This is a genomic window from Ensifer sp. Root127 (assembly GCF_001425225.1).
Lineage (GTDB): Bacteria > Pseudomonadota > Alphaproteobacteria > Rhizobiales > Rhizobiaceae > Ensifer > Ensifer canadensis.
The window spans coordinates 1-57,671 of record NZ_LMDX01000054.1; the positions used below are offsets into that span (position 1 = coordinate 1).

At 57.1% G+C, this 57,671-nt stretch carries 48 protein-coding genes and 9 pseudogenes; 23 read left to right on the forward strand and 34 right to left on the reverse strand.

The features are described 5' to 3' along the window. Positions 1 to 158 precede the first annotated feature (158 nt). Positions 159 to 350: pseudogene (locus tag ASD03_RS35185) on the forward strand (hypothetical protein); the annotation flags it as partial. Between the two features lie 267 nt (positions 351 to 617). Here the strand turns inward: ASD03_RS35185 and ASD03_RS35190 are convergent. The 11 genes and pseudogenes from ASD03_RS35190 to ASD03_RS40990 form a co-directional block, all read right to left on the reverse strand. Next, positions 618 to 1,424: an ABC transporter permease gene (locus ASD03_RS35190; RefSeq protein WP_162250559.1), complete on the reverse strand. Its 807-nt coding sequence runs from the start codon at positions 1,422 to 1,424 to the stop codon at positions 618 to 620. Between the two features lie 220 nt (positions 1,425 to 1,644). Next, a complete protein-coding gene (locus tag ASD03_RS35195; protein ID WP_057218707.1) occupies positions 1,645 to 2,925 on the reverse strand; it encodes a hypothetical protein in 1,281 nt (426 codons plus the stop codon). A gap of 16 nt (positions 2,926 to 2,941) precedes the next feature. Continuing rightward, positions 2,942 to 3,595: an ABC transporter ATP-binding protein gene (locus ASD03_RS35200; protein WP_057218709.1), complete on the reverse strand. Its 654-nt coding sequence runs from the start codon at positions 3,593 to 3,595 to the stop codon at positions 2,942 to 2,944. Positions 3,596 to 3,597: 2 nt separating this feature from the next. Then, positions 3,598 to 4,806: a hypothetical protein gene (locus tag ASD03_RS35205; RefSeq protein WP_057218711.1), complete on the reverse strand. Its 1,209-nt coding sequence runs from the start codon at positions 4,804 to 4,806 to the stop codon at positions 3,598 to 3,600. 261 nt (positions 4,807 to 5,067) lie between these two features. Continuing rightward, positions 5,068 to 6,117 carry a hypothetical protein gene (locus tag ASD03_RS35210; RefSeq protein WP_057218712.1) on the reverse strand — a complete coding sequence of 350 codons (1,050 nt, stop codon included), beginning with the start codon at positions 6,115 to 6,117 and terminating at the stop codon, positions 5,068 to 5,070. A gap of 98 nt (positions 6,118 to 6,215) precedes the next feature. After that, entirely contained in the window at positions 6,216 to 7,082 is an 867-nt protein-coding gene (locus ASD03_RS35215; protein ID WP_057218714.1) for a methyltransferase domain-containing protein, read from the reverse strand. Positions 7,083 to 7,112: 30 nt separating this feature from the next. Further along, positions 7,113 to 8,084: a glycosyltransferase family 2 protein gene (locus ASD03_RS35220; protein ID WP_063997135.1), complete on the reverse strand. Its 972-nt coding sequence runs from the start codon at positions 8,082 to 8,084 to the stop codon at positions 7,113 to 7,115. Next, positions 8,084 to 9,079 carry a glycosyltransferase family 4 protein gene (locus ASD03_RS35225; RefSeq protein WP_057218716.1) on the reverse strand — a complete coding sequence of 332 codons (996 nt, stop codon included), beginning with the start codon at positions 9,077 to 9,079 and terminating at the stop codon, positions 8,084 to 8,086. Before ASD03_RS35225 ends, ASD03_RS35220 begins: the two co-directional genes overlap by 1 nt. Positions 9,080 to 9,371: 292 nt before the next feature. Further along, positions 9,372 to 10,493, reverse strand: a complete 1,122-nt coding sequence (locus tag ASD03_RS35230; protein WP_057218718.1) for a hypothetical protein — start codon at positions 10,491 to 10,493, stop codon at positions 9,372 to 9,374. Further along, complete coding sequence (locus tag ASD03_RS35235) at positions 10,490 to 12,424, reverse strand: glycosyltransferase family 2 protein (RefSeq protein ID WP_057218721.1); 1,935 nt, start codon at positions 12,422 to 12,424, stop codon at positions 10,490 to 10,492. Before ASD03_RS35235 ends, ASD03_RS35230 begins: the two co-directional genes overlap by 4 nt. A 180-nt stretch (positions 12,425 to 12,604) precedes the next feature. Continuing rightward, positions 12,605 to 12,738: pseudogene (locus tag ASD03_RS40990) on the reverse strand (sulfate ABC transporter ATP-binding protein); the annotation flags it as partial. 5 nt (positions 12,739 to 12,743) lie between these two features. Here ASD03_RS40990 and ASD03_RS38555 point away from each other — a divergent pair. The 5 genes and pseudogenes from ASD03_RS38555 to ASD03_RS35255 all read left to right on the forward strand — a co-directional run. After that, positions 12,744 to 12,869: pseudogene (locus ASD03_RS38555) on the forward strand (adenosine-specific kinase); the annotation flags it as partial. A gap of 152 nt (positions 12,870 to 13,021) precedes the next feature. Then, positions 13,022 to 13,243 carry a type II toxin-antitoxin system HicA family toxin gene (locus tag ASD03_RS35240; RefSeq protein WP_156408136.1) on the forward strand — a complete coding sequence of 74 codons (222 nt, stop codon included), beginning with the start codon at positions 13,022 to 13,024 and terminating at the stop codon, positions 13,241 to 13,243. Then, positions 13,240 to 13,598: pseudogene (locus tag ASD03_RS41405) on the forward strand (type II toxin-antitoxin system HicB family antitoxin). The gene ASD03_RS35240 and the pseudogene ASD03_RS41405 overlap by 4 nt, the downstream one beginning before the upstream one ends. A 340-nt stretch (positions 13,599 to 13,938) precedes the next feature. Next, entirely contained in the window at positions 13,939 to 14,268 is a 330-nt protein-coding gene (locus ASD03_RS35250) for a DUF6516 family protein (protein WP_244494747.1), read from the forward strand. Continuing rightward, positions 14,265 to 14,636 carry a hypothetical protein gene (locus ASD03_RS35255; RefSeq protein WP_057204524.1) on the forward strand — a complete coding sequence of 124 codons (372 nt, stop codon included), beginning with the start codon at positions 14,265 to 14,267 and terminating at the stop codon, positions 14,634 to 14,636. The genes ASD03_RS35250 and ASD03_RS35255 overlap by 4 nt, the downstream gene beginning before the upstream one ends. A gap of 307 nt (positions 14,637 to 14,943) precedes the next feature. On the opposite strand, the gene ASD03_RS35260 is transcribed toward ASD03_RS35255, so the two are convergent. From ASD03_RS35260 to ASD03_RS35300, 9 genes are all read right to left on the reverse strand, one after another. Further along, complete coding sequence (locus ASD03_RS35260; RefSeq protein ID WP_057218724.1) at positions 14,944 to 15,969, reverse strand: sulfate/molybdate ABC transporter ATP-binding protein; 1,026 nt, start codon at positions 15,967 to 15,969, stop codon at positions 14,944 to 14,946. Further along, positions 15,966 to 16,853: a sulfate ABC transporter permease subunit CysW gene (gene cysW / locus ASD03_RS35265; RefSeq protein ID WP_057218727.1), complete on the reverse strand. Its 888-nt coding sequence runs from the start codon at positions 16,851 to 16,853 to the stop codon at positions 15,966 to 15,968. The genes ASD03_RS35260 and cysW overlap by 4 nt, the downstream gene beginning before the upstream one ends. 1 nt (position 16,854) lies before the next feature. After that, complete coding sequence (cysT, locus tag ASD03_RS35270) at positions 16,855 to 17,676, reverse strand: sulfate ABC transporter permease subunit CysT (protein ID WP_025428993.1); 822 nt, start codon at positions 17,674 to 17,676, stop codon at positions 16,855 to 16,857. A gap of 93 nt (positions 17,677 to 17,769) precedes the next feature. After that, on the reverse strand, positions 17,770 to 18,756 hold the full coding sequence (locus ASD03_RS35275; protein WP_057218729.1) for a sulfate ABC transporter substrate-binding protein: 987 nt from the start codon (positions 18,754 to 18,756) through the stop codon (positions 17,770 to 17,772). 160 nt (positions 18,757 to 18,916) lie between these two features. Beyond that, positions 18,917 to 19,735, reverse strand: a complete 819-nt coding sequence (locus ASD03_RS35280; protein ID WP_057218731.1) for a sterol desaturase family protein — start codon at positions 19,733 to 19,735, stop codon at positions 18,917 to 18,919. A gap of 85 nt (positions 19,736 to 19,820) precedes the next feature. After that, on the reverse strand, positions 19,821 to 20,618 hold the full coding sequence (locus ASD03_RS35285) for a 3-methyl-2-oxobutanoate hydroxymethyltransferase (protein ID WP_025428996.1): 798 nt from the start codon (positions 20,616 to 20,618) through the stop codon (positions 19,821 to 19,823). A 52-nt stretch (positions 20,619 to 20,670) separates the two neighbouring features. After that, complete coding sequence (locus ASD03_RS35290; RefSeq protein ID WP_057218733.1) at positions 20,671 to 21,897, reverse strand: FAD-dependent oxidoreductase; 1,227 nt, start codon at positions 21,895 to 21,897, stop codon at positions 20,671 to 20,673. 40 nt (positions 21,898 to 21,937) lie between these two features. Further along, positions 21,938 to 22,255: a MocE family 2Fe-2S type ferredoxin gene (locus ASD03_RS35295; protein WP_025428998.1), complete on the reverse strand. Its 318-nt coding sequence runs from the start codon at positions 22,253 to 22,255 to the stop codon at positions 21,938 to 21,940. 36 nt (positions 22,256 to 22,291) lie between these two features. Next, complete coding sequence (locus ASD03_RS35300; protein ID WP_057218735.1) at positions 22,292 to 23,383, reverse strand: fatty acid desaturase family protein; 1,092 nt, start codon at positions 23,381 to 23,383, stop codon at positions 22,292 to 22,294. Positions 23,384 to 23,549: 166 nt separating this feature from the next. Here ASD03_RS35300 and ASD03_RS35305 point away from each other — a divergent pair, with 166 nt between their 5' ends. Further along, positions 23,550 to 24,581 (forward strand): LacI family DNA-binding transcriptional regulator, encoded by a 1,032-nt coding sequence (locus ASD03_RS35305; protein ID WP_057218737.1) that lies wholly within the window; start codon positions 23,550 to 23,552, stop codon positions 24,579 to 24,581. Between the two features lie 71 nt (positions 24,582 to 24,652). On the opposite strand, the gene ASD03_RS35310 is transcribed toward ASD03_RS35305, so the two are convergent. Beyond that, the gene (locus tag ASD03_RS35310; RefSeq protein ID WP_057218739.1) at positions 24,653 to 24,979 is read right to left on the reverse strand and encodes a hypothetical protein; all 327 of its coding nucleotides are present in this window, start codon (positions 24,977 to 24,979) and stop codon (positions 24,653 to 24,655) included. 398 nt (positions 24,980 to 25,377) lie between these two features. Between ASD03_RS35310 and ASD03_RS35315 the strand changes: the two genes are divergently transcribed. Further along, the gene (locus tag ASD03_RS35315; protein ID WP_057218746.1) at positions 25,378 to 26,481 is read left to right on the forward strand and encodes a helix-turn-helix transcriptional regulator; all 1,104 of its coding nucleotides are present in this window, start codon (positions 25,378 to 25,380) and stop codon (positions 26,479 to 26,481) included. Between the two features lie 359 nt (positions 26,482 to 26,840). On the opposite strand, the gene ASD03_RS35320 is transcribed toward ASD03_RS35315, so the two are convergent. From ASD03_RS35320 to ASD03_RS35330, 3 genes are read right to left on the reverse strand one after another with little or no spacing between them, the layout of a single operon-like run. Beyond that, positions 26,841 to 28,157 carry an HlyD family type I secretion periplasmic adaptor subunit gene (locus ASD03_RS35320; protein ID WP_057218748.1) on the reverse strand — a complete coding sequence of 439 codons (1,317 nt, stop codon included), beginning with the start codon at positions 28,155 to 28,157 and terminating at the stop codon, positions 26,841 to 26,843. Further along, positions 28,150 to 30,003: a type I secretion system permease/ATPase gene (locus tag ASD03_RS35325; protein WP_244494748.1), complete on the reverse strand. Its 1,854-nt coding sequence runs from the start codon at positions 30,001 to 30,003 to the stop codon at positions 28,150 to 28,152. The genes ASD03_RS35320 and ASD03_RS35325 overlap by 8 nt, the downstream gene beginning before the upstream one ends. A 38-nt stretch (positions 30,004 to 30,041) precedes the next feature. Then, the gene (locus ASD03_RS35330) at positions 30,042 to 35,429 is read right to left on the reverse strand and encodes an FG-GAP-like repeat-containing protein (protein ID WP_057218749.1); all 5,388 of its coding nucleotides are present in this window, start codon (positions 35,427 to 35,429) and stop codon (positions 30,042 to 30,044) included. Positions 35,430 to 35,775: 346 nt separating this feature from the next. On the opposite strand from ASD03_RS35330, the gene ASD03_RS35335 reads away from it, so the two are divergent. Then, the gene (locus ASD03_RS35335) at positions 35,776 to 36,009 is read left to right on the forward strand and encodes a DUF6429 family protein (RefSeq protein ID WP_057218751.1); all 234 of its coding nucleotides are present in this window, start codon (positions 35,776 to 35,778) and stop codon (positions 36,007 to 36,009) included. On the opposite strand, the pseudogene ASD03_RS35340 reads toward ASD03_RS35335, so the two are convergent. From ASD03_RS35340 to ASD03_RS38560, 4 genes and pseudogenes are all read right to left on the reverse strand, one after another. Next, positions 35,990 to 37,683, reverse strand: a pseudogene (locus ASD03_RS35340) (IS66 family transposase). The gene ASD03_RS35335 and the pseudogene ASD03_RS35340 overlap by 20 nt on opposite strands. A gap of 45 nt (positions 37,684 to 37,728) precedes the next feature. After that, positions 37,729 to 38,067 (reverse strand): IS66 family insertion sequence element accessory protein TnpB, encoded by a 339-nt coding sequence (tnpB, locus tag ASD03_RS35345; RefSeq protein ID WP_080579326.1) that lies wholly within the window; start codon positions 38,065 to 38,067, stop codon positions 37,729 to 37,731. A gap of 11 nt (positions 38,068 to 38,078) precedes the next feature. Beyond that, positions 38,079 to 38,525 carry a transposase gene (locus ASD03_RS35350; RefSeq protein WP_082557495.1) on the reverse strand — a complete coding sequence of 149 codons (447 nt, stop codon included), beginning with the start codon at positions 38,523 to 38,525 and terminating at the stop codon, positions 38,079 to 38,081. 483 nt (positions 38,526 to 39,008) lie between these two features. After that, positions 39,009 to 39,338, reverse strand: coding sequence for a thermonuclease family protein (locus ASD03_RS38560; protein WP_082557496.1), 330 nt, complete (start codon positions 39,336 to 39,338; stop codon positions 39,009 to 39,011). Between the two features lie 830 nt (positions 39,339 to 40,168). Here ASD03_RS38560 and ASD03_RS35355 point away from each other — a divergent pair. Then, positions 40,169 to 41,839: a flagellin gene (locus ASD03_RS35355; protein ID WP_057218753.1), complete on the forward strand. Its 1,671-nt coding sequence runs from the start codon at positions 40,169 to 40,171 to the stop codon at positions 41,837 to 41,839. An 891-nt stretch (positions 41,840 to 42,730) separates the two neighbouring features. Here ASD03_RS35355 and ASD03_RS35360 read toward each other — a convergent pair. Then, on the reverse strand, positions 42,731 to 42,934 hold the full coding sequence (locus tag ASD03_RS35360) for a hypothetical protein (protein ID WP_057218755.1): 204 nt from the start codon (positions 42,932 to 42,934) through the stop codon (positions 42,731 to 42,733). A 208-nt stretch (positions 42,935 to 43,142) separates the two neighbouring features. Here ASD03_RS35360 and ASD03_RS35365 point away from each other — a divergent pair, with 208 nt between their 5' ends. Both ASD03_RS35365 and ASD03_RS35375 read left to right on the forward strand, forming a co-directional pair. Further along, positions 43,143 to 43,475: a hypothetical protein gene (locus tag ASD03_RS35365; protein ID WP_057218757.1), complete on the forward strand. Its 333-nt coding sequence runs from the start codon at positions 43,143 to 43,145 to the stop codon at positions 43,473 to 43,475. A 283-nt stretch (positions 43,476 to 43,758) separates the two neighbouring features. After that, a pseudogene (locus ASD03_RS35375) lies at positions 43,759 to 44,376 on the forward strand (IS3 family transposase); the annotation flags it as partial. Between the two features lie 440 nt (positions 44,377 to 44,816). Here ASD03_RS35375 and ASD03_RS35380 read toward each other — a convergent pair. Beyond that, on the reverse strand, positions 44,817 to 45,866 hold the full coding sequence (locus tag ASD03_RS35380; protein ID WP_057218761.1) for a capsular biosynthesis protein: 1,050 nt from the start codon (positions 45,864 to 45,866) through the stop codon (positions 44,817 to 44,819). A gap of 350 nt (positions 45,867 to 46,216) precedes the next feature. Here ASD03_RS35380 and ASD03_RS35385 point away from each other — a divergent pair, with 350 nt between their 5' ends. From ASD03_RS35385 to ASD03_RS35400, 4 genes are all read left to right on the forward strand, one after another. Next, the gene (locus ASD03_RS35385; RefSeq protein WP_057218763.1) at positions 46,217 to 47,029 is read left to right on the forward strand and encodes a TIM barrel protein; all 813 of its coding nucleotides are present in this window, start codon (positions 46,217 to 46,219) and stop codon (positions 47,027 to 47,029) included. Positions 47,030 to 47,266: 237 nt separating this feature from the next. Continuing rightward, complete coding sequence (locus tag ASD03_RS35390; protein WP_057218765.1) at positions 47,267 to 48,196, forward strand: sugar ABC transporter substrate-binding protein; 930 nt, start codon at positions 47,267 to 47,269, stop codon at positions 48,194 to 48,196. Positions 48,197 to 48,359: 163 nt separating this feature from the next. Continuing rightward, entirely contained in the window at positions 48,360 to 49,901 is a 1,542-nt protein-coding gene (locus tag ASD03_RS35395; RefSeq protein WP_057218766.1) for a sugar ABC transporter ATP-binding protein, read from the forward strand. A gap of 35 nt (positions 49,902 to 49,936) precedes the next feature. Then, positions 49,937 to 50,962, forward strand: a complete 1,026-nt coding sequence (locus ASD03_RS35400) for an ABC transporter permease (RefSeq protein ID WP_057204556.1) — start codon at positions 49,937 to 49,939, stop codon at positions 50,960 to 50,962. A gap of 121 nt (positions 50,963 to 51,083) precedes the next feature. On the opposite strand, the pseudogene ASD03_RS35405 reads toward ASD03_RS35400, so the two are convergent. Next, a pseudogene (locus tag ASD03_RS35405) lies at positions 51,084 to 51,460 on the reverse strand (DUF2213 domain-containing protein); the annotation flags it as partial. 416 nt (positions 51,461 to 51,876) lie between these two features. After that, positions 51,877 to 52,648: pseudogene (locus ASD03_RS35410) on the reverse strand (phage portal protein); the annotation flags it as partial. A gap of 162 nt (positions 52,649 to 52,810) precedes the next feature. Between ASD03_RS35410 and ASD03_RS35415 the strand changes: the two are divergent. Further along, positions 52,811 to 53,164: a hypothetical protein gene (locus ASD03_RS35415; RefSeq protein WP_057218776.1), complete on the forward strand. Its 354-nt coding sequence runs from the start codon at positions 52,811 to 52,813 to the stop codon at positions 53,162 to 53,164. 5 nt (positions 53,165 to 53,169) lie between these two features. Here the strand turns inward: ASD03_RS35415 and ASD03_RS38565 are convergent, their stop codons facing one another. After that, positions 53,170 to 53,442: a putative metallopeptidase gene (locus tag ASD03_RS38565; RefSeq protein WP_348523289.1), complete on the reverse strand. Its 273-nt coding sequence runs from the start codon at positions 53,440 to 53,442 to the stop codon at positions 53,170 to 53,172. A gap of 196 nt (positions 53,443 to 53,638) precedes the next feature. Between ASD03_RS38565 and ASD03_RS35425 the strand changes: the two genes are divergently transcribed. The 6 genes and pseudogenes from ASD03_RS35425 to ASD03_RS39580 all read left to right on the forward strand — a co-directional run bounded on the left by ASD03_RS35425 (position 53,639) and on the right by ASD03_RS39580 (position 56,420). After that, entirely contained in the window at positions 53,639 to 53,968 is a 330-nt protein-coding gene (locus tag ASD03_RS35425; RefSeq protein WP_156408137.1) for a hypothetical protein, read from the forward strand. A gap of 430 nt (positions 53,969 to 54,398) precedes the next feature. Continuing rightward, positions 54,399 to 54,638 (forward strand): hypothetical protein, encoded by a 240-nt coding sequence (locus ASD03_RS35430; protein ID WP_057218786.1) that lies wholly within the window; start codon positions 54,399 to 54,401, stop codon positions 54,636 to 54,638. A 621-nt stretch (positions 54,639 to 55,259) separates the two neighbouring features. After that, positions 55,260 to 55,520 carry a ribbon-helix-helix domain-containing protein gene (locus ASD03_RS35435; protein ID WP_057218789.1) on the forward strand — a complete coding sequence of 87 codons (261 nt, stop codon included), beginning with the start codon at positions 55,260 to 55,262 and terminating at the stop codon, positions 55,518 to 55,520. Further along, positions 55,520 to 55,795, forward strand: coding sequence for a type II toxin-antitoxin system RelE/ParE family toxin (locus ASD03_RS38570; RefSeq protein WP_082557498.1), 276 nt, complete (start codon positions 55,520 to 55,522; stop codon positions 55,793 to 55,795). Before ASD03_RS35435 ends, ASD03_RS38570 begins: the two co-directional genes overlap by 1 nt. A 164-nt stretch (positions 55,796 to 55,959) precedes the next feature. Further along, positions 55,960 to 56,085 (forward strand): annotated as a pseudogene (locus ASD03_RS41005) (ABC transporter permease); the annotation flags it as partial. Between the two features lie 26 nt (positions 56,086 to 56,111). Beyond that, positions 56,112 to 56,420 (forward strand): hypothetical protein, encoded by a 309-nt coding sequence (locus ASD03_RS39580; protein ID WP_156408138.1) that lies wholly within the window; start codon positions 56,112 to 56,114, stop codon positions 56,418 to 56,420. A 352-nt stretch (positions 56,421 to 56,772) separates the two neighbouring features. On the opposite strand, the gene ASD03_RS35445 is transcribed toward ASD03_RS39580, so the two are convergent. After that, positions 56,773 to 57,393: an NUDIX domain-containing protein gene (locus ASD03_RS35445; RefSeq protein WP_057219259.1), complete on the reverse strand. Its 621-nt coding sequence runs from the start codon at positions 57,391 to 57,393 to the stop codon at positions 56,773 to 56,775. Positions 57,394 to 57,671 lie beyond the last annotated feature (278 nt).

Below are 57,671 nucleotides of genomic sequence, written 5' to 3' on the forward strand. Positions count from 1 at the left end.
TTCTCCTCGTCACCCCAACGCCGCCGCCGTTCCTGACCAAGAATTTCGACACGCATCCCATACCCTCGCCTAAGACACGTCGCAAACGACGTCGCTAAACACGTGTCTTAGGCCATCAAGGCGCTATCCGGCAGGCGGTGCCAATCGGGCGCTTACCCTACGGCAGCATCATCAGCGTCTATAACGGGGAGGACGAATCCGTCACCGCACTGACAGACGACGGCATGGAGGAATTGGAACAGATGCTCTCCTACGCTCGCCGCTCACCTCAGGAATGGAACGACTTCCTCGACAGCTTTGTAGACGACGAAGAACTCATCGCTCGCGTCAAGGCGAAATCTCCGCGGTAACAATCGGCCGGTTACGACCTGACCGCTGCAACCGCAAAATCAATGGGGTGGAGACGCCGCATACGGGGCGCTCGCAATGCTTACAAAACACCTTGCTAACCGGGCCGTTCCACATATGAGTCAGAGCCTCCGAGTAACCCTCGGAAGACCAGTGTAGGGCGAGCCACCTCAGGCACGAAGACGGACATACGGTCTTACGCAGCACTGATCAGAGAACGCATCCTGCGGCGGTACTGACCGCATGGTTACATTACACATGCCATGCAATCAGGAATTAAGGATCTGCGGCCTCAAGGCACGTTCCATCAACAGCCCTGTCGCCAAGCTCCCAACGGCCCAACCAACAAGATATGTTTTATCCAAATATTGAGTTGGATACCCTAAGTAATACGCCGAGCGAACCCATTCGACAGCATGGAATGTAGGATTAAATGAACAATAGTAAACAACTATTTCTGGGAACGACTGTAGGTAAAAAGGCGCGCCCGAGCTAAGATAAATAACCGCGGTGAAGAGCGCGTACGCTAACGAAGCAAACGGAAAAATCGCCGAGATTACGCTGATGACAATCCCGACGCCAATTGACAACAATGCTACGCACAGGATCGCCAGCGCAGCATCTTCAGAGGATCTCGGGACCGGATTCGAGCCAGCGGTGACCAGAATTGCAAATACAAGAAGAATTGATATCACGATGCCCGTGAGCTCAAGCGCGGACCTCGCCAAGACAATATCCAGCAAATGAACAGCCGGAAATGCTAGCATCCCCTTGTTAGCCAATACCGAGACTGACATGAACCGCGAAATATAATTAAACGTGAGCACAGGAATCAAGCCAGTGGCAAAAAAAAGGATAAGATCATCACCAAATACCGCTTGGCGATCCATAACACTATAGATAGCCAACAATAGACCCATATGAGCTACCGGAAAAAGTGGAACTAAAATAAAACCAAGCCCGTGATTGAAATAACGGCTCCTGATATCTCGGAGAATTACCGCGTGCATGACATTAAGCTGCCTCGTCATGGCACCCCGGACGCTAATGCTTTCATTGCGCGGTTCCCTCGGCACTTTATCTCCTAACATTCCATTAGAGTGTTCCATTTTCCACCCGAGTGAGAGGACGTTTCATTCTGGGCGTTTATCGGTAAATGTCGCGAGCCATCTGCCAAGAGCGCTATCGGTTCATTGAACCTATTCAACGCAACAGAAGCGTTGGGCAGTTAAATAACCCAATACCGTCCAGCACTGTCGTATAGTTCGAGCACCGGTTGAAGTCTGCGCCGAACGGTCAGTCCAATTTCTTCCGTAGAACAAGCACAGCTCCACTCGAGACGCCGCAAACAGCAGCAAACATCAGAAGTTTTAAGAATATCGCTACAGGCACGTTCGGATAGGAACTATTGTCAGGTAATGTTGGCTCTGTAAAACTATCGACATAGACGAGTTGCAGAGTGCTAACTAATTTCACTTTTTCAAGGTCTTCAATTGCCAGCTTCAGCTTGCTCTCCGCCATTTGCAGATCGAGCTTAAGCTTGTCAAACACACTTGAGAAGTCAGCGAGGTTTTCACCACCGTCACGCGATGCGCCTGCTGTCCTTGAGCGCAACTCCCTTGCCTGCTCCTCCAGGCCCATGAGCCGGCGGTCGAGGTCCGATAGTTGTGGTGAGCCTGGGCCAACGGTTTGACTTAAAGCCAGCCGTCGGCTCTTCACTTCCGCTATACTTGCCTCAACGTTGGTCAGAACCGAGATAATAGTCTCAGCCGACAGTTCTATGTCGAATACACCCGTCTGATTTTGAGTGTCTCTGAGCCTTCCGCGTAGATCGCTCACCTCGTTTGTCGCGTTATCCACATCACGCTGCGTAGTAGCTAACAACCCGCCCCACATTCCTGAACTCAATTGGTTAACTCGTCTCTCAGCCAATTTCAGCACGAGTTCCGCAAGGTTGTGGGCGTCTTCAGGCGTAAACGCTGTAATCTTCAGCTCCACAATGCCGCTTTTCGGACTTACGTGCGCGGCGGAACGCTTTTTCCAGTACTCCAAAATCTCGTCCCGCGTAGCATCAGTTGCCAAACGAGAGAAGACATCAATATCTCCACGACCGTATACTGTATGCATATCAAGTTCTGCCCGAAGATCTTGGATGATCGCCGGACTAGCGAGATAGTTTAGCAATACAGCAGTGTCCTGCACAATCTTAGCTTTAGGTTCCACTGCATCGCTGGAGTATCGGTCACGCGACAATAGCGGCACCGATGATCTTACTATGAACCGAACTTCCGATACATAACCGGGAGTTGCCCAAAAAACGTAGTAGAAAATACTTCCGATCATCGGAAGAACGAAGGTAACACCTACAATGATCATCATTAGCGTTGCGAAAACCCGGTCTCGAGTTCGAGGTGCTAGACCGGCGAGGCGGTATAAGTTGCGACGGCTTCTGTTCTCAAATGTCAAGGCGCGCGCGTACGAACTCAACGCGGCCGCCATCCTCTGACTTCGGTCAGGAGCAGAACGGACCTCTGCTTGCATTACCTTGTTGTCATCTGTTTCCAACTTCTGCGCCACGTCCTCTTTTCCTCGTTTAGCGATTCAGGCGCATATACGTTGCGATGCCTTCTTCCACATTGTCGAATTGCACCATATGGCCGTCGATCAGAACGATCGCGACATCACAATAACTTTTAATTGTATCCATATCATGGGATATCATGATGACATCCGAACTTTCGCGCCGGGCCTTAAAGGCTTCTCGACAACGGCGTTGAAAATTCGAATCTCCGACGGCCGTGATCTCGTCAACAAGATAGCAATCGAACTCAATTGCCATGGACAGGCCGAAGGCGAACCGCGCCGCCATCCCAGATGAATATGTTCGCAGTGGCTCATTCAAGTAACTGCCTATTTCCGCAAATTCTGCGACGAACCGTAGGACACGATGAAAGTCCTCGCCATATGCGCGCGCGACAAACTTCAAGTTCTCTTTCCCACTCAACTGGGTGTTGAGCCCATTGGCAAAACCCAGCGGCCAAGAAACACGCACTTGCCTGCGGACGCGACCTTTGTTTGGGAGTTCTGCGCCCGAAATAAGACGCATCGTGGTCGATTTTCCCGCCCCGTTGACTCCCAACAGGCCATAAGAGCGTCCAGCGTCGAAACGCATGGATTGATCGCGTAGAATATAACGACGATGCGCCGCCGTCTTGTAGTATTTCGTTACATTCTCAAGCGTGATCATCTCTAGATCCTATGGTCTTCGATAGACATCCAGATCAGCGTGACCGTCATCCATAGTGTGAAGAGGCCACCGCTTAGGATAAGCCATTGGGAAAGCCGATCAGGATACCTGGATTCTTCGGGTACATGAGAGTCTGAAAAAATTGAAATGAATGTCGTCCGCTTCAGCGCCGTCGACTTCGCAGTATCAAGGTTTCTGACTGTCGCCTCGTACAGCGCCTCGGCCACAATCCGGCGCGTTTCGAGGCGGGAAAACTCAGTGAGATGGTTTGACAACTGTGTGTCCGTCTTCGAGTTGCCAGCTAGGCTGTTCTGGCGAAGTTGTATCTGTTCGTCCAGCGCCTCGATTGAACGGCGCAACTGGCGACCGCGTGCCGTCTTATCTGCGTCAGCCGCTTCCAATGACTTCAAATTAACCATTAGTTCAAGTTTTTGCTCGGTAAGTTTCCCGACGATGGTGCTTAACATTTTCGCCGACGATATTGGATCGAGAATACCGGTTTCGTTTTGATACTTACGCAAGTCATCCAACGCTCTCCGATACTCCTCCAAACTCAACAAGACATCATGCTGCCCGCGCTCCACGAGATCCTGCTTCGCCTTGTCGGAGATCCGACTAATCATTTCATCTGCCGCCGTCAAAGCAGCCTTCGAAATTGTGACAGAGTCTTCAGGCGAGAACGCGCGAACCGTGAAGACTATAATACCGGACGGTCCGTCGACATATGTCCCGATATGCTGCAACCAATATTTGTGCAGATCCTCGTAAGAAGCATCCGCTGACAGACGCGACAGGACATCAATTTCGGATTTTGTGTAAAGATTCCGCAATCCAATTTCGGCATCGAGCTTCTTCACGATTTGAGGCGAGCTCAGATAATTTGAGACAATGTAGGAATCCTGCGTGAGAGAATCGCCACCGATAATAGACCGCCCATCTCTTTTTTCCGATGTGTCAAAACGTTCGCTCACGCCAATTGTACGAACAACCATTCTAGTTTCTGAGATAAACTGATCACTTGCTACTAAGAAATAATAGATTGCTATCGCCAGACTAGGCACCAGCACAAACGCGATAAAGCCGTTCTTCTTACTGATAACGCTGGCGAGAAAACGCGTTATCTTGCCGTGCTCTGCTGAGTCTATTGCCGCACCGGACTTCCACATGGGCTGAACAGCAGCACGAATTTTATAACCAATTTCTAGGTTCATTTTTCGTTCCAATAGTGGCGTTGAGCGCGGCAAGACATTTCGGAGCCCTCTGATCGCGTTCATTGTCTGCGACAACCGACGCACTTGGGAAATGAAGATGCATCGGATTGAGGCTAATCCCCTACCGGCGGCGCGCGGTCCAACAGAGTCGAGCTTTGTAACACCCCTAAAATCCTGATGGTAGGTGTCGACAACATACTTATCGAGATTGCGTCTTCCGTCGAACCTCCCAGATGGTATCTAGCCATACCATCGAGAGGCTTAGTTGAGAACTTGGCCCGCACGCTGTTCGGCCTTTCTTATAAAATAAAAAAGAATGAGATCATTCTCTAAGACGTGCTCCAACACGCTGATACTCCGAAGGACATCTGAGAGCTCCAGGAACGGTGACCTTACTGGGGCAAAGGATATAGCGCTGTTGCTGAGGCCGAGAAACTCTCCAATATCTGTTGCTAATGATGAATCGATTTCGTTCGAGCCGAAGACCGTGAACTGAGAAAGCGCATCGAGCGCGCTCGATACACCATCGCGAGAGACTTTGTCGGTCGGACTGGAGGCTACAAGCTGATGGGTGAAGGGTGACTCAAAAAGAGACAGAATGTCTCTCGGTGCAGCTTTGATTTTGCCTTTGACTTCGTCAGCATCGGAGAAGTTCGTGTCTGCGAAGTACAGCATGGCGGGTTCGAACAGGATCACATCGCGCTCGGACATAAAAGACAGGCGTCTCTTCTTGAACGTCGCAATCGATAAAAGTCTTATCGCAAGTTCATAGAATGGATCGCGCAATGAAGTAATTCGGAATGTATCGTCAGTGAAATATCGCTGTACGTTCTTCAACATCACCCGCCCGCTGACGTAAGTTGAAGGCTGATTGACGATCTCGAGCATCTGACGAACCGTCTCACTACCATAGCGCTCAACACCATCGGCATAGAACTGGAAATGAGGCTGCAAACTCCTGTCCAATTCACGATGTGGCACAAACTGGGTTTCAAGCCGAAAGGTTCGGCGCTTTATGTGTCGTTCAGGATCAAACCGGCGATAAAAAACCAAGCCCGTTTCCGCGTCAGAGATCTCAATATCCGAAGCGCTGTTTAGTCCCGGTACATTGTCGTCACAAAGGTGAAAGCCGACAATTCCAGTTGCGTGATGCTTGTGCATATATGGACCCGGCAGAAAGACATCACACTCGAATGGGCCGAGCATCTGCTCGTTACAAGTGACCGCAATTCGAGGTCTGGCGGAGAACCCGTCTGGAATGAGGTACCCCTGTATTTCTGTGCCGGTGTCAGAAAAGACGTTAAAATACATTTGGGAGCTTCATCCTCAGTCTTCGCGGCATTGCAAGTGCGCGATGCCGATCCGGCGGCGCCCCTGACTCGGTCTAACCAGCTCAAACGAGGCGACGCTCACAATTGATTAAACTCACTTACCATAGCGCCCATTTGAGCGAGTTCCGCACCAGAATGCATACTTGTCGCATTCGAAATAACAAAAGGTCGAAAAGCGCCTGGCTTCCTCAACACCACGTCAAAACTTATTTTATGAGGTAGCGTGTTCAGGCTCTCCAACTCAAAGTGCTCCTTGAGATGCATATTATATAGCCTGCTAAATATTTCGGCGCTCGTGTTCCACTTATGCCCGAACTGACTATGATCACCTGTGGCGTTCCAAGTATATTTATCGTTTGGAAGAATGAGCCCGATCCCGCCTCCAGGCTTCAAAAGACTGCCCCAGTAAATTAGAATTTCCATCGGACTGGAAACGTGTTCAAGCATATGGAGCGCTACAATATAATCTAGACTTCCCGTTTTGAAGGGCAAGTTCTCAGGGTTAGCTAAGACAGCGTCCTTCAGGAACGCATGATGTGCTCCACTTGCATCCTGAATTTCGCGCATGATATCAACTGGCGTGAGATATTCGCTGATCCGCCTATCTCCGCATCCCACGTTGATACCGTTGAGGTGTTTAAGCTCATAGCCTCGAGGCGCCGCGCGCAGAGCCGCCTCCTCCTCGAGCTTTTTGACCTGTCCCGCTTCCTCCGGCGTATAGAGAACAAGCGATTTAGTTTTAAGTGCGAACTCTTCTCTACTTTTTGCCGTGAAACGTGACATAATTCGGATGTTATTTGCATCCGCCATGAAAGAGAAATTCACGTTTTCTTTCAGAAACACTTCATCTTCTTGCGTCATATCACGCTGAGGAAGCCGCTTTTGCCACCAGCTCATCAAAATTAGCCATATATCTTTCGTAGCTCGCAACAATGGCGGAATCATACTTTTATCCGAATTCACCAAACAAGCTCGTTAGGCCTTAAACAACTTATGATCAAGCGATAAGCGCTGTGTCACAAATTGAGGAAGCTTTTGGTGGTTAGCCCCTAGGCAGTGTCCAGAAACTAGTGCCACACGTTGGGCCGCTCTTTGAACGCGATCCCTGAACGTGGTATCGCCGTAACGTTTGTCGACATTTTGTCGAAAGGCTTGGATCGTAAACCTCGCCATCGCCGCGGTAGCAAGGAATGGATTTGGTCCAAGGCTGTATCCAAAATACTTGTCGAAATTGCGCGACTCATCAAAAGCACGCCGCAACTGTTCGATAAAGGTATAGTCGTGCGAATGATAGACAGCAGCCTCTGGCGCATAGGCTTTCCAATATCCGGCTTCGATGATACGCTTGGCCCACAACTGGTCCTCAGCAAATTCGACTTCCGGGTAAGGGAAATTTTTCCAGACTGATTTTCGCATTAAGGAATTGTTGTCAGAGTAGAAGTGCAACATTTGACGCCAGCCAACATCGGATTGGTACCGAGCCTCGTCCAAATCTCTGCTGACGATGAGGGGATGCGCGAGAAACCCCTCAAAATGCTGATCAATGTCACGCTTGGTGAACGGTGAGGCTGCATCATAGGCGACATGCCGGCCGAAAACGCCGGCAATCCGCGTATCCTGCTCGGCGACCGAGACCAAGTTAGCCAGCCAGTACTCGTCAATCGGTTCTGCATCATGGGTAACAAACGCGACGAATTCCGCATCGGCGGCGGCAATTCCAAGGTTTCTAGTCTTGCCGTGGCCGAAATCCTGCGGTGCGATTTCGATCAATCTCACACGGTCCAGTCTGCGCAAGTATTCCCTGCTACCATCCGTTGAGCCCGAATCGATTGCAATGATCTCATATGTCCAGGGCGTTCGTTGAGCCAAGACTTTGCTCATGACTTTTGGCAAGACGGAAATCGCGTTTTTGGTTGGTACTACAACGGCACAATGATGCTTCGCCATTACCTAGACTCTTGCTGCCACGCATAATAAACTCGTTCCTGAATAGCTTGTTCAACGAGCCGGGCCGATTTTTCCCAAGAGAGATCACTGACATACGCAAGGCCCGCGGAACGCAGACGTTCACGCTCGTCCGAATCTTTAAGTAAGCGCTCCAAGCAGTCCGCAATACCTTTGGGCGTTGGCTCCGCGAACGCCATGGTGTTGTCAGGAAAGATTGACCGCACTGTGTCGAGATCCAAATCAATGACCGGCAGGCCACAGGCCATCATCTCTTTGTTTGCGAGAGAGTGGTTAGTGGCGGAAAAAACCAAACCGATCGCAGCTTCTTGATAAAGCTCCGCCAGTTGTTCAGCCTTCAAGATACCGAGATCGCGATAAGGATAGCCAACGTTGAGCTTTCCAATCTTCCAACCGTAAAAGTCAACATCAAAATCGATCTGCCGCTCCTGCAAGATTTCGAGTGCCATGAAAGCCAGTTCGACCGCTCGGCGAGGCGTCACGTAGCGTGCATAAAGCGCGATTTTGTTTCCCTGACGGGGCCGGTTACAGGACCCCGCATTGTACACAGACGAGTCGTACGCGAGTGGCCACGACATCGACCAGCGACCAAACTGCTCGGACATACGTTTGTGCAACCAATCTCCGGCACACAAACAATCGAAATCAAATCTGTAGGTGGCTTCTGTTAGCAATGCCTCAGTTCCAGCAGGATAAAAAGCAGATTCGTAATCCTGCACGAAATAGAATTTGCGAGAGAATTTTTCCATCGCGTTAACCGGATAGCATGTGAAGCGGTCCGTTGCGATCAATGCATCCCCTTCCGCGTCAGGCGTGAAGCCATCGAATAATTGGATGGATCCGGAGAACGGTTGAAAATGCTTGTTGATCGTCGCAAACGCCGCATCCGCCGTCTTATGCACGCTCGGGTTCTGCACGAGAAAACTCACATCGTGTCCAAAACGCTCAAGAAAGCTCGCAATTCGAAAAATCGTCATGTGTCCGCCGGCTCCCGGCATGAAATCGGGTATGACCCACGTGATGTGAAGCCGGGATAGACTCGTGCGCGCTACCGGGGGCTTCCCGCCAGAAGGACGGTAGTCCACGAAACGCTTGAGATGATCAACCTGTCTTTCAAGCTGACTTTTTTTGGACTTACTCGGCCGAAGAGCGCGTAACAACTGTCGGGTTACGGCGGAAGAAAACACTGATATCATCTCCTTGTGTGTTCATTCGAAAAATGGAAACCGCTGAAAATCAGCCTGATCGCACGTAGTCGCTGACATCTTTTCAAACTTCAAGGCCAGTCGCGCAGTTTGCGCTTAAGGTGGACAGCCCCATTCCACTTTCAGACCCCGCCCGCACCACCAGTCCTAAGGTAGCGGAGGCGGCCGCCGTTCTTGCCGTTCGATCGTCAACCAAAGTCAAGATCGAGGTCTGCCATGTTGTTTGCTCGTAAGGGAGTCGCATCTCAGCGCTCTGGTCGTCCTGGCCAAAGGCAAATCCCTCTGAAAACAGCCCGGCAGCGCCGTACCTAGTCACGTCGATCCGTTTTGTCGGCGCACGGCTGTCGTTCACTCGCGACGGCGCAAGCGGGACAAGCATTATATCAATTCTGCGCCTATCAGCGTCGTTGAGGTAATCTTTCCAAGGTAGCGGCCTTCTTATTGTTACCCTTTTGAGGTCTCGCCAAACAAGCTTAGACCGGCCATCTGCAAAAACTTCGAATCTTACCTGGGGCCGTTGCGCTAAGACATCCTCAATGATCGGACGCAGAAAGTGGTGTTCTTCGAGGTGAACGCCAGTTGCGTGGTAAGCAATCAAAACCTGGTCTGATACTGCATTTGCAACGACATCCGATTCATCCCGTCGCGGCTTCCATAGTGTTTCAGGAGGCGCTGGAGGCAGCACCTGAACGTCCTCCAACTGCAATGTTGAAGCCAAATGCGGTGTCGAGGCCCAGACAATATCGAGATGGCGACTAAGGCGGCGCAGCGGCCACAGCGCTCGAAAACATAGAATCAAGCGATACCGAAGGCTCGCATCTCGGCCTGTGACCACTGCCGGGATATCGTCATCGACAAAAAGGCCTGCGCCTGAAAGGCGGTCAGCATTGTATTCAAGCCACGTCAAAACCTTCGCCGATGTATAACGACAAACGATAATAAATGCCCCCTCGGAATCAAGATCGGCAAGATTGCCATGCCTGATGTCGACGGCCTGCCAAGGAGGCATGCCGGGCGCCTTGAGCCGCGCGGCGAAATAATAGTCAAACGTCGGGTTCGGCATGCGCCCGAAGACAATGATTCGTTTGACAGGGCGCCGTGGGCGACCGGTCGCTCCGAGCCTCAGTTGGGGTCGCGGCAACTTGCGCTCGATCCAAAGGGCAAGGCTTTCTCCGAGGTTGATCATCCTGATGACCTCGGAGATGGATCGCGCGGGCGAGCCTCAAGAACAAAATCCTCCGCGATCAGGGAGAGGTTCGGGTTGTGAAACGGATCATTCCGCAAAATATCGCCCCACCGCTGATACACAGTCTGTTCCTCGCGCACGAAGCGATACAGCTTTTCAGGTGTGTTGTCTGCTCCTCGGGAGACCGACTCCCTATGTAGCATTGCACTATCTGGTGTCCAGACAATCTTGAGCCCTGCTTGTCGCACTTTGACGCAGTAGTCCACATCGTTGAACGCAACCGTTAAATTGCTCTCATCCATGCCGCCAATTTGCGCCCAAAGGCTCTTGCGTGTCAGGAGACACGCTGCAGTAACCGCCGACACCTCCCTGCGCTCCCGCAAGAGGCCATTGTCCTCCCCCGATTGCGGATGCAGGAAATGAAAGCTGTGCCGTGCAACGGTGCCGGCGCCGAGCGTCACACCGCCGTGTTGCACGTAACCATCAGGGAAAAACAGTAGGCTGCCCGCAGCGCCAACATCCGGATCATCCAACTCCCGAGCAAGATTCGAGAGCCATCCCGGCTGCAATGGTTCGACGTCATTGTTGAGCAAAAGGATGAGTTCATGGTGCGATGCTTCGACACCAAGATTGCAGGCCCGTGAAAAATTGAACCCACCTGGCAGCCGCAGACGACGGATACGTCCAGCCTTTTCATAACTGTCCATAAGAACCAGAGCTGCGGGATCGCTGCTGTCATTGTCGATGACAATAACATCCAGATCAACGCCATCGGTGCGTTCAAAAAGCCCCTTTAAGCACGCTTCAAGCAGATCCGCCCGATCGCGCGTCGGGATGATGACGCTCACCTTGGGCGCCTCAGCTGCGTCCGCTTTAAGTCGAACAGGTCCCATCATTCGCTGATATGGAGTGGCTCTGTGCAAGAGCACCCGCGGCACATGAAGGACCGCACTACGGCGGCCCTTTGTAGCTTTGGCGATCACCTCGCCCATCGGCAGATTCTCGAGGTCCAAGCCCTCCGGTAGGTCGGCCAGGCGGACAAGGGCGCCGTCCAATGGCAGCCAACCGGATTGAGCAAGGGGCGGGTTCCAGGCCGGCTTGAAGAAGGGATCGATCCGGCGACCACGCTTATTGACACGATCTTCGTCGCTGTAGACCGCGGCCACCGAAGACGAGAAAGCGAAGGGGCGCGCAAGCCTCTCTAAAGCGCGCGGCGCTAGGCGCATGCCCGCGGGAAGCCGCATCCATAGTTGCGGTCGGGCTGCGTTCCCGTCTTTCATACCTGCGACTTCACTGGCAGGCATCTCGGCGTAGTCGCGCCAGGTCTGTGTGGCCAGTGAAGCGCGTGTTTCGGCAACGGCCTGCTCAATGCCGCGCCCGATGGAAACAAAAACGAAAGGGTCTGTTGGCCAATTTTGTGGAGCGTCAGAGACCTCCGCGCGCTCCGCCGCCTGCTGGGCGTCGATCCATTCGTCGTAGCTCGGCGCCGACAAAGCGTCGACTTGCCTGGCAAAGCGAAACGTGGCGCCTTTCACGTTGCGCGCCATGAGAAGACGAAGAATACGAAGAATGAACAAGGGTCGTTGCAGAACCAGGATAGTCCCGATTTCGAGCAGCGACAGCCGCCGCACGTTTATTTCCGGGGTAACGTCCGCCGATATTTCCGCTGTTGCGTCATCGGCGAAAAGCGTTGCGCCTTCGAATTGCACCGGCAGCCATCCATAAAACCGTCCGCGGCCTTTGCTGTTCACCAGGAAAGAGCGGAAAACCGAAGCTGGTACTCTGCCCTTGCGATGCAACGCCAAGCGCGGGCGCAGACCCAAACGGTGCCCTGGATCCTTGACCGTTAGAACGACAGCACGGTCGGCATAATCTTCCAGCGCAGCCTTGAGCGGCACCCTGAATTCGACCTGTGAAGCGTCAGCCATCATTCTCTATCTTGCAATTCAGCGAAACCGGAGTCGGTATGCCGCTTATGCCAGAGCTTTGAATGAAATTTAACTCATAAATCCAGTTATCTGCGCAAACCGAATATCCATCCATCCCATGTTGTTTCAGGCAGGTGCCAGCTTAATCGTCAGCCTTCCAACCTCGGCGCGCGGCAGACTTCGGTCCGGCGCTTGCTCCTGATCGTGAAGTGCAAACAGGATGATCATGCCCAACTCGTCGTGGATCTCGCGAAACCAGCGCCGAAGATCTCGCCGGAGATAGGCTCAAGCGCCACGAAAGGTTCTTCGAGAAGCAGTCAACAGGACCGTGGAGGACCGCCACGAAGCGCAGGTGGGCGCGGTTCCTGGTTTCCGTTTCGGGCTGGCCTTCTGCGAGGCCGCCGGTAAGCGGCTGGTGCGCTGGTCGGGCAATGACGAAGCCGTGCTAGGCTCCGGCCCTGACAGCCGCACGTGAGCGTAGGACTTTTCTGCGTGCTCAGCTCGATCCAATTCACGAAGTTGAGTTTGCGCTTGCATGATCTGCAAGCGTCACTACATTTGCTAGCATGAACAGCAAGCAGAAAAAGACTCCTTGCGGATGTGTTCAAGAACCCGGTTTCTGGAACCATTGAATGGGCCGCCATAGAAAAACCGCTTGTGGCTGCCGGAGCGAACGTGATCGAGGGCAACGGTTCCCGCATTAAGTTCGAAAAAGACGGAATCATTGCGAGCTTCCATCGACCTCATCCGGACAAGAAAGCAAAGCGTTATCAGGTGCGCGATGCTCGCGAGTTCCTGATGCAGATTGGAGTAAAGCAATGAACACCATGACTTACAACGGATATCACGCTCGAATCGAATTCGACGCTGAGGACGAAGTGTTTTTCGGCAGGATTGCAGGTATCTCCGATGTAATCGGCTTTCACGGTGACAGCGTCGCTGAACTGAAGAAGGCCTTCCATGAGGCCGTCGATGATTACCTCGAGACCTGCAGGAAATTGGCAAAGAGCCGCAGAGGTCCTATTCTGGCAAGATGATGTTTCGTGTCGCTCCCGAAGTCCATCGCCGAGCAGCTCTTGCTGCCGAGCTTTCGGGAAAGAGTCTCAACCAGTGGGCAGAAGAGGTGCTGGAAGAAGCTGCCGACCACTTTTCCGAGGCACGCCTATTGGCGTCGTAATTGTTGCGTGTTCGATAAATAGGCCTTCCCCCGCCAATTAAATTAGGCAATCTTTTCAAGCACACAATGTAGACGCCCGTAAGATCTGCGCGTGCGCGAAGGCTCGCGACGAACGGCTGGCCTCGGCCCCATGCGAACTTCATTCGATGACGTGCTTGAAGAAATGAAAGTGGCACCAACGACGAAGCTTCTGAAATTGTTGGAGCATGAAATTGCTTCTTGTGCTCACCGTTGGCGGCGTCGCCCGGGGGGCATTACTGGCACCTTCGGCACAGGCCCTTCTATGATACTCCTGCCGGTACTCAGGGAAGCCTGCGATCTGTTATAGAACAACGCAGCGTTGGCTAGATTGACAACAGCGGCGATTGTTGGCATATTAGCCAACATGGATGCGCAAAAAATCACCGAACACAAAAACGTTGAAGCAGACGGCAGCATCATCCAGTTTGTCATCTGGAAGCTGCCGGAACCCGTTCCCCCGACCACGCACGGTTTCAAGTATCGCATGGTCTATATTCGAAACCGCGAGCGCGTCGTCGGTTTCGATAACGAGCGCGGCAAGGGTGATCATATGCATCTGGACGGCAAGGAGTATCCTTACCAGTTCACGTCGCTTGAGCAACTCATTGAGGACTTCATGTCCGAGATCGAAAAACGGAGGCAGTCATGAGGACATTGACCATCACGACGAACACCGATTGGAAATCGGCCCTGCGCGCCGCCGGAGAGAAGGCCAAGGTGGGTCTTGCCACCGGGACCTATCAGGGCGAGACGCTGAATTTTGCTACTCCCGGAGCGTTTTTCTCCCACCTTACCGAACGTCGATGGGAGATGCTGAACGAGCTTCTTAGGAGTGGAACGATCGGAGTCCGTGAACTTGCGCGCCGGCTAGGACGAGACGTCAAGCGCGTGCATGAAGACGCTGCGGTGCTTGTTAATCTAGGACTAATCGAGCGTGATGAACGTGGCGCACTTACATGCCCCTTCGGAAACATTCACGTTGACATGGTAATGACGTCCGCAAAATCGGCGGCGTAGGTGTCCTCCCTAGAAAGGGATGCTAAGAAGACCTAAGGCCGTTGTCCTAATCTTACCGCGCAGGCGCTTGGGTAAGGACAAACGGCCGGAATTCCGCTCACCGGCGCGCAGGTTATCGTTGCGTTACGCCCGCCGGCTCCGCTGAACGCCAAAACTCCGTGATCTTCTCTTCTCGATCTCACTGCGATGTTCTGTAGGAGACATGTCTCTCCTCATTTTCATGAAGATCGGTTCAGCATGATACTTGCGCCGGGTCTCCGACGCCGGTTAATTCGCCGCTTTTTAAGGTCTTGCACGCGCACTCGATTTAAACACCTCTCGGGAAAACCTGCGCGTTCCTAAGGATAATCCCCGCCCCCCGAGACAGATCGGGTTCAGCTTGTTCAGGGATTTCGAACTCCACTCGAATACCATCTTTGGTCGTGCCAACGACGGTCAATCCATCGGGCCGATGGAGGAAACGTTCGATCTCCATCGGAATTCCTCCCCCATCCTTCTGCCAAACCACATCCCCTGGCCTTACGAAAACCTCGACAGGACCAACTTCGCTGGACGCGATACCAGTGGCCGTCTCGCCAACAAAAACGAAACCGTCCCGGGCGACGCCTGGAAACTTATTCACGTCCCCGAGAAACTGCATGACAAATGCCGAACCCGGATATCGGCAGACCTCTGCAGGCGTGCCCTCCTGGACGATCTTGCCTTCATTGAGGATCACCACCCGATCTGCTAGGTCGAGCGCCTCCTCCTGGTCATGCGTCACGAAGAGGGTCGTAATGCCGAGTTCGTCGTGAATCTCGCGAAGCCAGCGGCGGAGATCGCGGCGAACGTTGGCATCGAGCGCACCGAAAGGTTCGTCGAGAAGCAGCACCTTCGGATCGACGGCAAGTGCGCGGGCCAGGGCCACACGCTGACGCTGACCGCCGGAAATCTGGCCGGGGAAACGGTCGCCCAGTCCTTCGAGCTTTACCAGCCGCAGGAGTTCGGAAACGCGTGTGGCGATTTCGGGCTTGCTGCGCTTGGTCTTGGACACCTTCATGCCGAAGGCGATGTTCTCGGCGACGGTCATATGCGGAAAGAGCGCGTAGTGCTGAAAGACGAAGCCGACGCCGCGATCGCGCACCGGGATGTCGGTCGCGTCCTGGTCGCCAAAATAGATGTGACCACCATCGGCATATTCGAGCCCGGCCACCATACGCAGGATTGTCGTCTTGCCGGAGCCCGAGGGACCAAGGAGTGCCACCAGCTGACCGCTCTCGATGCCAAGCGAGACGCCGTGCACGGCGCGGAACGTGTCGAAGGTCTTTGTAACCTGCTCGAGACGGATCTTCATGGGCGGGTTCCTGCATTCTGTTCTTTGGCGGCGGTGGCAAGCGCCGGCCTGCGGCCTGCGCCGCGACGCTCAAGCGCGACCTTGGCAATGATGGTAACGACGGCGAGCGTCGCAAGGATTGAGGCGGCAGCAAAGGCGCCGGCCGCCTGGTAGTCGTGATAAAGCAGCTCGATATGGAGCGGCAGCGTGTTGGTCTGGCCGCGAATATTGCCGGAGACCACTGAGACCGCGCCAAACTCACCCATGACCCGGGCGTTGCAGAGAACCACGCCGTAAAGCAGCGCCCATTTCACATTGGGAAGCGTCACGGAGAAGAACGTGCGCCAGCCCGACGCACCAAGCGAGGTTGCCGCCTCTTCGAGGTCCCTGCCCTGTGCCTGCATCAATGGAATGAGCTCACGCGCCACGAAAGGTGCTGTTACGAACATCGAGGCAAGGACAATGCCCGGCAGGGCAAACAGAATCTTGATATCCGCAGCCTCCAGCATAGGGCCGAACAAGCCCTGCAGACCGTAGACGAAGAGATAGGCGACGCCGGCAACGATCGGCGAGATCGAAAATGGGATCTCGATCACGACGAGAAGGAAGCGTCGTCCCCAAAAATCGAACTTGGTGATTGCCCAGGCGGCCGCGAGACCGAAGGCGGTATTGATGGGAACGGCGATCAACGCGGTTGCGACCGTCATGAAAATGGCGTGGCGTGTATCGGGATGAGCGATGGTAGCCGCATAGGCTTTGAGACCTTGACCGAAGGCTTCGACTGCAATCACGATCAGGGGGGCAAGCACCAGAATGGCACCGAAGAACAGGGTCGTGCCAATCAACACACGGCGTATGATCGGGCCGTCGCCGACGCGCGGCGGTTTGCGTCTGGTCGGTATCATCTCAAGACCTCGCGGTGTAGCGCAAGGCACGTGCCTGCAGGAGATTGGTGGCCGCCAGCATCAGGAAAGCGGTGATCAACAGCACTGACGCGATGGCAGCGGCGGCCTGATAGTCGTATTCCTCAAGCCGAATGAAGGCGAGCAATGCGGTGATTTCGGTTTCCATCGGCTGATTGCCGGCGATGAAGATAATCGCGCCGAACTCGCCAAGCGACCGCGCGAAGGACAGTGATAGGCCAGCCAGTAGCGCCGGCATCAGCAAGGGCAGGATAACGCGCACGAAAATGGCGCCGTCCGATCCGCCGAGCGATTGGGCCGCCTCCTCCAGTGCAGGATCGAGATCCTCAAGCACCGGCTGTACGGTGCGGACGATGAAGGGCAGGCTGGTGAAACACATGGCCACCATGATGCCGATTGGCGTGTACGCCACCTTGATACCGAAGGGTGCTAAAAGTGCTCCGAACCACCCATTGGATGAAAACAGCGTCGTCAGCGCAATGCCGGCCACGGCCGTCGGCAGGGCAAAAGGCAGATCGACAATCGCGTCGATGATCCGACGCCCAGGGAAGCGGTAGCGAACGAGTACCCAGGCAAGCGCCAGGCCGAAGACGAGGTTGAAGGCGGTGGCAACAAGGGCCGAAAGCACGGTGACGCGGTAGCTGGCGACAGCGCGCGGTGAAGAGACGATCGCCCAATATTCGGCAGGCCCAAGGCTCGCCGCCTTGAAGACCAGTGCCGCCAAAGGCAACACGACGATCAGCCCCACATAAAAAAGGGTGATGCCCAACGACAGGTGCAGGCCGGGCAGGACATTGCGTTTCAACTGATCGCCTCCACGGCGGCATAACTTTCATTCATGGCAGAACCCGGCGAGCAGAACGCGCCGGGTAAATTGGATCGGTTTGATATCGCTTTTTCAGCGATTGCCGTAGATCTGGTCGAGCGCAGCGCCCGAAGCGAAGTGCTCGTCCTTGATCTTGCCCCAGCCGCCGAACACGTCCTCGACCGTCACCAGGCGGATCTCCGGAAATTGGTCCTTGAATTCCGCTGCCACCTTCTCGTTGTGGACGCGGTGGCCGTATTCAGCGGCAATCTTCTGGCCCTCCTCGGTGTAGAGGAAATCGAGATAGGACTTTGCCAATTCGCGCGAGCCGCGCTTCTCGGCCACCTTGTCGACCACGGCAACCGGGAATTCCGCAAGCAGGCTGACGGAAGGCACGACACTTTCGAACTTGTCGGTACCATACTGCTTGGCGATCGAGCGGGTTTCCGCCTCGAAGGTAATGATCACGTCGCCGATTTCGCGCTCGACAAAGGTCGTCGTTGCCGCTCGTCCACCGGTATCAAAGACCGGAACGTTGTCGAAGATCTTCTTGACGAATTCGGTGACCTTGGCGGGGTCGTCCTTGAAGGCTTCCTTGGCATAGGCCGTTGCCGCCAGATAGGTGTAGCGCGCATTGCCCGATGTCTTCGGGTTCGGGAAGATCACCTTGACGTCGTCACGCGCAAGATCGCCCCAATCCTTGATGCCCTTCGGATTGCCGGAGCGCACGAGAAAGGACGGGAAGGAATAGAACGGCGAAGCGTTGTTCGGAAAATCCTTCTGCCACCCCTCGGCGACGAAACCGTTCTTTGCCAGGAAGTCGATATCCGTGACCTGATTGAAGGTGACGACGTCGGCTTCCAGGCCTTCGACGATGGCTCGCGCCTGCTTGGAGGTGCCTGCATGCGACTGGTCGACGGTGATCCCCGGATGCGCCTTGATGAAGGCTTCGTTCTCGGCCGCAAAGACTTCCCGCGCAACATCGTAGGAGGCATTGAGAAGGGAGGTCGGCGCTTCGGCAAGGGCCGGTCCGCTCAGGAGCGCAACAAAGGCAGCGCCCGCGATCAGCAGTTTCTTCATGGGTATCTCCGGTGGAATAGAGGCGGCAGGTTGGATGAAACCTAACAGCCGCTATCGGAGACGACGAGGCACCATGATCTTCGCTTGTTTCCCGAACGAGAAAAATCGCCTAACGAATTCGGATATCAGAGAAAATGGCGTTGCGGCCTTGGCCCACGAACTACCGATCGGAGGTTGCCGACGCCTCTTGCGTCGGGGTCGATTGCGAAGGTCGTTTGAGGCTGATGGCCGGTGCCTCGCCTTCAAACGTCTCCACCCGGCGGTCATAGACTGGCGAGATCGTGCCGAGAACACGGTCCCAAAAGGAGAAATAGTTCGCGTAGTTGTAATTGAATTCGGCGTGATGCTGGTCGTGATAGGTCGTGCACAACAGCGGCCACGGATAGCGCGCCGTCGGCGAGGCAAAATACTCGAACCCCGCATGCCCGAAGGTGCCGTTGATCTGGTCGAACAGCCTGTGCGCCAGCAGGATCAGCGGCGGAAACGGCACCAGGAGGACAATGACGGCGTAATAGCCCTGCGACAGGGCCGTATCCACGAGACCGATCGAATCGTTGCTCCACACGGTCGGGGCGACACTTCGATGATGCAGCAGGTGATATTTGTAGAACAGCTTGGTGTGCAGCAGCCGGTGCGCGAAGTAGAACCAGGCGTCGAACAGCACCATGCAGAGCAGGAAGAGTGGTACCGCCGTCCACCAGCTGAAGGCCCAGGGCGTGAACAGTGTCCAGCCCTGATACTGGGCAAAGAGACCGATCGCGACGGATGTGCAGGTCACGAGGATCGACGCCATGCTCTGACGGATCTCAACCGCCTTTCGCTTCTCCCCCCGGCGTCCCTTCTGGATGCGCCGCTCCGGATTGCGATCATTGAGCCAGGTGATGCCGTAGCCGAGCGCAAAATAAACGAGCACCGTCGCGGCGTAGATGGCCGCAAGAATGGCGAGAAAAGTCAGGGTACCCTGGACGAACGCGTTCAAGTGGAAATCCGGTGCTGCTGCGTGGGAAATAATCAGACCCGCTGAATACACCAACCAGACCGAGCAAGGCAAGGCAAGCCCCGGCTCAAACCCGCTCAAGTTCCGACAGAAACGCGTTCAGTTCCGTTTGGTCTATCCCGACGAGATGGGCTTTGTCGGGATAGGCGCCGGACCGCACGTCTTCGGCAAACTCCGCGAAGGCGGCGATGCGCTCGCGTTGAAGCCGCTCATATTCGGCGGCGAAGTTGCGATAGATTTTTGCGTGACGGGGAACGTGGTCACGATTGGCGCCGAGCACGTCATCGCTGAAGAGGTACTGCGCATCGCAGCCCGTGCCGGCGCCCATCGATAACATGAGCATCGATGACTTCGCGCTGATCGCGGCAGCGACCTCGCCGGGCACCACTTCGATCTCGGCGGCAAATGCACCTGCCCCTTCCAACGCTTTTACCTGGCGCCAGATCTCGATGGCGCTTGCCGCCGTCTTGCCGACGGCGCGAAACCCGCCGGTCCAGGTGGCCTTCGACGGGATGAGGCCGACGTGGCCGCAGACCGGGATACCCTCTTCGCGCATGCGGCGAACGGTAGAAAGGCTTGCCGCGCAGTAAACCGCGTCGCCTCCCGCTTTGAGCGCCTTGAATGCGGCGCGGATATATTCGTCGGCCGTGACCAAATCGCCATATTCGAGGCCCGGAAAGGCAAAACAGGTCGGGGCCACTTCGCGAAACTCCGGCCCGAGCAGCGTCGGCGGCACGGAGACCAGGTCGATGCCAGCGGCTTCGGCGGCCTCCGCCTCATCCAGCGTTTCGACCCGCAGCATCGTCAACTGTCTCTTGCCTTTCATCGAAAGAAGGTCGGCAACGGTCGGGCGGCGGTTTCGCATCAGGATCTCCGGATATCGGTTGTTGTTATGACAGAGGCAAAGGCATCGTGCCTCAGGCGGCGAGCAACGCCTTCAGCTTCGTGTCGATTGAGCCGAGCGCCTGCGGATCCGGCCTTTTCCCGGCAGCAATCAGCATCTCGGCAAGGCGGATGTCGCGAGCGATCGCGTTTCCTGTGCCGATACCGCTCGCACTGATCAGTCGACCGCTGGCGTCAAGATGAAAGAGAATGAAGGCGCTATCGCCAAGGTCCCGCCGCACCGTCATCACAGCACCATCGGCAAGGCCGGCGATCTGCAGGGTCAGGTCATATTGATCGGACCAGAACCAGGGCACGCTGACAATCGTCTCGGCAGCACCGAGCAGATTGGCCGCCGCAAGTGTTCCCTGGTCCTGCGCGTTTCGCCAGGCTTCAAGCCTTATGCGTCGACTACCGTAGTGCCCGAGCGGATAGGAGCAGCAATCGCCGGCCGCGAAAATGTCGGGGTCCGAGGTGCAAAGCTTCTCATCGACGGCGATGCCATTATCGATGGCAAGGCCGGCAGCCTCGGCCAAGGCCGTGTTCGGCAAGGCTCCAATGCCGACTACGACCAGGTCGGCGACAAGAATGTCTCCGTCGGCAAGCTGAATTTCAACCTTTCCCTCGCGTTCCGCGATGCCGGCGATCCTGGTATTGCAGCGGACATCGACGCCTTCCAGTCGATGCCGCTCGGCAACAACGGCTGCGATTTCTTCCGGCACGCCGCGGGAAAGCACCCGTGACAGCCCCTCGATGAGAACGACATCTGCGCCAAGCTTGCGGGCGGTCCCTGCGAGTTCCAGGCCGATAAACCCGCCACCGATAATGGCAAGTACCTTGCCCGGTGCTATCTTTGAGCGGATGGCGGCGGCATCGGTGTGCGTCCGAAGCATCCGGATAAGCGGTGATGTCTCTGACAAGCCCGGCAATGACCTTGGCCTCGCACCAGTTGTCAGCAACAACCTGTCGTAAGAGAGCTGCCGCCCGTCGGCGAGCCGTACCGTTTTCGCGTCGCGATCGATGGCCTCCACCGGCGTATCGGTGAGTACCTGGATCCCGGCAGCCTGATAGCGCTCGGCGTCGGCGACGAATTTGGGCTCAAGCTGTCCAGCCAGACCTTCCTTCGAGAGTGGCGGCCGCTCGTAAGGCAGATGTGCCTCGGCACCAATGAGCGTGATGACACCCTCATAGCCCTTTTCCCTAAGCGCAAAAGCTGCCCTCGCACCACACTCGCCGGCGCCGACAATGACAATCGTGTTCATGTGCCTCTCCCAATGTCTCGTTTGGACGCCTTGAGCTCGCTTAGGCGACCGCGATGAAAACGCTGCCGGCCTCGACCTTGACCGGGTAGGTCTTCAGGTTGACGCAGACGGGCGCGCCCTTGGCCTGACCGGTCTTGTAGTTGAAGCGGCCGTTATGTTTGGGACACTCGATGATGTCGTCCATCACCAGCCCGTCGGCGAGATGGATATGCTCATGGGTGCAAAGACCGTCGGTCGCAAAATATTCGTCGTCGGGGCTGCGGTAGACGGCAAAGGTGCGCCCGTCATGGTCGAAGCGGATCACATCCTCTTCGTCGATCTCATCGGCCGCACAGACCTCAATCCAGTTTCCGCTCATGCTTCTTCCTCCAAATGCTGTTGTTTGCTGGCGTGCCTATTCGGCGGCATGCACCAGGGCATCGCTATGAAACTCTTCGCGATAGGGTTTTGCCGTCGGCGGCAGGTCCCGCTTCAGGAAATAGTCCTCGTTCCTCAGCTGGCGCAGGAAGGCCGGGATCATTTCGCGGTAGCCGTGGAGCATGGATGGATTCGGCTCCGGCAGATCGTGCTTGATCATGGCGTGAAGCCGCGGCAGCGCATGGTAGGGCACCATCGGGAACATATGGTGTTCGACGTGGTAGTTCATGTTCCAATAGATGAAACGGCTGACCGGGTTCATGTAGACCGTGCGGCTGTTCAGCCTGTGGTCCGTGACGTTGTCGGCAAGCCCGCCGTGCTGCAGCAGGCCCGTCAGCACATGGTGCCAGGCACCATAGAGGCGCGGCAGGCCGATGAGCATCATCGGCAGGATCGAGCCGAGATAGAACGACAGGCCGATGGTTGCGAGATAGATCGCAAACCAGATCCGCGCGATCCGTATTGCCTTGGGCTGCTCCATTTCCGGAATGAACGTTTTTTCGGCAGCGCTGATGACGCCGAAGGCATTGCGCACCATGTCGATGACGGCATGCCAGACATCGAGAATGCCGAAGAAGTTTAAGACGAGCCGAAGCAGATCCGGCGGCCGCATGACGGCGATTTCAGGGTCCCGACCAACGATGACAGTGTCGGTGTGGTGACGCGTGTGGCTCCAGCGCCAGGTCACCGGATTGCGCATGATCATAAAACAGGCGACCTGATAGACGACGTCATTCATCCACATCGTCTTGAACGCCGTGCCATGACCGCATTCATGCCAACGGCTGTCGGAAGCCGAGCCGTAAAGAACGCCATAAGCGAGAAAGAAGGGAACGGCCCACCAGGTTCCCCAAAAGTAGGCGCCGAGGCCGCCAAAGAAGATGAGACTGCCGAACCAGATGGCGGTATCGCGGATCGCGGGGCCATCCTCGCGCTTCATCAGTTCCTTCATCTGCTTGCGCGGGATCTCTGTGTGATACCACTCGGACGCGGACAGCCCGTTGGCGACCGCGGCCTGAGCATCGCGGCCAAGCAAACTGTAATCACGCTTCGTCGGAACCATCGCCATCCGTTTTCTCCTCCCGCGATCGACCACACGTCGGTGGCCGTTCCTCGTCTCTTGGAACTGACGATAGGTTGACTTTTGCAAGTCCTCAATGCAGTGATGATATATTCTCTCAAATACCATCAAAGCTTGCATTTCATGAATGATGGAATAGTTTCAGGGGTGACTGATGAGCAACAGACCGACAATTGCCGATCTTGCCCGCGCCGCGGGCGTCAGCGTTGCCACCGTGGACCGCGTGCTCAACGGCCGACATCCGGTGCGCGAAGAGACGGCACGCCGGGTCTATGACGCTGCCAAATCCATCGGTTACCATGCAGTCGGCTTGCTTCGTCAGCGGGTCTTCGAGGACCTTCCGCAATACCGCCTCGGTTTTCTCCTGCAAAAGCCGCAGCAATCCTTCTACCAGGCTGTGGCCAAGGAGATCGAGAACGCAGCACTGGCGCTGTCCAACGTCCGCGCCCTGCCCCAGGTGGAATTCGTCGCCAATTCCACACCATCAGGCATCACCGAAAAGCTGAAAGCAATGGCCGCCCGCAATCAGGCGATTGCGCTCGTCGCGCCGGACTATCCGGCAGTGACCGCGGTGGTCGAAGAACTGAAGGAACGTGGGATCCCGGTTTTCTCCCTGCTTTCCGACTTTGCAGCCGGGGTTCGCGAAGGCTACATCGGCTTGAACAATCACAAGGTCGGCAGGACAGCGGCCTGGATGATTGCCAAGGCTGCGAAGAGACCGGGCAAGGTCGCAGCGTTCGTCGGCAGCCATCGCTTTCTCGGCCATGAACTGCGTGAAATCGGCTTCCGCACCTATTTTCGCGAGCACGCGCCTGATTTCGAGGTGCTCGACACGATGGTCAATCTCGACACCGCCGAGATCACCCACGAAGCGACGCTCAATCTCTTGCAACGCCACCCGGAACTGATCGGCTTCTATGTCTGCGGCGGCGGCATGGAAGGAGCAATCTCGGCGATCCGCGAGGAAAAACTCCAAGGCAAGCTGATCGCCGTCGTCAATGAATTGACCCCGGAATCGCGCTTAGCACTCGCCGACGATGTCGTGACCCTGGCGATATCGACACCGACGGGGGCCCTTGCGCGGGAAACAATCAATCTGATGGTGCAGGCAATCGGCAAAGGACCGACGGGCGCGCCAGGCCAGACCTTCCTGCCGTTTGATCTTTTCACACCGGAGAACATCTGACGACGGAGTTAGATGATCCTGTACTTTGAAACCACGAAGAACCGGGGCGGACGGAACGAAAAGCAAGCGGGTTATGTGGAACAGAAACAAACGAATCCATTGAATTCATTATATAATACAACGGGATTGGCCGTATTCTCGACGGCCTCTGCCATCGTGTCCAACACGAGCTGACGGTGCTCTTCTTGGACGATGAGCGGGTCGTGGATAATGCCGAGGTCGCTTTGGAAGTAATCGGCGATCGGTGCGTGACGCTGCTTCGTGCATTCGATGATGTCCTTGGCCACGACGTAGTTCCCGTCGACATGCTGCGCCACTGCCCCGATGGCTTCCGTGTAGGATATGGCGTTGCACACGGAGACCGATCGGAGGTTCTTCGCCAATCCCTTCGTCAGCATAGGTCGCAACCGTCACGTACCGCAACGTTGCGACTTGATCCGGACACCGCGGTGCTCACCGTATGCGTGGGCCTCTGCATTCGACATCGGCCAATTCCCGTCCCATAACAACCTGGGATGGTCGCGCGGTTTCGCCCGGAGCAAATCCGCTGGCGGCTAGTTCTGGTATCGCTTGATGCTCGCAGACCGTTGAGATCTAACCATTTTAGGTCAATTGAAGAGTTGCCCTGCATCACACACATTCAACGGGTGGGAATCACTACATGGCTAGCGCGTCTCTTGCGAGACGACGCATCTGATGCGTTTAGAGCAAGCGGTAGTGCAGTATCAGTGCCATCGACGCGAACTGGTGATTCCGTCGTCGAATTGGCCGGAGCCGTGTGGGGGGGCATCGGACCATGGTCTTGGATGTCGTGCAGTTGGAGAAGGCTGCGGCCAGCTTGTCGGAGGTCGTAACCGATCCTGCGGGATGGCCCCAAATCCTTGATGATATCTCTCGCGCCGTTCGCGCAGAGGGCGCAGCGGTGCTATCCAACAATCCCGGAGCCGGGTTCCTCGTTAGTCCAAACCTTGAGGAGGCCTTCCACCTCTACTTTGAACAAAGCTGGTACAAGCTCGACATTCGCCGCCGTGGAATCCCTAAGCTGATGCGCGGAACCGTGCTGGCGGACGACGATGTGGCGACAAATAATGAGATCGCGACCGATCCGTACTACAACGAGTTTCTCCCGAGCGTTGGCCTACGCTGGTGGAGCGGACTGGGATTCCGGGTCGGCGGCGACCTCTGCTGTCTCGCCATTCAGAGAACCGAGCGACAAGGCCGCTTCTCGCTCAAGGAGAAGCGCATACTCCAGACGCTTCTCCCCCGCCTGAACGAGATCGGAGCACTGGCGCATGCCGTAGGCCGGAACAAACTCGTGGGCATTACGAACACGCTCGACCGCATGGAACTCGCCGCCGTCGCGGTCGACCGTGCCGGCCACGTCGTCTGCTCCAATGCTTCAGCCGACCGTCTGTTCGGCGAGTCGATGCGGATCCGCGGAGGTAGGCTCGTGATCCGCGATGCGGAAGCCGCCGCGAATTATGAAAGCCTCCTGCTTCGGTGCAAGCTGCTGCCTGAGGGGCGGAGTTTGGGCGCTGATCTGGTCGTTATCCGCCGGGGCGAGCAGCGCCCCGTTGTCTTGCGTGCTTTGCCGATCGACGGTGCCGCCCGCTATCCTCTCGCTGGAGCATGCGCGTTGTTCATCCTTACCGAAGTGGGGCCAGCTCGGGAGCCCGAACTTGAACTCATGGTCAAAGTCTTCGGTCTTACCCCAGCCGAGTCACGCCTTGCCGCCCGCATTTCAACAGGAGAATCACTGGACGATGCGGCGGACCAACTGGGCGTGTGCAAGGAGACGGCGAGGAACCAACTCAAGGCGATCTTCGGGAAGACCGACACCCACCGGCAGAGCGAACTCGTCGCACTTCTAGCTGGCCTATCGGCGGGAAAAATTAAATGAGCGCTCGCGTGATGCGACAAATGGCAAGGATGATCGCCGCTGGGGCCCTGTCGCGCCTCCCAACGCCGCGATGCCTACGCCACCGGTCAGGAGTCCGAGGTCGGTTCCCACAGCCGCGCCGATGATAGACCTTTTGTCTCGGCGGAGCGGGCTTTCGCAGCCGCGGTGACCTTCAACGGGGATACCCAGGAAAATGAACACGCAGTTCAGCCGTCGCGTTTACAACGGGGCCTCGAGACCTTGCCTATCAACCAGTGTCCCAGCAGGACGTCGAGACCTTGGAGCGAGGAGGTCGTTGAACTGCGCGCCTTCATGATGAGGGCGTCCGGCCGTTGGTGTAGATCGCTACTTCGACACGCTTACCTTTCACGAACAGCACGGGAAATACGGTCGCGCAGCGGCTGCCAAAGATATTCGAGAAACGTTCTGCTGGACGTCGTTATGAACACATCGACCGGCATTCCGGGCACAAGATGGGGCCCTCCCAACGTGCCGATCGCGCCAGGACCAAGTTTCAGATGAACTGGGTAGTAGACGACACGTGTCGTCTGGTCCTGTACCAGATCGGCCCCGACCATAGTGACCTCCGCGGCAAGGTCAGGTGTCGTCGAATGGTTCAGGCCGACAATACGAACATAGCCTTTGTCAGACAGACGGATCGAGTCGATTTCCTGCGGCCCGATACGGGCCTCTACATTCAAGGGGGCGTGGTCTGGGACGATCATCATCAGAACCTCTCCGGGCCCGACGACGCCGCCGATGGTGTGAACGGAAAGCTCGTGCACGAAGCCACTTCTGGGTGCTTTGATATCGATACGCACCAGCGCATCCTCTGCCTGGTCACGTTTGCCCCGCAATTCGCTGAGCCTGGACTCCACGGCGGCAAGTTCCCTGGAGGCATCCGCGATTGCAATCTGATCGATGTTCAGTATTTGTAGTTTCGTTTCGGCGATTTTGGCGCGAACCTCGGCGGTGGACGCCAGAAGCTCTCCTATCTCGCCTTCAAGCTGCGTGAAGCTTCTCTCCTGGACATTGACCTGACTTTCGAGGACGAGCTTCCGATCGCGAAGCGTGTGAAGGTTGGCGAGCTCCTTCGCGACGATATCCTTTTGGCGCGACTTCGCCCGAGATTGTGCCTCCATCCCTTCGATCTGGTTAGTCAATTGCCTGATGCGCTCGGTCAGTCCGCTTTCCTGACCAAAGCGGGCGTCGCCACGCGCCTTCATCATTCTCTCTTCACGTTGACGAAGCGCGCCTGTGAAAGTGGAATCCCGGGCTTTCGATAGATGTGCGGGTGGGACAAAGTGCTCCAGACCATCACGCTCCGCTCGAAGTCTCGCTTCCGTCATTTCGAGGTCGGCAAGCTGGCGTTCTATGATCTGCAGGTCCGACTGCGCTGTCGTTGCATCAAGACGAAGGATGATCTGCCCTTCGGTCACGCGCTTCCCCTCCTGCACGAGGATTTCGGCGATGATACCTCCGGTTTGGTGTTGCACCTTCTTGGTTTTGCCGTCCACCACGAATTGGCCGGAGGCGACGACAGCGCTCGAGAGTGGCGCTCGAGCGGCCCAGATTCCGAACGTGCAAACGAAAAACAGGATCAGCGTCACCCCGACCTGTCGATGGCGACGAAGGGAAGCGTCATGATCGAGATAGCCCCCGGTATCACTATGCATTGTCGGACATCCCTGCAACGGCTCTGAGCGGGGTCACTTCGAGTGGCCTGGACAGAATTGCCATCACTTCGTCCTTGGGGCCGAACAACTTGATTCCTTGATCCTGGAGAATTGCCACTTTGTTGACGGCCGCCAACCCCGAGGGACGATGAGTAACCACGATGGCGATTCCCCCGCGGGCGCGTACGCCTTCAATCGCCGCGGTCAGGGCAATGTCGCCGCTGGCATCAAGATTGGAATTCGGCTCATCAAGAACAACTAAGAAGGGATTGCGATAGAGTGCTCGGGCGAGGCCAATCCGTTGCCTCTGCCCCCCGGAGAGGAAAGTACCGCCCTCGCCGATTCTAGTATCATAACCATGGGGCAGTGAGAGGACCAGATCATGAGCTCCCGCCGATACGGCCGCATCTATAATCCTGTCCGAATTCCCGTCGGGCTGAAATCGGGAAATGACCTCCGCTACGGTTCCATCAATCAGGCCCACGTTTTGTGGCAGGTACCCGATGTGGCCGCCCAGCCTGTCCCGGTCCCAATGGCTTAGGGAGGCACCATCAAGGCGGACGGTACCTTTCAAGGGTGCGAGCACTCCGACGATAGCGCTTGCCAGTGACGACTTGCCACAACCACTCGGGCCGATGACACCGAGAGCGTCTCCGGCCTTCAGTTCGAAACCGATGTTGATCAGAACGGGATCGCTATCGCCGCGCGGCGAAATCGCCAAACCTTCGACGGTAAGCTTCGACGTCGGCGTTCTCAGTTCCACGTGCTCATCTTCGACCGCTATGGAAAGCGAGACTTTGAGCCTCTTGAAGGCTGTGCGCGCCGCGACGAACCCTTTCCAGTGCGCAAGGGCTGTCTCCATCGGTGCCAATGCTCGCGATGTCATGATCGATGCGGCGATCATGGCACCGCCAGAGATCTCCTGATTGATGACGAGGAACGCTCCGACACTCAGGACCGAAGACTGAATGATCGTGCGGAACATTCTTGCGAAAGCGCCAACGCCACTATTGACGTCGCTCGCCCGAAGGCTGGCGTTGGCATAGTCACGACTCAGTCTTCGCCAGCGGCCGCCAAGAGCGCCGTGCATCCCCATCGCATCCAGTGTCTCGCAATTGCGGCGAACCGAATCCGCGAAGAGTTGGCGCGTCGCCCCGACCGCCCCCATGCCTCGCACGGGTTCTCGCAGACGGGCATCCGTCGTCATCGCAAGCACGATGGTGATGCATCCGGCCGCGACGGCGAGCCAGCCAAGCCAAGGGTGAAGGATGAAGCAGCCGACCACGAACAACGGCATGAAGGGAAGATCGAACATCGCCGCCGGTCCGGAACCGCCGAGAAATCCTCGAACTTGGTCAAGGTCACGGATCGGCTGCATGGCTTCGTCGGCGTTCGCGCCCCTCAGCGGAAGCAGACTCGCTGCGCGAAAACACAGACCGGCCACATCTTCATCAAACCGGACACCTACACGGCTCAGCATTCGCTGGCGGATCGAATCCAAAGAACCCTGCAGGGCAAACGCGACCAGCGCCACCAACGACAGCGCGACAAGGGTCTCGACGCTGCGACTAACGAGCACGCGGTCGTAGACCTGCAGCATGTAGAACGAACCGGTCAAAGTTAGAATGTTAATCGCGGCGGAAAACATTGCGATCGCACGAAAATCCTTAGCCCGGCTTTCCAACGCGGCGCGCGCAGGCAGGACATCTTTGGAGGCGTGCCTACTCGTGAAACGATAGTCTGTATTCCCAGCCCGTGGCGGATGATGCATCTGGGACTCCTTGCGTCTGATGCGCAGTGAGGCGATTCGAGCAAGAAGTCCCCAGCCGACAATTGTGGCAAACATCAACGTGCCTGCCTGGGGCTTGAAGCGCTAAGGTTCGTTCAGAGCAGGAAATCCCCGGCGGTCAGTTGCACGGTGCCGATGAGCCTTATCTGAAAATCGGCTTCCGGATTTGCGTTTGTATTACCCTCGATGATGGTATGCTCAACGCCGTTTGTGTCCGTCTGGTATCGATATCCGATTTGCCCACGCCCGAGCTGGCCGAAGCCGCCACTCACGCTCGTGATTTCGCCTGCAAACATGAAGGCGGGATCACCAACCAAAGCGCCGTTTGCATCGATCTGACTGACGTCGACGCGGTCGCCCAGTGTGTAGTCGTTTATAACATCGGCCGAGGGCCCCTTTCCCGCAGCCCCGATGGACGCAAAGACAAAAGTATCCTCTCCGCCACCCCCGAACAGAACGTTGCGGACGGTGCTTGCAATGATCATGTCGTTCCCGGTGCCGCAGATCGCATTTTCGATTGAGGTCAATTGGTCGGTTCCGGTGTGGGCGCTGGTAGCTGACCCGTTGAGAAGATTGACCACCGCGTCGACCTGCAATCCAGTCAGGCTGCAGGTGTCGCTGCCGCCGTCGCCGAAGTAAAAGTCATCGCCGTCATTCAAAGTGGCCAGGAAGGTATCGTTGCCACTGCCCCCCGACACCTCGTCCGCCCCCTCGTCGCCAACGAGTTCGTCATCCCCTCCGCCGCCGTGCAGATCATCATCGGCATCCCCTCCCCAAAGGAGGTTGGCAAGACCATTGCCGGTCCCTGCGAACGACCCCGTTCCCGAGAACCGAAGAACTTCCGCGTTCGCGCCGAGAACGTAGGAAAGTGCTGTCACGTAGACTGTGTCCCTGCCTCCACCAACAGCCTCGACCGCTGCGTCACTGGCGGAATCCACCATGTAGGTGTCGTCTCCGCCGCGGCCGACGAGGCGATCAGCGCCGCCAGTTCCGTCCAGTATGTCGTCACCGTTGCCGCCAGTGATCGTGTTTGCGAGACTGTTGCCGGTACCTTGGAAGTTTCCGGAGCCGACGTAGACAAGATTTTCAACGTTTGCTCCGATTTCATAGGCCGCGAGGGTTGTTTCAACGGTGTCCGTACCGGCTCCCGCCAGTTCTGTTACGACGTCGCTCTCCTCGCGGACAACATAGGTGTCGTTACCCGCGCCACCATCCATGTTGTCGCCGCCTGCCCCGCCGTCCAGACGGTCCCGCCCGATCCCGCCGAGGAGCGTGTCGTCGCCTTCGCCTCCATTTAGCAGGTCATCGCCGCTGCCGCCGTCGATCAAGTCGGGACCTGCCAGTCCCGTCAGAGTATCGGAGCCACCATTCCCCCTGATGGTGTCCTCTTCGTCAGTCCCGACGACGATGTTGTTGCTGCCGTTTCCATTGAAGGTTCCCCCGGGAGCGTTGGTAACGGACATCGAAATAGTCTGGGTATCGACGCCACCTTTCCCATCCGAGACCTGGACCATTGCCTCGTAGACATTGTCGCCGTCGGCGTCAGTCGGAAGTTCGAAGTCCGGTGCCGCGAGGAAGCCAATCGCTCCGGTGACAGCGTCTATCGCGAACAGGGCGGCATCCGCGCCGCCAATGATGGAATAGGTCAGGCTGTCGTCTGCATCGGGGTCAACCGCAACCACCGTCGTCACACCGGAAGTGTTCTCATTGATCGAGAGGGTCGCGGTGTCCCCTCCCCCGCCTGACGTGATTGAGGGCAAGCCGTTGCTGGCGGCAATAGCGAGACGCGCGTAGTCAGGCTGGTCCCAAGTGCCCACGGATACGCTTCCTTGGATGGTGCCGGAAAGCGTAAGCAAGGTATCGAACGAGCCATCCAAGTCCGCGTCCATCTCTAGGTAGGTGTCTCCATTGCCCACCTGCAGGCGATAGGCAGCCGCGGCCACAGGACCGCCATAGACAAGGATGTCCTCTCCATATTCGTAGTCGGTGATCCGGTCGCCGATCCAGTCGGAGGTGCTGCCAGAGTAGGTGTCCTTGCCGCTTCCGCCGGTCAGTACATCGACATCATACTGGCCGGCCAGGAAATCATCGCCATCGCCGCCGAAAAGCACGTCGTTGCCGAAATTGCCAAAAAGCCAGTCGTTACCCGCCTCCCCGTAAAGGACATCGTCGCTGGTTGGAGCCTGGAGGACGGCGTCATCGTTAGGCGTCCCGAATACGATCGCATCGATATTCCTGTCATCGAAAACGAAGCGCTCGATGTTCGCAATGTAGTCCGTTCCGTCGGGACCAGCTATTGTGTATCCGAACCCGTTGGGAGCGCCCTGCGTAATCGCATAGCTTGCGAAGTCGCCCTTGAACACGGCCGTATCGAAACCGTCCGAGCCTTGGATGGAGTCATTTCCAAGCCCGCCGACGAGCGTGTCGTTTCCGTTGTTACCGTCAAGACTGTCGTTTTCACCGCCCCCATAGATGACATCGTCGCCCGTCGTCCCGGTGACCAGTTCGGGGTTGATGTCTGAAACGTTGATTGTGAAAGTGCGGTCGATTGAATGACCGCCCTCATCCGTCGCATGGATCGTGACCTGGTGTCCGGAGGACTGTTCATAGTCCAGAGCGACGCCGTTGGCGACAACGAGCTGGTTGCCGTTCAACAGTCCGAAGCGACCACCCGCATCATCGAGAAGCACGAAAGAATGTAGGTCGCCAATATCCGGGTCGACAGCGCTGAGCGTCCCGACGAGCGTGCCGTCGGACGCAAACTCGTTCACCGTGCTAGAGGACAGCAGAATGTCGTCCTGAGATTCATTGGCATTGACTACACTGATTGCCACGTCACGATTGGTGGCGAGGACGCCATCCGAGGCCGTCACCACGATGTCGTAGATATTATTCCCATCCGCGTCGGCCGGGTTCTCGAAGTCCGGTGTATTCTTGAAGGTGACGATCCCCATTGCATCGATGTCGAAGAGCGCTTCGTCCGCGCCCGAGAGCGAGTATGTCAAACTTCCGGGATTGTCGGCGTCGGTGGCGTCGGCGTCGTAGACAGTCCCCGTCACGTTTTCAGCGAAGTTCGCGATGGACCCCGACGAGAATACCGGTGCATTGTCATTCGTATTGGAGACGTTGACGGTCACCATCTGCGTGTCGATGCCGCCCTGGCCATCGGAGGCTTGTACGACTACCTCGTAGATGTTGTTGACGTCCTCGTCGGAGGGAGCCTCGAAGTCGGGGCTGGCGACGAACCTCAGAACTCCCGATGTCTCGTCAATCTGGAACTCAGCCTGATCCGCGCCGCCCACGATGGAATACGACAGCGTGCCGTTGGCTATCCCACCGATAGCGACGACAGTTGTTACGTCGTAGCTGTTCTCCGCCATCGTGCGCGAGGCCGTAACTCCGCCACCGTCCGAGGTAATGGTCAGTTGGTTGTTGAGAAGCACGGATACGTTTCCGCTATCGTAGTTTCCGACTACGATGTCCATTCGGCTATCACCATTCACATCGCTGAAGTCGATGGCAGCTGGATTATCCCCGCCCGAAGCGAAAACTTGCTGCGGTCCGAAAGTGCCCGATCCGGCGTTGAGAAGAACGGAAATCGTATCGTCAACCGAATTGGCTGTTCCGACATCGAGTTGACCGTCTCCGTTAACGTCACCGATCGCGATAGCGTAAGGACCAGCGCCGACCGCGTAGCGTACCTCCGGCAGGAAATCCCCAGTACCTGTTCCAAACATGACCGACACGTCGTTCGTGCCACGGTTGGCTGTAACAAGATCGAGGTTGCCGTCGTTATCCAGGTCGTCGACTGCAAATGAGATGATGTCATGGCCGGCTGCCGGATAGGTGGCGGGGGCCGAGAAGGTTCCGTCGGGACTCCCCATCAAAACCGATACGAAATTCCTTGCCGTTATCAGATCGAGGTTTCCGTCCTTGTTCAGGTCGGCGGTGTCGATCGGCCACGGAAAGCTTCCGCCAACGCCGTATTGGACTGCCGGTGCGAATGATCCGGTGCCCGTGCCTAACAACACGGAAAGGTCGCTGCCGTTGGCGTGTGCAGCCGCCGCGTCAAGATTCCCGTCATGATTGAAATCACCGATGACCACACCGCGCGGGCCGATCCCGGTGGGATATGAAGCTTCTGAAAGGAACGTTCCTGCGCCTGTTCCCACGCGTACGGTGATGCTGTTTGAGAACGGACTTGCGGCAACCAAATCGAGTATGCCGTCGCCGTTCAGGTCACCCAGCTCTATATCGATCGGACCGCCGCTCATCGAATAATTGACGGCAGACGCGAATTGACCTCCGCCCTGGCCGAGCAGCACCGACACGCTGCCTCCCGCGTGGTTCGCGGCAAGAAGGTCGACGATCGAGTCGCCGTTGATGTCCGCCGCGACGACGTCCGAGGTACCGAAGCCTGCCTGATAGGTAATGGGTGAGCCGAAGACCGCAGGTGCGGGAGAGCTGCCCGAACCGTTTCCAAATTGGGTGATGGAGTAGGTCCCGTCATCGAAGCGGAGATTTTCTATATTGTAAAGCGTGTCGCTGCCATCAGGGCCAACAATGGAACAGGCCCCGAGACCTATGTTGACCCCCGTGACCGTGTATTGCGACCGCAATCCGCTGAAGACCGCCGTATCGGTGCCGAGCCCCCCATTGATCTGATCGTCGCCGATGCCCCCGATCAGCGTGTCGTCGTCCTGCCGATCCGAACTCGCCTGCAGGTAGTCGTTCCCGGCACCGCCATCGAGGAGATCGCCACCTCCGCTACTAAGGACTTGGTCATCCCCATCGCCGCCGATCAGCGTGTCGGCATTGTAGGTGTCCTGAGGCGGCGTCGGAATGGTGGGATCGCCAGCACTGTCTCCATCGAAGACAAAGTCGTTTCCGGCACCACCGTCTACATAGTCGCCGACACCCTGCCCCCACAAGACGTCGTTCCCGTCCTGCCCGTAGAGTTCGTTGGCACGACGGAAGGCACCATAAAGGGTGTCTGTGCCGTCACCTCCGTGGATCAGTACGCTGGTGTCGACATGTGATCCGTCAAAGACATCGTCCCCAGACGACCCGTTGTAGGCAATCCTGTCGAGAGCAGCGATAAATTCCCCGAATGGCCCGAGCGGCGTTGTCGCCCCCGAGGGGCTGCCATGGACACCGAGCTGCCAGCCGCCATTGCCGTCCGGAACAGCATAGTCACCTCCGCTCAGCGCGGAGGTATAGATAAAGGGCGGCATGGTGCCGCTTCCGACAACGGCTCCGTTCGTGAACACGGTGAACGCCCCGTCCAGTGTCACCGTGAAACCGATGGGATTTCCATCTAAATCCGTCTGGACAGTTGTCTGTCCGGAAAACTGTAGGCCGTATCCACCGACGAAAGCCACCCAGCCCGATCCGTATTGGCCATTATAGACGAGAGGCACTCCCCATATGTGTCCGAAGCTCGGATTGACACTTTGAGTGACATTGATCACCATTTCGGCCATAGCATACCTCCCTCGCGCGAGCGGATGATGCGGATGCGTTTCCAGCGTTCCGCAGACAGCGCTCCGCCCCAATTCCGGCAACTATCGGATGCCTCAGACACCAGCTAAACACCGTCCTCATACGTTCGCATGACCCATTCGGGTCAAGGCAGGCTGTACTGCAGGCATCGACCTGAAGGCCGGTTCCAGCCTCAGCGCCTCGATTTTCGCAAGGGCCGAATTTAGCCGACGCCAATAGACTCCAAGGCAAGAGCGCATGGAAATGACTGCGCTCCCGGTAGTGTCGATCGTATCCATCCGAGCAGGGCCGCAGGATTTTGGGCGCCGCGCGTGGTAACGTCGGTGCATGGAGATCGATGAGGACAGGATCGACGATGCAGTTTTGGCGCTGTTGTGGCTGACGCTGCATAACGAGCGTTGCGCTTGGAAGGGTTTCGACTGGGCAACGACGGATCGGCTTCACAAGAAGGGCATGATCGGCGACCCAGTCAACAAGTCGAAGTCATTGATCCTGACCGATGAAGGCTTGGAGCGTTCGGAAGCGTTGTTCCGGGAGCTGTTTACGCGGCCGCCGCAATAGCGGTCCCTTTATGCGACTTCCATTGCCAAGGCAGCAGTTCGTGCAGGCGGGAGACGGGAAGATCGGCGATGCGGGCGAACACATCGGCGAGCCACGCCTTTGCGTCGACGTCGTTGAGACGGCAGGTCGTGATGACGGAGAGCATGATGGCGGCTCGATCGGCCCCACGCCGGGAACCGGCGAAGGTCCAGTTGCGACGCCCGAGTGCAATTCCTCTCAGAGCGCGCTCGGCCGCATTGTTCGTGAGACAGATCCGGCCATCTTCCAGGAAACGGGCAAAACCATCCCATCGCTTCAGCATGTAATCGATCGGCTCGATCACCTCGGACGATTTGCTGAGCGTGGCGCGCTCCCGTTTCAACCACTCGTGCATGTCGTCGAACAGCGGCTTGCTCTTCTCCTGCCGCGCGGCCAACCGTTCTGCGGCGCTCAATCCATTGATCTCGCGTTCGATCTCAAACAGCGCATCGTACCGTTGGACGGCCTCCAGGGCGATCGGCGAGATCGGCTTGCCTTTGCGTTTGCGGTCGCGGGCACTTTTCTGGATATCGGCCAGTTCAAAGAATTTGCGCCGCGCGTGCGCATGGCAAAAGGCGAAGGTGATCGGTACCGCTTTCTTTTCGGCGACACTGAGCGGCTCGAAGCCATTGTAACAATCACTCTGCAGAATGCCGCCATACCCGGCCAGGTGCTTCTGCGGGTGCTCGCCGCGGCGGTCGCTCGACGCATAGTATATGGCCGCCGGCGCTGCGGCGCCGCCGTAGGGCCGGTCATCGCACACGTACGTCCATATTCGCCCGGTCGTGCATTTGTCTTTGGCCTGGATGGGAATGGTGGTGTCATCGCCAAAAAGGCGCTCGGCCGCGAAGACATGCGCCTCGATCAGTTCAAAGATCGGCAGGAGCGCGGCCGTTCCATACCCGACCTGGTCGGCCAGCGTCGAGGTCGAAAGCTCGATGCCCTCGCATTTGAACCGGGTGCTCTGGCGGTTGAGAGGGCTATGCATTCCATCGACAGGATCGTCGCCAGCAGATAAGGACCGATGAAGCCGCGCGGTGTCGCATGGAACGGCGCCGGCGGCTGGCTGATCGCCTCGCAGTCACGGCAGGTAAACTTCTCCCGCACCGTCTCGATCACCTTGAACCGGCGCGGAACCTCCTCGAGCGTCTCAGTGACGTCCTCGCCCAGTTTCGACAGGCGCGACCCGCCGCAGCATGCACAGGTGACAGGGGGATCGATCACCACACGCTCACGCTCGATATCCTCCGGCCACGGCTTTCGGACCGGCCGTTTGCGCGTGAACGAACGTACGCTCGAGGTCTTGGCGGCAGCCGCCTGCGCTGCGGCTTCATCCTCCGCCGCCGCCATCACCAGTTCTTCGAGCTGCAATTCCATCTGGTCGATCAGGCGCGCCGTGCGCTCGGATCGCCGGCCGCGCAGTTCGCGCTTCAGCTTTTCGATCGCCAGTTCCAGACTGGCAATCAAGGCCTCACTGTCCGACAGCATGGCCTGCGCATTGGCGGCTTGCGCCACCGCAATGTCCCGCTCGGCGACGACGGTATCGCGCTCGGCAATAACGACATCACGTTCAACCTGTAACATCTCGCGCTCGGAAAGCAGCGCCAGATAGGCGCTCGCAAGGTCCGCAGGAAGATCCACAGGCTTCGAGGTCATGAAGCCATTCGATCAGATTCACTCAATATTTTCAATGCAATAATGCTATCCGACCCGTGTCGGACGCCAGGTTTCCTGCGGATTGCGCCAGTCGATCCCGGACAACAAATAAGACAATTGCGCCGGTGAGATCGCTACCGCGCCGCCCTCCATATTCGGCCAGATAAACCGACCCTTCTCCAGCCGCCGGGTAAAAAGGCAGGCGCCCAGACCATCATGCCAGATGATCTTCAAAATATCCGATCTGCGACCCCTGAAGACGAAAAGATGCCCTGACAACGGATCATGCTTCAGAACCTCCTGCACCCGAAGCGCCAGAGAGGGAAAGCCACAGCGCATGTCCGTATACCCCGTCGAAAGCCAGACCTTGACCCCTGTTCCCATCGGAAACGGATTCACCGCAGCGCCTCCAGCCCGCGTATGATCCGAAGCAGCGCTTCAACGTCGACATCGCGGTCCACGATCACACGGCGACCATTCGCGCTGACAACCTCCATAAGCCCACTTTGTGCCGTCGAAGAATTGGTCGGCGCAACAACCGGCATGCCTGGCTCCGGGACCAACAGTGCAGGAATAAACCCTTCACTCCCCCGGCCATTGCCGAGCCGTCCCTCGCGAGCTGCTTTACGCCAATCGTTCAACTGAAAGCGTGTGATCCCATGGCGACGTGCTGTTGCCGTGATCTGACGCGGGGCGGAATAACTCTCCGCCACGATCGCAAGTTTGGCCTCGTTGCTGAAACGGCGACGCCGCCCGCTATCGACAATCTCCATACGGCTAACTTGCGGCCGCTTCTCTATCGTTAAATCCACGGTTCTCACACTGTCTATATTGACGTCCATATAGACAGAACATCCAGTTCGCCTCACTTCTCAACAAGGCGGCCCTCCTCGGATGCGTACTGTCGATCCTGATTGCCAGGGAGCGTTCCACGAGAAACCCGAAACCATGTAACGGCGATCGAGAGCATTCTCACCTTCGTTGATCACCCGTTGGTTGTTCTCCGACGGACGGCGGTGGTTGACGACGCATGGCCAGAAATCGAACGTGTTTTGTTTGGCGAGAGACATGATTGCTCTCGGCGCACGTTAGAAACCGTCTGCCTTCGCCCAACCAATTGTTTCCATTGAGGAAAAATTGCGGGTGATCACGGGCTCGAACCGTGGACCCGCTGATTAAGAGTAATTGACTTTAAGCTCAAAACGCCACTTCCAATGTGCTTAGAAAAAGGCACGAGAAACGCCGGAACATATCGCGAATTGGCAACCGTATCAGGCCTATATTTAGATCGTTCTTTGAGATCGTACAACCCGACCAAAGGGCGATCAACACCACGGTTCACGACGCCCAGACCACTCACGAGCCAACCCCTCGGTCACCAGAAGCGAGCCGATTGATTCTCCGTTTCGGTAAACGGTGCGCAGCTTCCGTCCGAACCTATCTTCGTCACGCATGCCTCGCTTGAGGCCGAACGGCCCCATGTTCAGCAATGCGGCCAGCCGATGCTTCGCCCGTTCACCTAGGGCACGTTCCGAGGCACACTTCGGTTCACTAATTTCCGGAGCGTCGATATCCGAGACACGAATCTTCTCGCCGTGGAGCCAAAACGTATCGCCATCAACGACGCACGTGTTTCGAGTGCCTGAGCCGCAGATGCTGAAGTTCGGCCATCACATCATCAGAGCGGGGCGAGCTCACCCATCCGTATGCAACCCCGGCCCCGACTGCGATCGTAGAAGCCAGAACCACGAGATAGGAGAACGTTCGACTGTTGCGCTGTGGCTGCTGCCGTCGTTTTGGGATTCGTTTAAATGGGAGGATATCGGCCAATTTCATCTCTCAGCGTCGCCGATGCAAATTGTCTGCGCGAGAGGTTAAATTGCAATGTATGGCTTAGCACCCTTGCCCCCCAGGAGAGAGGGCTAATTTCGTGAAGCCCTTGTAGCGCAGGCGGTTGCGGCCTGTCCACCTACCCACTTCGGGAATTACTTCGGGACTCTGTGACTCGTTTTTGCTTTCACCCGAGATCAGGCCGACTCGCATTGCACAATGCAGGATCATGCATGCGGCCGGCGGAGAGCACAACCTAGGACTTAAGTCCGATCCATGCAGACAAAGGTCGTAGTTGCATTGCCGAATCTAATTGGTCCTGCCATTGCTGGTTGAGCGCCAACCGCACCATTGGCGCTAGTGATCCCAGAGCGACGCCCCAGCCCCAAGCAACGCAGCGCTCTGGGATCACCTCGCCCGAGGCACCCTACCCCGAAATCTCGTAGAGGATCCGCCGTGAGACCGTGATCGCCCTCCGCAAGTGCATTTCGCGCTCGATGAATGCCAACACCAAGATGTTAGAGTTTAGCGCCGCAAAGCGGGGCGTAGAGATGGACACCATGCTCCGCGTTAAATACTCGTTAACCAAATTTGTGGTTGAGTTAGCGTATTGACTCGCCCATGAAGGGCACAATCACTAGTTGACGGTTTTCAAATGTCCAGCATTCATACGAACGCGGCAGCGATCTCTGCTGTCCAGATTTTAAAACATAACGCCACGACGCTCGCAGCCACGCACAACGAAGTGAGTTCAGGTCTCCGCATCCAATCGGCAGCAGATAACGCGGCCTACTGGTCCATTTCCACGACGATGAAATCGGATGCAAAATCAACCTCGGCGGCTCTGGACGCATTGGGGTTGGCTTCCGCGCAGCTGGATGTTGCCTACACTGGCCTAACAGCCGCCATCGAAGTTGTCGATGCGTTCAAAACGAAGATTGTTGCCGCCCAGGAGCCTGGTGTCGATCGCACCAAAATCCAAAAGGAACTCGACCAGTTGAAGCAACAGGCGATCAGCATTGCCACATCTGCTTCGTTCAGCGGCACTAACTGGTTGAATACGGATATTGCGGACTTACTGTTCGCCTCGTCGGTAATGGTGGACATCCCTTCGTCCGTGTCCCGGTCAGGGAACCAGTTCAACGTCAACTACCTGCACCTGGATGTGGCAGATATCAGCTTGTTCAATGCAGATGGCGGCGGGATACTGCAGACGGACGAAAGAGGGATCGGTGACATCGCCGGCCTACGCACCAGGGACGGCCTTTATAGCGGCGTGATCAACCGCGAATCGTATGCATTCGACGGTCCCATTACCTTGGATCCAGGGCACACAATCACCTTCGATGTCACACTCGACGCCGGCCCGTACTCCCCAGGCGTGACACACAGTATAGTCATCGACAGAGCCCTGATCGATTCACGGCTTGGAACGACAGACGGTATGATCGGAAGTCCGATCGCGATGGCCAACGTGCTGAGCCAAGGGCTGATAAACGCTGGCCTAACTGGCATTGCAGCCGCTTGGCAGGACTCGTCCGGCCGGTTCGCGCTGTCGTCGTTGGAAGCAACCGGACAAGCCGGCTCGAGCATCAACGTCAGCAATCTCTTCTCAAATTTGCCGGGCGGAGCTGCTGGCGGCCTGGAGAATCCACCCGTCTCGGACGTTGATAACACATATGCCTTTATGGGTTTCACAGGCAGCCCATTCCGCCTTCATAGAGAAGTCACTTTCTCTTTTGAACTTGAGGTGCGCGGCATCGCGCCCGTGACCATTACCGTGGACCGGGAGATGGTTGACCTAGCTCTGGGCACCGCCGATGGAATCGTGAATCCCGGCGCTGATATGGCCAAGATCTTGCAGATCGCTCTGGCTGGCACCGGGATCAACGTGACAGCGAATGGCACCACGGACCTGGTGATCGACCCGGACGTCCACAACGACGCCGGTCAACGATCTTGGTTCCGAATCACCAACGTGCGCGACACTGTTGGAGATGTGCCGAATTTTGATCTCCTGTCCGTCGACATTACGTCACCCACTGCAGATATGGGCAACTACCTGCGTGGCGTCGAAGGGATGCTAAAAAAGCTCACAAATGGCGCCGCCACTGTGGGCGCCTATCAAACGCGGGTAAGAATTCAGGAAGAGTTTGCTCGCGTTCTTGAAGCGACTATCACGAAGGGCGTCGGACGGCTCATTGACGCCGATATGAATGAGGCATCGGCCCGGCTCAAGGCTGCGCAATCCCAAGAACAACTGGCGATTCAGTCCCTGCAAATCGCGAATTCAAACGCGGCGAATGTGCTCTCATTGTTCCGCTAGCCTGATTCATCCGGAGGCGGGCCACCTCAATTGGCCGAAATCAATGACTTGCCGAAAAGCTGGACATTCGACTGTCCAGCTTTTTAAAAACGTGTCGAGCCGCCCTACCTATCATCCACCAATGGCCGCCAAGAACTCGCGGCGGCGGGCTTCTGAAGCTTACAACTTATCTAAAGGTGATCTCCGCAACGCTCGCGAAAGCGTGAGCGCCTAGGATCTTCGGAATTTCAGTTGAGGCGAACCATGATGCCAGAGGACATTGCCCAAGCAGCGTGGAGCATTTCCGCTCGTCACCTCGCTCGCGGTCAACGCGACCCAATACAGATGGTGGCGGAGGCTATTCTCATCGAGAGACTTCGCTGCCTAGAAATTGTAAACGCGGCCTACGGAGAGCAATCCGATGGCGCACGAAAGATAAGAGATCCCGCATCATAGAGTTGCCAAAGATCGACATTTCATTCACAAGGACGCGCCCTCAGGGGCAGCGGGCGTGATAGCTTGAACCATCCTGCTATCAGGCGGAGAGTTTCCCCAAGATCCTTTCACTGTCACTGGTGTGGCGTCTGCCCAGCCGCGTACACCAGTCGTCCGCTTAGTGCTTGACCTTTCCTCTTTGTTAAAGGACATCGCCGATCATCACCGCAACGGTACGAAACCGTTGGAGCGGGCAGATGGGCTATGATTGGGATGGCGCGCGCTGGCGCCGGATGAAGGTGGTCAGATGCGGGACCGCCGTGGCGTTGGCGGGTCTACTGGTCGCGGTCGCGACGCAGGTCGTGACTAGGGCACTCTGAGATGCAAAAAGGGCCCTTCTCCTACGAATAGGTAAGAGGCCCCGTCTGAGCGTTCGAATTCACAGACGCACGCAATCTAATCGTCGACATTTTTTTTTCAATGCCTCGTGTAGCTTAGCCAGTAGCGCGCGAGTTCCGGATCAAGTTCAAGATGCTCCTGCCACGCGGCCTCTTGCACCTGCCCCGATCTATAAGCCTGGATAAGTAAACGCTGGTCTTCGTTGAGCTGGGGCTCTTCAGCATGGTGCAAATGGAACAACCCAAGTACAGCCTCGCCGATATCTCGCATATGGATAGACATTTCGAAACCTCGCTTTCGCCGTTATTGGGGAACGCATGGGCGCCGATGAAGTTTCATCCACTCGATGGGGTCACTCGAACGCAACGACCGGCCACTGCTGCAACTCCGCACGCCGGGGTGGAGATCCGACAAAAAATCTTCATAAAAGGACTCTAGAAACCCCTCAATTTTAACGATAAGACGCATTCATTCATCTAAGGATTGAGTTATGGCCCTTTTCAAGAAAGCCAAGAAACGGAATCCCGATCCGCTCTTCGCGCTCCAACTTTTCAACGAGATCGACTACATCAGATTTCATGAGGACGTCTTTGCCGCGATCAAGTCCAGGGGAATCCCCTCCGGTTTTGAGCACTATCGGGTTCACGGAATCTTTGAAGGCAGGTTTCCCGGCTTTGACGGCTTCTCCGCCGACGAATACCTAAAGCTGAATCCCGACGTGGCCGAAAACCTATCCGGCGACCGGAAGAAAGAGGAAGCCAGGCACCATTTCAGCAACTTCGGTTTTAGAGAGGGCCGCCGTTGGCGCGCCGACCAGCCGTAAAGGCTGATCAGCTCCAAGCGCGATTTCGGTGAGCTAGCGTCACTCCGGAACTGCGCACCAGTCGGTGAAGCCAACCATTTCGCGGCCATAGTCGAGTTGCCAATTCTTGTCGGCACCTCGGTACGCAGGAGCAATTAGGAGTTTGCCGTCGTCGTTCCGTGCAGCCACAATGGCGACGCTCACGTCGTCGGGTAATTCATTGCTTGGCGGAATTGTCTGCCACGACCTGGCGTCTGGGATTCCACACCATTGAGTATAACCGATCATTTGGCGGCCGTCGTGCTACCGTCGGCTGTTCATCCTGCTTCGGCGGGATGGAGAGCCGTCCGGCGTCAATCGCATCTACCGGCTCTATCGCGAGGAAGGGCTTTCCGTTCGCAAGCGAAAAGCCCGGCGGCGTGCCGTCGGCACGCGTGCACCGATCCTGGTCGAGGCGAAAGCCAATGCCCGCTGGTCGCTGGATTTCGTCCACGACCAGTTCGCCTGCGGCAGACGATTCCGGGTCCTCAATGTCGTTGATGACGTGACGCGCGAATGCCTGGCAGCGATACCGGACACGTCGATCTCCGGCCGTCGTGTTGCTCGCGAGCTGACGACGCTGGTCGAACGGCGAGGCAAGCCCGGAATGATCGTCTCCGACAATGGCACCGAACTCACTTCGAATGCCATCCTTGCCTGGTCGAAGGATCACAAGGTCGAGTGGCACTACATCGCGCCGGGAAGACCGATGCAGACTGGCTATGTCGAGAGTTTCAACGGACGTATGCGCGACGAGTTGCTCAACGAGAGCCTGTTCTTCGGTCTCGAACATGCCCGAAGCGCCATTGCTGAATGGGCGGATGATTACAATAATTTCCGGCCGCACTCATCGCTCGGATACCAGACCCCGGCAGACTATGCCGGGATCATCGCCGCAACCGGCTCCAACGCTGCGCGAGATGAAAGCTTCGCGTTTCCGCCGGTTGCTGACACCGCGCCATTTGGCGTATTCAACAGGCCGAAAAACTCTACCCTCCGCTGGTCCAGAAACTTGGGGCGGTTCAAAAGCCGCCGAGGCTCTAATCGCAGCCGGATGAAAGTTCAGTGGCAGGTCATCTCCGGTAAGCGGATCGATTAGGCTCTGATTACGCAACAGTTTGAATCAGAACCCATCTGATTTGCAAAGCCCAAATGATACAATCAGTCAGGGAAACGCTCTATTGGTGATCTAGCAGGGTCCTCGTGTTTCAGCTTCTGATTGAAGCAACCAGCGTAACACATTGTTTCATTGAGGAAATTCGGCGGGTGATCACGGGATCGAACGGTGGACCCGCTGATTAAGAGAACGTGGCCAATAAAAAATCAGGCATTCCGTCCAGTTGTGGCGATTTCTTCGACCAGATAATCGATTGCCTGGAGCGGCTCCAACATCGCCCATGTCTTTGGATGACGATAGACGGGGTAGAGGCCAAACGCTGCGAAAGTAAGCTGATCGAGGGTCGGTCGCGCAATTGACCGTCTCGCATGGGCCAGTTGGGCACGATCTTCCACGTGGTCTTCTGTCAGTCCCCAGCCCGCATAAAATGGGGTCGCATAACAACGAACGGGAAGGCCACGCAGAAGCGCGTCGAAGCCCATTTGGCTAGAGACGGTCCAGACCTCATCGACGACGGCGAGAATGGCCGCGGCAGATACCTTGTCAGCCATCAGCGTTACGCCTGGCAACTTCGATGCCCGTTCGGTCATATAGCCCTTGCGATGACCGGCAATAACGTCCGGATGCGTTCGAACGACAATCTGCGCACCGCTTGCAAGCGCATCATCCAACATGCGGTCAAAGGAGGAAGGCGAGCCTAACGCCTTTTCTACGGAAACATCCCCAAACACCTGATCGACCAGCAGGATCCTGCGCCGCGTCGACGGGTCGAGACGAGGCTCGCTGTGAGGGAGGCTATTGTATTTCGACAGCTTGTGCGCCACCAGGGCTTGGCGGATCGGGGCACCAACATCATGCGTTAAGCCGCCAGCCGCATCGCGGATCAGCAATTCCAATCGAGAGATGCGACCGGCATCGACCGGCAGTGCTTTATCATCGACGATAATCGAGATCGGGACACTTCCATCCTTACCGAGACCGACGGAGCGCAGGAAGCCATCCTCGAGATGCCAATGCGGAAGCTTGCGCAATCGCGCAATTCGCATTGCTGTCTTTGCTGGCAGCCGCCCGCCCCAGGAAACGATACCATCGAGCCTGGGGGCAAGCGTCGAGCGAAGCGGTGAATCGCCGAAATAGTGACCCAACCAAGGGAACGCCTTGTGCACGAAATATGTCGCCCCGAGCCTTGCCCCCCATTTCGGGTGCCAGGGTCGGACTTGCGTCGCGGTTGGTGCGGGATTGTCGAGCACGTCCATATTCTCACTCTGCCGGCCATCACGGCGCGCTCCGCCAGAAATCACCTTGCAAAGGCAAATGCAAACCGAACTTGCGATACGTCGGGCGGTTGAAGACAGCTTTCTCGATCCAGGCCAACCGAGCAAGAGCTCGATTGCAGTAGCACGCGGACGGTAGATCTGCACTGAGGCCACCTGGAATCTGATTGGATTCCATCATCTGGAAAAGACAATCTTGCAACAATGCAAGTGCTTTGACCGGACACGCGTCAACTACCTCCTAGCCATTGGTGATTTGCACGGGTAGCTATAAATGGAATGAACGTTCCATTTATAGCTACCGACAAACCACACCTGGAGGAGACATTCCCATGACCACCCTACCCTTCGCGCTTAATCACATGACAACGCCCGGCCTGCCGCTCGACGCTTTCTTTGCACTTGCGCGTTCGCTCGGCATGACTGCCGTCGAAATCCGCAACGACCTGACCGGCAATGCCATCCTGGATGGCACACCCGCAAAAGACGTTGCGGCACTGGCAGCATTACATGGGTTGACCATTATCTCGATCAACGCTCTGCAGCGTTTCAACGAATGGAACGACACACGGACCGCGGAGGCCGCGCACCTGATTTCCTATGCCAGGGACTGCGGAGCAAAGGCGCTCGTTCTTGTTCCTGTTAATGACGGCAGCGGTCAGGCCGACGGTGAACGGCAGGCCAATCTTAAGGAAGCTCTTTCGGCACTGAAACCGATGCTCGATGCGGCCGGCATCATCGGCCTTGTCGAGCCGCTCGGCTTCGAGATCTGCTCGCTTCGCTCTAAAACGGAAGCGGTTGACGGTATAAAAGCGGTCGGCGGCGAGACTACGTTCCGCGTCGTGCACGACACCTTCCATCACCATCTCGCTGGCGAGCCGGCAATCTATCCCGAGATGACCGGCCTCGTTCATATTTCGGGGGTCACTGACAGCGGCATGGCGATCGCCGATCTGCGCGATTCGCATCGCGTTCTGGTCGACGGGAACGACACCCTCGACAATGTCGGGCAGATCCGCCGCCTGAAGGCTGCAGGTTATTCCGGCCCCTTCTCGTTCGAACCTTTTGCCGATGAAGTCCATGGCGTCGCCGATCCGGCAGCCGCCCTCAAGACCAGCATGACTTACATCGAAGCCAATACCTGACCGGCAAAGCCGACAGAGCATTGCAAAACGAAGCGAGGCGTCGAAAGACACCCTTGACGGCGCCCGCATAAAATGGAATACATATTCCGTAATTGCAAATCACTGGTTCTTTTATTCCGTTTTGATTGGAGCGCAGCGGGAGTACCGCTTCCAATCAGAGATGGGCGCGACCCGATGTGGTCAGCGTTTCCGGCTGGAGAAGGTGTGGCCGGGCACCAAATGTGGAGGAGAAAGACAATGAAGAAATTCCTGCTGGGTACAGCCATGGCGGTGATGATGTCGACGGCGGCCCATGCCGAAACCATCGGCGTTTCCATGGCGCAGTTCGACGACAACTTCCTGACGGTCCTGCGCAATGGCATGTCCGACTACGCCAAGACGCTCGACGGCGTCGACCTGCAGATCGAAGACGCACAGAACGACGTTTCGAAGCAGCAGAGCCAGATCCAGAACTTCATCGCAGCCGGCGTCAGCGCCATCATCGTCAACCCTGTTGATACCGACGCAACGGCCGCGATGTCGAAGATCGCCGCTGACGCGGGCATTCCGCTCGTCTACGTCAACCGCGAGCCTGTCAACGTCGACACCCTGCCGGAAAAGCAGGCCTTCGTCGCTTCCAACGAACAGGAATCCGGCACGCTGCAGACCCAGGAAATCTGCAAGATGCTCGGCGGCAAGGGCAAGGCCGTCGTCATGATGGGGGAGCTTTCCAACCAGGCTGCCCGCATGCGTACAAAGGACATCCATGACGTGCTCGCGACCGAAGCCTGCAAGGGCATCGAGATCGTCGAGGAGCAGACCGCCAACTGGTCGCGCACACAAGGGTCGGACCTGCTCACCAACTGGCTTTCTGCCGGCCTTGAGTTTGACGCCGTGATTTCCAACAACGACGAAATGGCGATCGGCGCGATCCAGGCGCTGAAGGCTGCTGGCCGTCCGATGGACAGCGTCGTCATCGGCGGCATCGACGCGACACAGGATGCGCTTGCAGCCCTGGCCGCAGGTGACCTCGACGTGACAGTGTTCCAGAACGCCGCCGGCCAGGGCAAGGGCTCTGTCGATGCAGCCCTCAAACTCGCCAAGGGCGAGCCGGTCGAGAAGAAGGTCTACATCCCCTTCGAACTTGTCACGAAGGAAAACATGGCCAGCTATCAGGCGAAGAACTGATACTTGCATTGGGAGCGCGGGCTATCTCGCGCTCCCAACCAAAACAGTCCCGCGGCAGGTGCGCTGATCCTGTAGATTGGCGCCTGCGAGGAGAATGGCTGGTTGACCCACCAGCTGCGAGGACTTTTCCGCGAAAGCCGGAATTGACGGGGAGGCAATGACAATGACGCTCAGTCCGACAACGATGGCCGCCGTGCGCGCCAGCGGCGCCGTACCCAACGCCGAATACCTTCTCAACGTTGAAGGCATTCGCAAGGAATTTCCGGGTGTCGTCGCGCTCGATGACGTGTCCTTCCGCCTGAGGCGCGGCACCGTCCATGCGCTGATGGGTGAGAACGGCGCCGGCAAATCGACGTTGATGAAGATCCTTGCCGGGATCTATACGCCCGATAAGGGTGAGGTGCGGTTGAAGGGCGCCGACATCAGGCTGAAGTCGCCGCTGGATGCGCTCGAAAACGGTATCGCCATGATCCATCAGGAACTGAACCTGATGCCGTTCATGACCGTCGCCGAAAACATCTGGATCCGGCGCGAACCGAAAAACCGCTTCGGCTTTGTCGATCATGGCGAGATGCGGCGCATTACCGCCCGGCTGTTCGATCGCCTGAAGATCAAGCTCGACCCTGAAATCGAGGTCCGACACCTCTCGGTTGCCAACCGCCAGATGGTCGAGATCGCCAAGGCGGTCTCCTACGAATCCGACGTGCTGATCATGGATGAGCCTACCTCGGCTTTGACGGAGCGCGAGGTCGCGCACCTGTTCGAGATCATCCGCGATCTGCGTTCACAGGGCATCGGCATCGTCTACATCACCCACAAGATGAACGAGCTCTTTGAGATTGCCGACGAGTTCTCGGTCTTCCGTGACGGCAAATATATCGGCACGCATGCTTCAAGCGAAGTCACCCGCGATGACATCATTCGCATGATGGTCGGTCGCGAAATCACCCAGATGTTCCCGAAGGAAGAGGTGCCGATCGGCGACGTCATGCTTTCGGTCAATAATCTGACGCTTGACGGCGTGTTCCGCGACGTTTCTTTCGACGTGCGTGCCGGCGAAATCCTGGGGATCGCCGGACTGGTCGGCTCCGGCCGCTCGAATGTCGCCGAGACGCTCTTTGGCGTAACGCCTGCGAGTTCCGGCACCATCGCCATCGACGGCAAGACCGTTTCGATCGATAGCCCCAACACCGCCATCCGCAACCGCATGGCGTTCCTGACGGAAGACCGCAAGGACACTGGCTGTCTGCTGATCCTTGACGTGCTTGAAAACATGCAGATCGCCGTTCTCCAGGACCGTTTCGTCAAGGCCGGCTTTGTCGCGGAAAAGGACATCACCGCGGCTTGCGAGGAGATGAGCCGCAAGCTTCGGGTCAAGACGCCCAATCTGCAGGAGCGGATCGAGAACCTGTCCGGTGGCAATCAGCAAAAGGTGCTGATCGGCCGTTGGCTGCTGACCAACCCGCGCATCCTGATCCTCGACGAGCCGACGCGCGGCATCGACGTCGGGGCCAAGGCAGAGATCCATCGCCTCGTCACCGAACTCGCCCGCAACGGCGTTGCCGTCATCATGATTTCTTCGGAAATGCCGGAGGTGCTGGGCATGAGCGATCGCATCATGGTCATGCATGAAGGGCGCGTCACAGGCATCCTCGACCGAGCCGAAGCAACCCAGATCAAGGTCATGGAACTCGCCGCCAGCTGAGCGCGAACCGAACGGACCACAGGGAGGAACGAACAATGGAAACCAATGTCGCAGCACAAGGCACCGGCTCGGCCCTTCCGGGTGCGAAGCGTCGGATGCCGCCCGAATTCAGCATCTTCCTGGTGCTGATCGGCATCGCGCTTGTCTACGAAATCCTTGGCTGGATCTTCGTCGGGCAGAGCTTCCTCATGAACCCGCAGCGCCTGACGATCATGATCCTGCAGGTTGCCGTTATCGGCATCATCGCCGTCGGCGTGACCCAGGTGATCATCACCGGCGGCATTGATCTGTCCTCCGGCTCCGTTGTCGGCATGACCGCGATGTTCTCGGCAAGTGTCGCGCAGGCCTCCACCTGGCCGCGTGCGCTTTATCCGTCGCTGACAGACCTGCCGGCCATCGTGCCGATCGGGCTCGGCATCGGCGTCGGCCTGCTTGCTGGTGTCATCAACGGTCAGTTGATCGCCAGAACGAAGATCCCGCCCTTCATCGCCACGCTCGGCATGATGGTCTCGGCACGCGGGATCTCCAAGTGGTACACGAAGGGTCAGCCGGTTTCGGGCCTCACCGAGCAGTTCAATTTCATCGGCACCGGCATCTGGCCCGTCATCGTCTTCCTGGTCGTTGCGATCATCTTCCACATTGCCCTTCGCTACACCCGCTACGGCAAGTTCACCTACGCGATCGGCGCCAATGTTCAGGCAGCCCGCGTCTCGGGTATCAATGTCGAGGCGCATCTGATCAAGGTCTATGCCATTGCCGGCATGCTGGCAGGCCTTGCTGGCGTCGTCACCGCAGCCCGCGCTCAGACGGCGCAGGCCGGCATGGGAGTGATGTACGAACTCGACGCGATCGCCGCGACCGTCATCGGCGGTACATCGCTGACCGGTGGCGTCGGACGCATCACCGGTACCGTGATCGGCACCATCATTCTCGGCGTCATGACCTCCGGCTTCACCTTCCTCAGGGTCGACGCTTACTATCAGGAAATCGTCAAGGGCCTGATCATCGTCGCCGCCGTCGTCATCGACGTCTATCGACAGAAGAACCGCAAGAAAGCCTGATCCTCCAAAGAAGACCTGTTCTCCCAGTGAGCCAACTGGCCGGGGTGATGAAAATCATCCCGGCTTCTTTTATTCAAGCAGCTGAGCGCAAACTGTGCGCCGGACCGGGACACCGGCAATCGCTCGTTTGGCGCTTTCCCTCGTCGACGGCCTTGATTGCCGCGGCATCCATCACGATCAGCGGTATGCGAACGAACTCGCCGTCGCGGGCGGCCTCGTCACAGATCTGGCCGACGGCCAGTCCTTCCAGTTGGCGGCGCTGACCGCTTCGTCAAGGTGAATGTTCGTCACCGGCTTGCGGGCATAGGAGCCAAGGCCGTCGCATGCGAAAACCTGGTCTGCGGACCGATAGACCTTCACGACCGGCATATCGGGTTTGCCGACCTCATGGCCGGCGTAGTCCTGGATGCCAGTGCGAGCAGTGCGGACCTCGGCGACAAGGTAGCCGTCGGCGGTCCGTCGCATGCCCGCGATCGGTTCTGTGTCTGTGAATTTCATGACTAGTGCCTCAAAAGAAAAGCCACCTGCGGCGATGGCGGTTCGACACACCGTCAACGAAAGCAGCGAGATCAGACCATGGTCCGATACAAAAATTTCAGCGCTGGGCTAGGTTTTGGACCCGTACAACAGTCGTGGAGTTTTGTAGTGACAAAGGTTCTGGTTGCCGCGATGGCGCTGGTAATGGTTGGCTTCTGGGGTTCTGTCGGCGTTCTGATTTACTCGCTGCTTGCGTCTTAATGAGTAGCGGGATCGCCGTCCCTCCCCTATAGTTCCTCCCGGCAATGGAGGTTGCCTACGGAGGATTGCATGAGCGACACCACGTTTGGGTTTCTGTTGGCGGCCGAGTTGTCGGCCTTACTCTGGGCGGCACTTTTTATGGTGATATTCTCGGCCTCTTGATGAGCCGCTCGGGTTCATCGCTCCTGACTTGACTGTGCGGCTGCTGCGGCCGCATGCTCGTCTTCGGAGGGCTCCTGCTCGCTCAGCTTGCCATATTCCTCGATCGCCGCATCGAGCCCAGGCAACGATCCATCCTCGACGAGCGCGTTGACCAGAGCGTCGGACACAGCTTCGCGGGGAATAATTTCCTGACCCGGCGAAGTACCCACCAACTGGCGCGCAGCGTCGGCTTTCGTTTTGAACGACGTCGGCCTTTTCCTTCTCAGACATTCCCCAGAGGGGCGCCCACTCATAGTAGATGTCGGCGTCGCGTGAGCCGGTACCGCTGCGGATGATACACTCGTCGAGCTGCATCATGGCCGGGGTCATCTCGACTTCCTGCATGGCCTGCAGGCGATCGTAATAGTTGCACAGGTCGCTTTCGCCGGTGGCGTTCATGCCAGCCGGTGGCTGGCCGAGAAGCCGGGTCGCCGGGATGTCGGCTGCGCCCGAAACGATCTGCAGGAACGCCATGAGGACTTCCGGTAGAGTGGCAAAACTGGCCGTCTTCTGCTCGAACTCCTCTTCCTTGTCGAGCAACAGGTCGCCGTTGATGCCCTTGGCCGTGGCGGCGAGCGTGTAGCGCTCAAGGATCTTCGCGCGGTACTCGGCGTTGCCAATGTTCTGCATGAAATCCGGCAGCTGGATGATGTTGACCTTAGCTTCGAACACCAAGCTGGCGATGTTCGCCGCGGTACCATCGGCCTGCTTGATGGCCTCGACGACAGACAAGAGCACGCTGTCGCCCAGGCATAATTCAGGTTCCACGCCAAGGAGCGAGGAGTATGCTGGCAACGGGCGGTGTCCGGGCCGCTGAACGCATCTAAGCATCGGCCAGACAAATCGTTCTTGCCAACCAGCAAGCAACCTCTCGGCGTTTTCGAAGGGCTGCCTCCAAGGAGGTGCACAATGACATTCGCCACATCAACCGTACCCCTGATGACACTTGCAGCAATCTCAGTCGGCGTAGTTCGGACCGACGCTCACCAGACGATGACGGGCTGGACCTATCCTCCGGCGTGCTGCAAGGCTCATGAGGTAGGTGGAGATTGTGAAGCCATTCCCGCTCCGGACATAATGCGAGGAGCTCGTGGTTTTTCTGTCTTCTTGCATGCGGGCGACCACCACCTCGCGACAAGGCCACACATGTTCTTCATCCCGTATGGCGATGAGATTCCCTCGGGCGATGGGCGATATCATATCTGCCTGCATCCGACGGAAGACAACGTGAACTGCTTCTTTGCCCCGCCTGACAGCAGCTAACGGAACTACGCGACCCTAAGCTGGCAGGTGCCGCATGCATGTGCGATCTGCATTCTGGCGATCTCGGGTTTCTGGTTGGCTGCATCGACCATGGCGCGAACGCCGGCAGCATCTGCCCCATAACGACGAACGATGCCGACAAACTCTTCGACATCGTGCCCACGAATGACGAACACGGGGCGGCCGGTCGATCGGCTGAAACGCCCAGGCGCAAGCAGCCGACGAGCACCTAGACATTCTCGCAAACCTCCGGGCTCTGGCGCTAGCCCTTGCCGCAAAGTACCCGCACCGCTCCCCCGATGAAATTGAACGTCAGGCGAAAATCATGTGGCGCGCGCCGCCTGCACTGGAAAGAATGAACCTGCGATCTCCAACCTATGAGGCTGGCGAGCTACCGGGCTGCTCTACCGACAAATTTCCTGGAGTTGTATTTGCCCAACCTTTACGGGTAGAAGGCAATGACTTGGAGGCTGCATGAGAACCGGTTTGGCGCTCGCTATCGTTTTGTTTATCGCGGTGCCTCTACCAGCGTCCGCTGAGCAAGGGCCGCCATTGGCGGAGCCTGCATTTGCTGCGATTGCTGCCGAGCTACGCACTTCGGCGAAGGCACGTGAGGCCCAGATCGAGCGCTGCACAGAGAGCCGTACCGGCGCACTTCCATCGAGGCAGGCAGAGTTTCGCCCCTACATTAAGCAAACCTGCGCCAGAATTATCGAGGGCATCGCGTTTGGCAGTATCACCTACGCCAGGTACCGAATACTTTGGGCCTCTGATGCCCGAGAAATGGTTGAAACACTCAACTGAAGGCCACCACCCTACCGCATAGGCGGCGGTCATTGGTCGCGCCCAATTTCAAGCTACACGTAAAACGCGAGAACGAGCAGCGAACATCCACAGGACATACCGCGCATGTCTAAGCTGGATTAGCTCGTCCGCAGTAGGAACAAATTGAGATCAATTCCCATGAAAAAAGGCCGGGGCGAAACCGCACCGACCTTCCTCATCATCGCTTACCAACCAGTGCCAGTACATCCGTGGTCAAAAGTCTAAAGCGACGAGGCATTTGCGAGCGGCGAATCATTCAGCGCTCATAGCAATGCCAACGACGAGGGAGGGGTCGCGGATCGCGGAACGGTCGAAATACGACACCTGCCGTATGTCGCCGTCTCGGCAATAGTCCTAGGCCAAATCTCCCGCAATCCTTGGCGGGAGGTTCGAACCTAGGAGACTACCAATGAAGATAGTTATCGCCGCCCTGGCGTCGCTCGCTTTTGCGACTTCCGCCATTGCTGCCGTCCCGTCGACGCCAGCTGAAAAGCAGTCCACCGTCAAAATCGCCGGCCAGATTGAATTGGCCTTCGGATCGTCGCGCGGCCTTGCCGCATCAACCAAGAACGTGAACACCGACCCTGGCAAGAAGAGCTCGGCCAAGGGCGGAGCGCAGACTGGTGGAAAGACAATGTTCGCCAAATAATGAAACGAGAAAGGGCGGCTTCGGCCGCCTGATTTTTGGATGCATTTCTTCTACGGGCCGGACGTAAGCCTTCTGCGAACGTCGGCAGGCGCGACATCGAAGCCAGTCGCACGCTCACCGCTCCAGTTTATGCCAACCCTGACAGCATCCTTTTCCAACCTTACCAACCGACGATCGCGAAAAACCTCGAAGGTCGTGTAGCATGAAGTCGCGATAGGATGGAACAGTCTCAAGAATGCGCCGAGCCCGCGTTTCTGACGACTAGAAAGGCATGGCGGCTTCGTTGGACTGGTTTGTCGAAGTGGGAAGCCCGCGTCGTCACGTATGGTCCAAACGCCCCCCTCTCGTCGACTTCCTTGAAGAAGATATCGTAGTGGGCTGCGGCGATGCTCGTTGGTCTTTGTATTTATGATGCTACCGGCGCGATCAGGAGGACGGCAAGCACTGTGCTCTCGGCCCTTGATGAAAGGTGAGCGACAATGCAATTGCCAAATATGTGCATCACAATGGATTGTCCGGATTTAGTTGTCCGAGGTCGGTTGGTGCATTCGACACTCACAGCCTCTCGACTTAATCAAATCTAATCACTATGATTAAGGTCGATTACACAGGAAGCGTTCGATGGAAACCAAAGTACTGACAGCGCATGTTCCGCTGCCGCTTGCGGAGAGGGTAGATCAGTTGGCTATCCGGCTGGAACGTTCGCGCGGCTGGATCATCAAGCAGGCACTCACTGCCTGGGTAGATCAAGAGGATGAACGACGCCTGCTCACACTTGAGGCGCTCGCGGACGTGGACGCCGGTCAAGTTATTGACCATCAGGCCGTGCAAGCCTGGGCCGATAGTCTGGACAACGACAAGCCGCTCTCTGTTCCGCTCTGATGCAGGTTAAATGGACAAGCAAGGCCCTTGGTGATCTCGCGCGCCTTTTCGAATTTCTAGCTCCCGTTAATCGGCGAGCCGCTGCACGCACGGTTCAATCGTTGACGACTGCACCGACACGCCTAGTTGAACAGCCTCGACTTGGCGAGAAGCTCGAAGAATTTGCGCCTCGCGAAGTCCGCCGAATCCTCGTTGGGCATTATGAGATCCGATACGAGATTCAACAGTCGATCATCTATGTTCTGCGCGTATGGCATACCCGTGAGGACCGTTGAGCCAAGGCCAGCCCAACTTCGCACTTGCACGATAGACGTCGCGATGGAACAGAAATTCCGACCCGGCTCGCAATCACTCTTGTTACATATCCGCGTTTCGACACATCATAGCGCATGGGATTGATCGGTTTTGCCGACCGCATCACCGGCCCCCCATCTTCGATGTCATGAACGCCGGCTTCACTTTCCTGCGAGTCGACACCTGCTATCAAGAAATTGCCAACAGCTTGATCGTCGTTGCCGCCGTCGTCCTCGGTGTCTATCAACAGAAGAACCGCAAGAAAGCCTGATCCTCCGAAGAAGATCTATTCTCACAGTGAGCCAACTGGCCGGGTTGATGAAAATCATCCCGGCATTTTATTGTCCACATCGACGTATTTTGGCGGCGGCGAGCGAATTTCGACATATGCTTGCCGTGCAGGGCTGCCACGGCGCTACCGCTCTGGCAACTGCATCCGCGATCGACTATATCAAAACCATCCAAAACTATCGGAGATTTATCATGTTGTCGCAGCGCAAGCTTGCGAGCCAGTTCCAGCCGCGTTTCGTTCTTCAGCTTTGGAACGCGATGCTTCGGGTCCAGACCCGCGAAACAGCTTCCCTCTTCGGCCAGCGCAGCCGCTAAAGCGCACCTCCAATCCGTTGTCCGGCTTGCTCTATGGCAAGCGGCATGCTGGGGCCGTTCAGGCGACGTAGTTCCAGCGCATGAGCGTGTCGCGCTCGTCGAAGACGGCGACGCCATCGACGCTCATCGCCAGCTTTTGCAGCTCGACCTTCCGGAAAAGGCGTCGGCCCCTTTTTCAGTAGCCTAAGGCCGAATACCGGCGCGGGGTGTTGGCCTAGTTTGCGGTTTGCTCCGCCCCGCAAATGAAGGTGCAGCCGCTGGCTGATGCTCCAGGTCGGACGTAAATCCGGACGGAAGACTGCGTCGTACTTTTGCTCAAAGGCTGCCGCGACGGCCGGTGACTGCTGCCGTCTCAGGAAGGGCTCGCTGCACCAACGTCGATTGGCGTCCGATTGGAGAAGATGTTCAAGGCGGCGTACTGCAGCAGCATGATCGTTTTTCCATCCCGAATTGCCCCCGAGCCGACCATCGCAAGCGCCTCGTCGATACCAATTTCCAGGACGGCAATATCCTCCCCTTCGGCCTCATTGCCACCGCCCGCCGAAGCCTGGTCGCCTGGCTGGTACTCGCCAACGAAGAAGTGTAGCCGCTCCGTTACGGAGCCCGGGCTCATGAATGCGTCGAACGCCAGGCGTACATCGCGCACACGAAAGCCTGTCTCCTCTTCCGTTTCTGCGCGGATGCGTGCTTCCGGCTCGGCATTATCGAGCAATCCGGCCGGCGCTTCGATGAGAAGGTCGTCATGACCGTTGACGAAGGCTGGATAGCGAAACTGACGGGTGAGTATCACCGTGCGGCGTTTCGGATCGTAGAGAAGGATCGTCGCACCGTTTCCCCGGTCGTAGGTCTCACGCGACTGTCGCTGCCAGTTCCCGTCGGCGCGCAGGAAGGAAAACGTCGTCTTCTTTAGGACATACCAGTCGTCCGAGAGGATGGTGACATCCTCAACGCGAACGCGGTGCGCAATGCTCATCGTGATCTCCTTCATGGTGGCAAGGTCGGCAGAAATCACCATCCTTGTCTGAAGGCAAAATTCGTGCATTTTCGTGCAATGTCAAGTAATTTCGTGCAACCCGGAACTTAGGCCGCCGCAGCGCGCCTCCCCAAGCACCGCCCGTTGCGCCGAAAAACTTGAGGTCGCGCACTCCCAACCGCTGTGAATAACTCCTACTTTGCTCGTGGCCGGGATTATGGCGCAACGCCAGCTAGCTTCGCAGCTTCGGAGGGGCTCTCGAATGATGTGCAGATGTA

Bases quoted from the DNA above. Each gene is read 5' to 3' on its own strand.
- ASD03_RS35200 (WP_057218709.1), bottom strand. From the start codon at position 3,595: ATGATCACGCTTGAGAATGTAACGAAATACTACAAGACGGCGGCGCAT.
- ASD03_RS35205 (WP_057218711.1), bottom strand. From the start codon at position 4,806: ATGAACCTAGAAATTGGTTATAAAATTCGTGCTGCTGTTCAGCCCATG.
- ASD03_RS35210 (WP_057218712.1), bottom strand. From the start codon at position 6,117: ATGTATTTTAACGTCTTTTCTGACACCGGCACAGAAATACAGGGGTAC.
- ASD03_RS35215 (WP_057218714.1), bottom strand. From the start codon at position 7,082: ATGATTCCGCCATTGTTGCGAGCTACGAAAGATATATGGCTAATTTTG.
- ASD03_RS35220 (WP_063997135.1), bottom strand. From the start codon at position 8,084: ATGGCGAAGCATCATTGTGCCGTTGTAGTACCAACCAAAAACGCGATT.
- ASD03_RS35225 (WP_057218716.1), bottom strand. From the start codon at position 9,079: ATGACGATTTTTCGAATTGCGAGCTTTCTTGAGCGTTTTGGACACGAT.
- ASD03_RS35230 (WP_057218718.1), bottom strand. From the start codon at position 10,493: ATGATCAACCTCGGAGAAAGCCTTGCCCTTTGGATCGAGCGCAAGTTG.
- ASD03_RS35235 (WP_057218721.1), bottom strand. From the start codon at position 12,424: ATGATGGCTGACGCTTCACAGGTCGAATTCAGGGTGCCGCTCAAGGCT.
- ASD03_RS35255 (WP_057204524.1), top strand. From the start codon at position 14,265: ATGAGGACATTGACCATCACGACGAACACCGATTGGAAATCGGCCCTG.
- ASD03_RS35260 (WP_057218724.1), bottom strand. From the start codon at position 15,969: ATGAAGATCCGTCTCGAGCAGGTTACAAAGACCTTCGACACGTTCCGC.
- cysW (WP_057218727.1), bottom strand. From the start codon at position 16,853: ATGATACCGACCAGACGCAAACCGCCGCGCGTCGGCGACGGCCCGATC.
- ASD03_RS35275 (WP_057218729.1), bottom strand. From the start codon at position 18,756: ATGAAGAAACTGCTGATCGCGGGCGCTGCCTTTGTTGCGCTCCTGAGC.
- ASD03_RS35285 (WP_025428996.1), bottom strand. From the start codon at position 20,618: ATGCGAAACCGCCGCCCGACCGTTGCCGACCTTCTTTCGATGAAAGGC.
- ASD03_RS35290 (WP_057218733.1), bottom strand. From the start codon at position 21,897: ATGAACACGATTGTCATTGTCGGCGCCGGCGAGTGTGGTGCGAGGGCA.
- ASD03_RS35295 (WP_025428998.1), bottom strand. From the start codon at position 22,255: ATGAGCGGAAACTGGATTGAGGTCTGTGCGGCCGATGAGATCGACGAA.
- ASD03_RS35300 (WP_057218735.1), bottom strand. From the start codon at position 23,383: ATGGCGATGGTTCCGACGAAGCGTGATTACAGTTTGCTTGGCCGCGAT.
- ASD03_RS35305 (WP_057218737.1), top strand. From the start codon at position 23,550: ATGAGCAACAGACCGACAATTGCCGATCTTGCCCGCGCCGCGGGCGTC.
- ASD03_RS35310 (WP_057218739.1), bottom strand. From the start codon at position 24,979: ATGCTGACGAAGGGATTGGCGAAGAACCTCCGATCGGTCTCCGTGTGC.
- ASD03_RS35315 (WP_057218746.1), top strand. From the start codon at position 25,378: ATGGTCTTGGATGTCGTGCAGTTGGAGAAGGCTGCGGCCAGCTTGTCG.
- ASD03_RS35320 (WP_057218748.1), bottom strand. From the start codon at position 28,157: ATGCATAGTGATACCGGGGGCTATCTCGATCATGACGCTTCCCTTCGT.
- ASD03_RS35325 (WP_244494748.1), bottom strand. From the start codon at position 30,003: ATGTTTGCCACAATTGTCGGCTGGGGACTTCTTGCTCGAATCGCCTCA.
- ASD03_RS35330 (WP_057218749.1), bottom strand. From the start codon at position 35,429: ATGGCCGAAATGGTGATCAATGTCACTCAAAGTGTCAATCCGAGCTTC.
- ASD03_RS35335 (WP_057218751.1), top strand. From the start codon at position 35,776: ATGGAGATCGATGAGGACAGGATCGACGATGCAGTTTTGGCGCTGTTG.
- tnpB (WP_080579326.1), bottom strand. From the start codon at position 38,067: ATGGGAACAGGGGTCAAGGTCTGGCTTTCGACGGGGTATACGGACATG.
- ASD03_RS35350 (WP_082557495.1), bottom strand. From the start codon at position 38,525: ATGGACGTCAATATAGACAGTGTGAGAACCGTGGATTTAACGATAGAG.
- ASD03_RS35355 (WP_057218753.1), top strand. From the start codon at position 40,169: ATGTCCAGCATTCATACGAACGCGGCAGCGATCTCTGCTGTCCAGATT.
- ASD03_RS35360 (WP_057218755.1), bottom strand. From the start codon at position 42,934: ATGTCTATCCATATGCGAGATATCGGCGAGGCTGTACTTGGGTTGTTC.
- ASD03_RS35365 (WP_057218757.1), top strand. From the start codon at position 43,143: ATGGCCCTTTTCAAGAAAGCCAAGAAACGGAATCCCGATCCGCTCTTC.
- ASD03_RS35380 (WP_057218761.1), bottom strand. From the start codon at position 45,866: ATGGACGTGCTCGACAATCCCGCACCAACCGCGACGCAAGTCCGACCC.
- ASD03_RS35385 (WP_057218763.1), top strand. From the start codon at position 46,217: ATGACCACCCTACCCTTCGCGCTTAATCACATGACAACGCCCGGCCTG.
- ASD03_RS35390 (WP_057218765.1), top strand. From the start codon at position 47,267: ATGAAGAAATTCCTGCTGGGTACAGCCATGGCGGTGATGATGTCGACG.
- ASD03_RS35395 (WP_057218766.1), top strand. From the start codon at position 48,360: ATGACGCTCAGTCCGACAACGATGGCCGCCGTGCGCGCCAGCGGCGCC.
- ASD03_RS35400 (WP_057204556.1), top strand. From the start codon at position 49,937: ATGGAAACCAATGTCGCAGCACAAGGCACCGGCTCGGCCCTTCCGGGT.
- ASD03_RS35415 (WP_057218776.1), top strand. From the start codon at position 52,811: ATGACATTCGCCACATCAACCGTACCCCTGATGACACTTGCAGCAATC.
- ASD03_RS35425 (WP_156408137.1), top strand. From the start codon at position 53,639: ATGAGAACCGGTTTGGCGCTCGCTATCGTTTTGTTTATCGCGGTGCCT.
- ASD03_RS35430 (WP_057218786.1), top strand. From the start codon at position 54,399: ATGAAGATAGTTATCGCCGCCCTGGCGTCGCTCGCTTTTGCGACTTCC.
- ASD03_RS35435 (WP_057218789.1), top strand. From the start codon at position 55,260: ATGGAAACCAAAGTACTGACAGCGCATGTTCCGCTGCCGCTTGCGGAG.
- ASD03_RS38570 (WP_082557498.1), top strand. From the start codon at position 55,520: ATGCAGGTTAAATGGACAAGCAAGGCCCTTGGTGATCTCGCGCGCCTT.
- ASD03_RS35445 (WP_057219259.1), bottom strand. From the start codon at position 57,393: ATGAGCATTGCGCACCGCGTTCGCGTTGAGGATGTCACCATCCTCTCG.